Source organism: Pseudomonas sp. BN411 (genome assembly GCF_029871235.1).
In the GTDB taxonomy this organism is placed as follows: domain Bacteria; phylum Pseudomonadota; class Gammaproteobacteria; order Pseudomonadales; family Pseudomonadaceae; genus Metapseudomonas.
Map to the genome: position 1 here is coordinate 1 of NZ_SSOM01000050.1, position 55481 is coordinate 55481.

At 64.9% G+C, this 55481-nt stretch carries 53 protein-coding genes and 1 pseudogene (1 of these 54 running past the window's edge); 27 read left to right on the forward strand and 27 right to left on the reverse strand.

Annotated elements, in window-relative coordinates; translation table 11 throughout:
- Positions 1-114 precede the first annotated feature (114 nt).
- The 5 genes from E8F06_RS06745 to E8F06_RS06765 all read right to left on the reverse strand — a co-directional run bounded on the left by E8F06_RS06745 (position 115) and on the right by E8F06_RS06765 (position 7039).
- The gene (locus E8F06_RS06745) at positions 115-1377 is read right to left on the reverse strand and encodes an OprD family porin (protein WP_280365475.1); all 1263 of its coding nucleotides are present in this window, start codon (positions 1375-1377) and stop codon (positions 115-117) included.
- Positions 1378-1463: 86 nt separating this feature from the next.
- Positions 1464-3236: an acyl-CoA dehydrogenase C-terminal domain-containing protein gene (locus tag E8F06_RS06750; RefSeq protein ID WP_280365478.1), complete on the reverse strand. Its 1773-nt coding sequence runs from the start codon at positions 3234-3236 to the stop codon at positions 1464-1466.
- A gap of 62 nt (positions 3237-3298) precedes the next feature.
- A complete protein-coding gene (locus E8F06_RS06755) occupies positions 3299-4948 on the reverse strand; it encodes a cation acetate symporter (RefSeq protein WP_280365481.1) in 1650 nt (549 codons plus the stop codon).
- Entirely contained in the window at positions 4945-5274 is a 330-nt protein-coding gene (locus E8F06_RS06760) for a DUF485 domain-containing protein (protein WP_179060937.1), read from the reverse strand. The genes E8F06_RS06755 and E8F06_RS06760 overlap by 4 nt, the downstream gene beginning before the upstream one ends.
- A 142-nt stretch (positions 5275-5416) precedes the next feature.
- Positions 5417-7039 (reverse strand): acyl-CoA synthetase, encoded by a 1623-nt coding sequence (locus tag E8F06_RS06765; protein ID WP_280365484.1) that lies wholly within the window; start codon positions 7037-7039, stop codon positions 5417-5419.
- Between the two features lie 201 nt (positions 7040-7240).
- On the opposite strand from E8F06_RS06765, the gene E8F06_RS06770 reads away from it, so the two are divergent.
- The 4 genes from E8F06_RS06770 to E8F06_RS06785 all read left to right on the forward strand — a co-directional run bounded on the left by E8F06_RS06770 (position 7241) and on the right by E8F06_RS06785 (position 13469).
- Complete coding sequence (locus tag E8F06_RS06770) at positions 7241-9493, forward strand: PAS domain S-box protein (protein WP_280365487.1); 2253 nt, start codon at positions 7241-7243, stop codon at positions 9491-9493.
- 24 nt (positions 9494-9517) lie between these two features.
- Positions 9518-10153, forward strand: a complete 636-nt coding sequence (locus E8F06_RS06775; protein ID WP_179060934.1) for a response regulator transcription factor — start codon at positions 9518-9520, stop codon at positions 10151-10153.
- 528 nt (positions 10154-10681) lie between these two features.
- Entirely contained in the window at positions 10682-12046 is a 1365-nt protein-coding gene (locus E8F06_RS06780; protein ID WP_280365489.1) for a glutamine synthetase family protein, read from the forward strand.
- A 109-nt stretch (positions 12047-12155) separates the two neighbouring features.
- A complete protein-coding gene (locus E8F06_RS06785; RefSeq protein ID WP_280365491.1) occupies positions 12156-13469 on the forward strand; it encodes an FAD-binding oxidoreductase in 1314 nt (437 codons plus the stop codon).
- A 263-nt stretch (positions 13470-13732) separates the two neighbouring features.
- Here the strand turns inward: E8F06_RS06785 and E8F06_RS06790 are convergent, their stop codons facing one another.
- The 8 genes from E8F06_RS06790 to metG form a co-directional block, all read right to left on the reverse strand.
- On the reverse strand, positions 13733-13912 hold the full coding sequence (locus tag E8F06_RS06790) for a hypothetical protein (RefSeq protein ID WP_151132350.1): 180 nt from the start codon (positions 13910-13912) through the stop codon (positions 13733-13735).
- A 107-nt stretch (positions 13913-14019) separates the two neighbouring features.
- Complete coding sequence (nth, locus tag E8F06_RS06795) at positions 14020-14658, reverse strand: endonuclease III (protein WP_280365493.1); 639 nt, start codon at positions 14656-14658, stop codon at positions 14020-14022.
- Entirely contained in the window at positions 14658-15227 is a 570-nt protein-coding gene (locus E8F06_RS06800; RefSeq protein ID WP_280365496.1) for an Rnf-Nqr domain containing protein, read from the reverse strand. Before E8F06_RS06800 ends, nth begins: the two co-directional genes overlap by 1 nt.
- Positions 15224-15832 (reverse strand): RnfABCDGE type electron transport complex subunit G, encoded by a 609-nt coding sequence (locus E8F06_RS06805; protein ID WP_280365499.1) that lies wholly within the window; start codon positions 15830-15832, stop codon positions 15224-15226. The genes E8F06_RS06800 and E8F06_RS06805 overlap by 4 nt, the downstream gene beginning before the upstream one ends.
- The gene (locus E8F06_RS06810) at positions 15829-16836 is read right to left on the reverse strand and encodes an RnfABCDGE type electron transport complex subunit D (protein ID WP_280365502.1); all 1008 of its coding nucleotides are present in this window, start codon (positions 16834-16836) and stop codon (positions 15829-15831) included. Before E8F06_RS06810 ends, E8F06_RS06805 begins: the two co-directional genes overlap by 4 nt.
- A gap of 99 nt (positions 16837-16935) precedes the next feature.
- Positions 16936-18306 (reverse strand): electron transport complex subunit RsxB, encoded by a 1371-nt coding sequence (gene rsxB / locus E8F06_RS06815; protein ID WP_280365505.1) that lies wholly within the window; start codon positions 18304-18306, stop codon positions 16936-16938.
- Complete coding sequence (locus E8F06_RS06820) at positions 18303-18857, reverse strand: Rnf-Nqr domain containing protein (RefSeq protein WP_280365508.1); 555 nt, start codon at positions 18855-18857, stop codon at positions 18303-18305. Before E8F06_RS06820 ends, rsxB begins: the two co-directional genes overlap by 4 nt.
- A gap of 268 nt (positions 18858-19125) precedes the next feature.
- Complete coding sequence (gene metG / locus E8F06_RS06825; RefSeq protein ID WP_280365510.1) at positions 19126-21159, reverse strand: methionine--tRNA ligase; 2034 nt, start codon at positions 21157-21159, stop codon at positions 19126-19128.
- A gap of 146 nt (positions 21160-21305) precedes the next feature.
- On the opposite strand from metG, the gene apbC reads away from it, so the two are divergent.
- Positions 21306-22400: an iron-sulfur cluster carrier protein ApbC gene (apbC, locus tag E8F06_RS06830; protein WP_280365512.1), complete on the forward strand. Its 1095-nt coding sequence runs from the start codon at positions 21306-21308 to the stop codon at positions 22398-22400.
- A gap of 92 nt (positions 22401-22492) precedes the next feature.
- Positions 22493-23059, forward strand: a complete 567-nt coding sequence (gene dcd, locus E8F06_RS06835) for a dCTP deaminase (protein ID WP_179060922.1) — start codon at positions 22493-22495, stop codon at positions 23057-23059.
- Between the two features lie 147 nt (positions 23060-23206).
- On the opposite strand, the gene nadE is transcribed toward dcd, so the two are convergent.
- From nadE to E8F06_RS06865, 6 genes are all read right to left on the reverse strand, one after another.
- The gene (gene nadE, locus E8F06_RS06840) at positions 23207-24037 is read right to left on the reverse strand and encodes an ammonia-dependent NAD(+) synthetase (RefSeq protein ID WP_280365523.1); all 831 of its coding nucleotides are present in this window, start codon (positions 24035-24037) and stop codon (positions 23207-23209) included.
- 11 nt (positions 24038-24048) lie between these two features.
- Entirely contained in the window at positions 24049-25254 is a 1206-nt protein-coding gene (gene pncB, locus E8F06_RS06845) for a nicotinate phosphoribosyltransferase (protein ID WP_280365525.1), read from the reverse strand.
- Between the two features lie 315 nt (positions 25255-25569).
- Positions 25570-28113 (reverse strand): penicillin acylase family protein, encoded by a 2544-nt coding sequence (locus tag E8F06_RS06850; RefSeq protein ID WP_280365527.1) that lies wholly within the window; start codon positions 28111-28113, stop codon positions 25570-25572.
- A gap of 83 nt (positions 28114-28196) precedes the next feature.
- Positions 28197-28847: a glutathione binding-like protein gene (locus tag E8F06_RS06855; protein WP_280365528.1), complete on the reverse strand. Its 651-nt coding sequence runs from the start codon at positions 28845-28847 to the stop codon at positions 28197-28199.
- A gap of 81 nt (positions 28848-28928) precedes the next feature.
- On the reverse strand, positions 28929-29126 hold the full coding sequence (locus E8F06_RS06860; RefSeq protein ID WP_190833019.1) for an SEC-C metal-binding domain-containing protein: 198 nt from the start codon (positions 29124-29126) through the stop codon (positions 28929-28931).
- Between the two features lie 7 nt (positions 29127-29133).
- Positions 29134-29634: an LEA type 2 family protein gene (locus tag E8F06_RS06865; RefSeq protein WP_271470364.1), complete on the reverse strand. Its 501-nt coding sequence runs from the start codon at positions 29632-29634 to the stop codon at positions 29134-29136.
- Between the two features lie 114 nt (positions 29635-29748).
- On the opposite strand from E8F06_RS06865, the gene E8F06_RS06870 reads away from it, so the two are divergent.
- On the forward strand, positions 29749-30318 hold the full coding sequence (locus tag E8F06_RS06870) for a hypothetical protein (protein WP_280365529.1): 570 nt from the start codon (positions 29749-29751) through the stop codon (positions 30316-30318).
- A gap of 42 nt (positions 30319-30360) precedes the next feature.
- On the opposite strand, the gene E8F06_RS06875 is transcribed toward E8F06_RS06870, so the two are convergent.
- Entirely contained in the window at positions 30361-30831 is a 471-nt protein-coding gene (locus E8F06_RS06875; protein WP_280365530.1) for a YchJ family protein, read from the reverse strand.
- Positions 30832-30834: 3 nt separating this feature from the next.
- The gene (locus E8F06_RS06880) at positions 30835-31332 is read right to left on the reverse strand and encodes a DUF6231 family protein (protein ID WP_190833012.1); all 498 of its coding nucleotides are present in this window, start codon (positions 31330-31332) and stop codon (positions 30835-30837) included.
- Positions 31333-31462: 130 nt separating this feature from the next.
- On the opposite strand from E8F06_RS06880, the gene E8F06_RS06885 reads away from it, so the two are divergent.
- The 4 genes from E8F06_RS06885 to E8F06_RS06900 all read left to right on the forward strand — a co-directional run bounded on the left by E8F06_RS06885 (position 31463) and on the right by E8F06_RS06900 (position 34190).
- Entirely contained in the window at positions 31463-32158 is a 696-nt protein-coding gene (locus tag E8F06_RS06885; RefSeq protein ID WP_280365532.1) for an OmpA family protein, read from the forward strand.
- A 95-nt stretch (positions 32159-32253) separates the two neighbouring features.
- Complete coding sequence (locus E8F06_RS06890; RefSeq protein WP_280365533.1) at positions 32254-32982, forward strand: OmpA family protein; 729 nt, start codon at positions 32254-32256, stop codon at positions 32980-32982.
- A 175-nt stretch (positions 32983-33157) separates the two neighbouring features.
- Complete coding sequence (locus E8F06_RS06895) at positions 33158-33436, forward strand: DUF1145 domain-containing protein (protein ID WP_280365534.1); 279 nt, start codon at positions 33158-33160, stop codon at positions 33434-33436.
- Positions 33429-34190, forward strand: a complete 762-nt coding sequence (locus E8F06_RS06900; protein WP_280365535.1) for a collagen-like protein — start codon at positions 33429-33431, stop codon at positions 34188-34190. The genes E8F06_RS06895 and E8F06_RS06900 overlap by 8 nt, the downstream gene beginning before the upstream one ends.
- 42 nt (positions 34191-34232) lie before the next feature.
- Here the strand turns inward: E8F06_RS06900 and E8F06_RS06905 are convergent, their stop codons facing one another.
- Positions 34233-34697, reverse strand: coding sequence for a CopD family protein (locus E8F06_RS06905; protein WP_280365537.1), 465 nt, complete (start codon positions 34695-34697; stop codon positions 34233-34235).
- Between the two features lie 99 nt (positions 34698-34796).
- Here E8F06_RS06905 and dinG point away from each other — a divergent pair, with 99 nt between their 5' ends.
- The 5 genes and pseudogenes from dinG to pdxH all read left to right on the forward strand — a co-directional run bounded on the left by dinG (position 34797) and on the right by pdxH (position 42308).
- Positions 34797-36941: an ATP-dependent DNA helicase DinG gene (gene dinG, locus E8F06_RS06910; RefSeq protein ID WP_280365539.1), complete on the forward strand. Its 2145-nt coding sequence runs from the start codon at positions 34797-34799 to the stop codon at positions 36939-36941.
- Positions 36942-37157: 216 nt separating this feature from the next.
- Positions 37158-39539, forward strand: a complete 2382-nt coding sequence (locus tag E8F06_RS06915) for a beta-galactosidase (RefSeq protein WP_280365540.1) — start codon at positions 37158-37160, stop codon at positions 39537-39539.
- An 82-nt stretch (positions 39540-39621) separates the two neighbouring features.
- Positions 39622-40770, forward strand: coding sequence for a serine hydrolase domain-containing protein (locus E8F06_RS06920; RefSeq protein ID WP_280365638.1), 1149 nt, complete (start codon positions 39622-39624; stop codon positions 40768-40770).
- A 131-nt stretch (positions 40771-40901) separates the two neighbouring features.
- Positions 40902-41552: pseudogene (locus E8F06_RS06925) on the forward strand (OmpA family protein); the annotation flags it as partial.
- A 108-nt stretch (positions 41553-41660) separates the two neighbouring features.
- Positions 41661-42308, forward strand: a complete 648-nt coding sequence (gene pdxH, locus E8F06_RS06930) for a pyridoxamine 5'-phosphate oxidase (RefSeq protein WP_280365541.1) — start codon at positions 41661-41663, stop codon at positions 42306-42308.
- A gap of 6 nt (positions 42309-42314) precedes the next feature.
- On the opposite strand, the gene E8F06_RS06935 is transcribed toward pdxH, so the two are convergent.
- The gene (locus E8F06_RS06935) at positions 42315-42554 is read right to left on the reverse strand and encodes a hypothetical protein (protein WP_280365542.1); all 240 of its coding nucleotides are present in this window, start codon (positions 42552-42554) and stop codon (positions 42315-42317) included.
- A gap of 159 nt (positions 42555-42713) precedes the next feature.
- Between E8F06_RS06935 and E8F06_RS06940 the strand changes: the two genes are divergently transcribed.
- The 8 genes from E8F06_RS06940 to E8F06_RS06975 all read left to right on the forward strand — a co-directional run bounded on the left by E8F06_RS06940 (position 42714) and on the right by E8F06_RS06975 (position 50122).
- Positions 42714-43178, forward strand: a complete 465-nt coding sequence (locus E8F06_RS06940) for a hypothetical protein (RefSeq protein ID WP_280365544.1) — start codon at positions 42714-42716, stop codon at positions 43176-43178.
- A gap of 232 nt (positions 43179-43410) precedes the next feature.
- Positions 43411-46206: a monovalent cation/H+ antiporter subunit A gene (locus E8F06_RS06945; protein WP_280365546.1), complete on the forward strand. Its 2796-nt coding sequence runs from the start codon at positions 43411-43413 to the stop codon at positions 46204-46206.
- A complete protein-coding gene (locus tag E8F06_RS06950) occupies positions 46206-46541 on the forward strand; it encodes a Na+/H+ antiporter subunit C (RefSeq protein ID WP_280365549.1) in 336 nt (111 codons plus the stop codon). Before E8F06_RS06945 ends, E8F06_RS06950 begins: the two co-directional genes overlap by 1 nt.
- Complete coding sequence (locus tag E8F06_RS06955) at positions 46538-48037, forward strand: monovalent cation/H+ antiporter subunit D (protein ID WP_280365551.1); 1500 nt, start codon at positions 46538-46540, stop codon at positions 48035-48037. The genes E8F06_RS06950 and E8F06_RS06955 overlap by 4 nt, the downstream gene beginning before the upstream one ends.
- On the forward strand, positions 48034-48534 hold the full coding sequence (locus tag E8F06_RS06960) for a Na+/H+ antiporter subunit E (RefSeq protein ID WP_280365554.1): 501 nt from the start codon (positions 48034-48036) through the stop codon (positions 48532-48534). Before E8F06_RS06955 ends, E8F06_RS06960 begins: the two co-directional genes overlap by 4 nt.
- Entirely contained in the window at positions 48519-48788 is a 270-nt protein-coding gene (locus E8F06_RS06965) for a K+/H+ antiporter subunit F (protein WP_280365557.1), read from the forward strand. Before E8F06_RS06960 ends, E8F06_RS06965 begins: the two co-directional genes overlap by 16 nt.
- Entirely contained in the window at positions 48785-49132 is a 348-nt protein-coding gene (locus E8F06_RS06970) for a Na+/H+ antiporter subunit G (protein WP_280365559.1), read from the forward strand. The genes E8F06_RS06965 and E8F06_RS06970 overlap by 4 nt, the downstream gene beginning before the upstream one ends.
- 84 nt (positions 49133-49216) lie before the next feature.
- On the forward strand, positions 49217-50122 hold the full coding sequence (locus E8F06_RS06975; protein WP_280365561.1) for a DMT family transporter: 906 nt from the start codon (positions 49217-49219) through the stop codon (positions 50120-50122).
- A gap of 106 nt (positions 50123-50228) precedes the next feature.
- Here E8F06_RS06975 and gap read toward each other — a convergent pair whose 3' ends face one another.
- Positions 50229-51227: a type I glyceraldehyde-3-phosphate dehydrogenase gene (gap, locus tag E8F06_RS06980; RefSeq protein ID WP_280365564.1), complete on the reverse strand. Its 999-nt coding sequence runs from the start codon at positions 51225-51227 to the stop codon at positions 50229-50231.
- 96 nt (positions 51228-51323) lie between these two features.
- Positions 51324-51995 (reverse strand): hypothetical protein, encoded by a 672-nt coding sequence (locus tag E8F06_RS06985; protein WP_280365566.1) that lies wholly within the window; start codon positions 51993-51995, stop codon positions 51324-51326.
- Between the two features lie 69 nt (positions 51996-52064).
- Between E8F06_RS06985 and E8F06_RS06990 the strand changes: the two genes are divergently transcribed.
- Entirely contained in the window at positions 52065-52460 is a 396-nt protein-coding gene (locus tag E8F06_RS06990) for a DUF488 domain-containing protein (RefSeq protein ID WP_280365568.1), read from the forward strand.
- Between the two features lie 6 nt (positions 52461-52466).
- Here the strand turns inward: E8F06_RS06990 and E8F06_RS06995 are convergent, their stop codons facing one another.
- Positions 52467-53066 carry a short chain dehydrogenase gene (locus tag E8F06_RS06995; RefSeq protein WP_280365571.1) on the reverse strand — a complete coding sequence of 200 codons (600 nt, stop codon included), beginning with the start codon at positions 53064-53066 and terminating at the stop codon, positions 52467-52469.
- Between the two features lie 122 nt (positions 53067-53188).
- Between E8F06_RS06995 and E8F06_RS07000 the strand changes: the two genes are divergently transcribed.
- Positions 53189-54103, forward strand: coding sequence for a LysR family transcriptional regulator (locus tag E8F06_RS07000; protein ID WP_280365573.1), 915 nt, complete (start codon positions 53189-53191; stop codon positions 54101-54103).
- 77 nt (positions 54104-54180) lie between these two features.
- Here the strand turns inward: E8F06_RS07000 and E8F06_RS07005 are convergent, their stop codons facing one another.
- A complete protein-coding gene (locus E8F06_RS07005) occupies positions 54181-54612 on the reverse strand; it encodes an HIT family protein (protein ID WP_280365575.1) in 432 nt (143 codons plus the stop codon).
- Positions 54613-55104: 492 nt separating this feature from the next.
- Here E8F06_RS07005 and E8F06_RS07010 point away from each other — a divergent pair, with 492 nt between their 5' ends.
- Positions 55105-55481, forward strand: partial view of a beta-ketoacyl-ACP synthase III gene (locus E8F06_RS07010; RefSeq protein WP_280365578.1) — the start only. Its footprint extends 745 nt past the window's final position; 377 of the gene's 1122 nt are visible here — the first part of the coding sequence; the start codon lies at positions 55105-55107; the stop codon falls past the right edge of the window.

Genomic DNA, 55481 nt, shown 5'->3' on the forward strand with positions numbered 1-55481 from the left:
GTTGGGCTTCGCTGCGCGCTGCGCCAACCTACAGGAGCCCGCTCTGTAGAGCCGGACATCCTGTAGGGGCGAATTCATTCGCCAGGCAGGACGCCGTCCTGCCGCGGTGAACCCTTACCAGAGCGGCAGGGTGTAGCTGAGGATCAGGCGGTTCTCGTCGAGGTCGTTGCCGAAGTTGGTGGTGCGCACGGTCGCGTTGCGCCATTTGAGGCCGAGGTTCTTCAGGGGGCCGCTCTGCACCACATAGGCGATGTCGGTGTCGCGTTCCCACTCCTTGCCGTCCTCGCGGCCGGCGCCCAGTTCCACGTCGTCGCCGCTGAGGTAGCGGGTCATGAAGGTCAACCCCGGAATCCCCACAGCGGCGAAGTTGTAGTCGTAGCGGGCTTGCCAGGAGCGTTCTTCGCGGTTGGCGAAGTCGCTGATCTGCACGAAGTTCACCAGGTAGGCGTCGCTGCCGTTGACGTAGGCGAAGCCGGTGTCGCCGCTCATGCGCTGGTAGCCCAGGCCGACGGCATGGCCGCCGAAGCCGTAGGTGAACATGGCGCCGAAGGCCTTGTTGTCGACATTGCTGCCGCCCTCGTCGGTGGAGCGGGCGAAGCGCAGGTCGCTCTTCAGGCTCTGGCCGTCGCCGAGCGCCAGCAGGTGGTTCAGGCTCAGGTAGTGCTGGCGGTAGAAGTCGTCCAGGCGGCTGAAGCCATAGCCGGTAGTCAGGGCGTCGTTCCACTTGTAGCTGAGGTTGGCGAAGTCGAAGGCGTCGCTGGTGGTCTGGCGCGCGCGGATGTTCTTCACGCCCACCGTGGTGATGCTCATGTCTTCGTAATCGGAGGAATCGCGCTGGTTCACCTGGGTGAGGCGTCCGGCGTCGACGGTCAGGCCGTCGATCTCCAGCGAGTTGAGCTGGCCGCCTTCGAAGGTCTGCGGCAGCAGGCGCGAGTCGTTGGCCAGCAGCACCGGCAGCTTGGGCATCAGGGTGCCCAGCTTGAGGGTGCTTTTCGAGGCCCGCAGCTTGGCGGTCAGGCCCAGCTCACCGTACTCGTCCTGGGCGCGTTTGGGCGCTTCGCGATCTCGCTTGAGCAGGCCGGAGCCGGCGCGGTCGGGGCTGGAGTCCAGCTTCACGCCGAGCAGGCCGATGGCGTCCAGGCCGACGCCGATGCTGCCTTCGGTGAAACCCGACTCGTAGCGCAGGAGGAAGCCTTGCGCCCATTCCTCGGCCTTGGCCTGCGGGGCGGCGTGCTGGCGGAAGTCGCGGTTGAAGTAGAAGTTGCGCAGCTCCAGGCTGGCCTTCGAATCCTTAATGAAGTCCGCTGTGGCGGTGCCGGATAGACCGAGGGCGCCGCCGGACAGCAGTAGGACGGTGGTGAGGGGGTTACGGGTCATCGTGATTCCTCTTGTTGTTGTTTTTCAGGTACAGCGGAATAAAAAAGCGCGGCCCAAAGGAGCCCAGGCCGCGCCACGCTCAAACGTCAGAACTGTTCGCTGGAAAGGCCGAAGAGCGGCTCGGCGCCAGTGCGGATGCTGGCCTCCAGGGCGAGGGTGCGCGGTAGCAGGCGGCGGAAGAAGAACTCGGCGGTGGCCCGCTTGGCACCGTAAAAGGCCTCGTCCTCGGCTTGACGCGCCTCGGATACGGCAGCCATGCGCGCCCACAGCCAGGCGTAGGCCACATGGCCGAAGAGCTGCAGGTATTCCACCGAGGCAGCGCCCACTTCGTTGGGGCTGCGGCTGGCCTGGGCCAGCAGCCATTCGCTGGTGCCCTCCAGGCGCCCGAGGGCTTCCAGCAGCTCGGCGGAGTAGGGCGCGGCAGGTTGGCTGGCGAAGGCGCGCACCTCGGCGCAGAACAGCTTGAGCGCGGCGCCGCCATTGGCCACTACCTTGCGGCCCAGCAGGTCGAGGGCCTGGATGCCATTGGTGCCTTCGTAGATCTGCGCGATGCGTACATCGCGTACCAGTTGTTCTTGGCCCCATTCGCGGATGTAGCCGTGACCACCGAACACCTGCTGGCCGAGCACGCAGCTGTCCAGGCCGGTGTCGGTGAAGAAGGCCTTGGCCACCGGAGTGAGCAGGGCCACCAGCGTCTCGGCGCGCTTACGTTCGTCGCTGTCATCGGCGTACTTGGCCAGGTCCAGTTGCTGGCCGACATAGCAGGCGAAGGCGCGGCCGCCCTCGGTCATGGCCTTCATGCTGAGCAGCATGCGGCGCACGTCGGGGTGATGGATGATCGGGTCGGCCACCTTGTCCTGCGCCACCGGGCCGGCGGGTGCGCGGCTCTGGATGCGCTCACGGGCGTAGGCAACGGCGGCCTGGTAGGAGGCGTCGGCGCAGCCAATGCCCTGGATGCCGATGGACAGACGTTCGTAGTTCATCATGGTGAACATCGCCGCCAGGCCCTTGTTGGCTTCGCCGATCAGCCAGCCGCTGGCGCCGTCGAAGTTCATGACGCAGGTGGCCGAGGCCTTGATGCCCATCTTGTGTTCGATGGAGCCACAGGACACGGCGTTCTGCTCGCCGAGGGATCCGTCCGCACTGACCATGACCTTGGGCACCAGGAACAGGGAGATGCCTTTCGGACCAGCCGGCGCGTCCGGCAGCTTGGCCAGTACCAGGTGGATGATGTTCTCGGTCAGGTCCTGCTCGCCTCCGGTGATGAAGATCTTGGTACCGGTGATGCGGTAGCTGCCGTCGGCCTGGGGTTCGGCCTTGGTGCGGATGATGCCGAGGTCGGTACCAGCCTGTGGTTCGGTGAGGCACATGGAGCCGGCCCAGCGTCCTTCGTACATCGGGGGCAGGTAGGTCTGTTTCAGGTCGGCACTGGCGTGGGCATCGATCGCCAGGCAAGCGCCGGAGGACAGCGCGGAATACAGGGCGAAGCTGGAGTTCGCGGCGTAGAGCATTTCCTCGAACTGCACGGCGAGCATCTTCGGCATGCCCAGGCCGCCGAAGTCCGGATTGCCGGAAAGCCCTACCCAGCCACCCTCGATGTAGGTGCCGTAGGCCTCTTTGAAGCCCGCCGGGGTGCTGACCACACCCGCGTGCCACTGCGCGCCTTCTTCGTCGCCGCTGCGGTTGAGCGGGGCGATGAGCTGCCCGGTGACCTTGGCCGCCTCTTCCAGGATTGCGTCGGCGGTATCGGCATCGACCCGTTCGGCCAACGCAGGCAGGCGCGCCCAGAGGGACGGGGCGTCGAAGACCTCATGCAGGACGAAGCGCAGGTCGCGCAGCGGGGCGTTGTATTCGGGCATGGCGAGGAACCTCTGTTACAGCGATTGCGGGAAGGCACGGCCCGCAGGCCGTGCCGGATGGATCAATGGTTGCTGGCGGCCGCGGCTCCCAGGCCGGTCTGGGCGCGGACGAACTGGTCGGCGTAGGCGGCCCGCTCGCGGCTTGCGCGGGCGCTGCGGTCCAGGCTGGAAACCAGCACGATCACCGCGAAGGCCAACGGCATGGAGAACAGCGCCGGGTGGTCATAGGGGAAGATCGCCTTGGCATGGCCGAGCACCGTCACCCACACCGCTGGCGAGAGGATCACCAGCACCAGGGCCGACACCAGGCCGACGAGGCCGCCGCAGAGGGCGCCACGGGTGGTCAGGCCCTTCCAGTACATGGCCATGATCAGCACAGGGAAGTTGGCCGAAGCGGCGACGCCGAAGGTCAGGCCGACGAGGAAGGCGATGTTCATCTGCTCGAACAACAGACCCAGGCCGATGGCCACCAGGCCCAGGCAGACAGTGGCGATGCGGCTCACGCGCATTTCATCCTTCTCGCTGGCACGGCCTTTCTTCAGCACGGTGGCGTAAAGGTCGTGGGAGATGGCCGAGGCCCCGGCCAGGGCCAGCCCGGCGACCACGGCGAGGATGGTGGCGAAGGCCACGGCGGAGAGGAAACCGAGGAACAGGTTGCCACCCACGGCCTGGGCCAGGTGCATGGCGACCATATTGCCGCCGCCCACCAGGGCGCCGCCCAGCTTGCCGTCGACGAAGTACTGCGGGTCGGTGCCGACGATGACGATGGCGGTGTAGCCAAGCACGCAGACCACCAGGAAGAAGAAGCCGATGAAGCCGGTGGCGAACAGCACCGAGCGGCGGGCTTCCTTGGCGTTGGGCACAGTGAAGAAGCGCATGAGGATGTGCGGCAGGCCGGCAATGCCAAACACCAGGCCGAGGGACAGCGAGACGGCATTGATCGGATCGGCCAGCATCGAGCCGGGGCCCATGATGCCGTTGCCGATGGCATGGGTTTCCACCGCGCGGCCGGCCAGTTCCTCGAAGCTGAAGCCGAACTCGCTCATGGCCATCAGCATCAGGGTGGTGCCACCGGCCAGCAGCAGGACGGCCTTGACGATCTGTACCCAGGTGGTGGCGATCATGCCGCCGAAGATCACGTAGACCAGCATCAGCACACCGACCACCACCACCGCCATCTGATAGTCCAGGCCGAACAGCAGCTTGATCAGCTGACCGGCGCCGACCATCTGCACGATCAGGTAGCAGCAGACCACCGTCAGCGAGCCGAGGGCGGCAAAGCTGCGTACGCGGGTCTGGTCGAGGCGGTAGGAGACGATGTCGGCGAAGGTGTACTTGCCCAGGTTGCGCAGGCGCTCGGCCATCAGGAAGGTGATCACCGGCCAGCCGACGAAGAACCCGATGATGTAGACGAAGCCGTCGTAGCCCTTGGTGAATACCAGGCTGGTCAGGCCCAGCAAGGTGGCCGCGGACATGTAGTCACCGGCAATGGCAAGACCATTCTGGAAGCCCGAGATACCGCCGCCAGCGGTGTAGAAGTCGGCGGTGGAGCGGGTGCGGCGTGCGGCCCACCAGGTAATCGCCAGGGTGGCGAGGACGAAGACGAAGAACATGCCGATGGCATGCAGGTTGAGCGGTTGCTTCTGCGCGGTGATGGTGTCTGCGAAGGCGCTCAGAGGTGCCAGGGCGAAGAGGGCGAGGAGCGCTTTCATGCCTGGGCCTCCGCGAGGATTTCTGTGCTGAGGCTGTCGAAACGGGTGTTTGCGCTGCGCACGTACCAGGCGGTCAGCAGCCAGGAAAGGACGATGATGGCGGCGCCCAGCGGGATGCCTCGACTGAGATGGCTGCCCTCGTAGAGTGGCATGTGCAACCAGCCGGGGACGAAGGCCACCAGCATGATGAACAGGTAGTAGACGCCCAGCACCACGGCGCTGAGCGACCAGGCGAGCACCGCGCGTTGGCGTGCCAGACGTTGGAACTTGGGGTTTGACCGGATGCGGTCGCAGCTTTGGACGTGAGGTGTGTTGTGGGTACTCATGACGGGCTCCGCTTGTTGTTGTTGTCGATGCCTGTTGCCGGCCGCCGCAGCTTTATCGGGCATGCGACGGCCCTTGGTGGCAACCGCTGGCTGCCACCCTGTTCTTGAAGCGCTGCTGTGTCCGGCCGCTGCCGGAGGCGGGTTAGAGGTTCTTCGCCATATCCCGCAAGACGTACTTCTGGATCTTGCCGGTGGAGGTCTTCGGCAACTGGGTGAAGATCACCGTCCTCGGTACCTTGAAACCGGCCAGGTGTTCGCGGCAGAAAGTGATGATGTCGGCCTCACGCGTTTCCTGCTGGTCGGCCTTGAGGGTGATGAAGGCGCAGGGAGTTTCACCCCATTTTTCGTCCGGGCGCGCCACCACGGCCGCTTCCAGTACCGCTGGGTGGCGGTAGAGCACGCCTTCCAGTTCGATGGTGGAGATGTTCTCGCCACCGGAAATGATGATGTCCTTCAACCGGTCGCGGATTTCCACGTAGCCATCCGGGTGCCAGACCGCCAGGTCGCCGGTGTGGAACCAGCCGCCCTCGAAGGCTTCGCTGGTCGCACTGGGGTTCTTCAGGTAGCCCTTCATGACGGTGTTGCCGCGCATGAAGATCTCGCCGATGGTCTGGCCGTCCATGGGGGCGGGTTCGAGGGTTTTCGGATCAGCCACCATCACGCCTTCCAGGGTGGGGTAGCGCACGCCCTGGCGGGACTTGATGCGGGCGCGCTCTTCCAGCGGCAGCTCGTCCCATTCCTCGTGCCAGGCACAGACGGTCACCGGCCCGTAAACCTCGGTGAGGCCGTAGACATGGGTCACGCGGATGCCCATTTCCTCTACGGCACCAATCACCTTGGCCGGCGGCGCGGCGCCGGCCACCATGGCGTTCACCGGATGGTCGATGGCGGCCTTGGCCGATTCGGGCATGTTGACCAGGGCGTTGAGCACGATGGGCGCACCGCACAGGTGGCTGACCTGGTGTTCGCGAATCAGGTTGAGGATTTTCTGCGGGTCGACCCGGCGCAGGAAGACGTGCACGCCTGCCAGCGCGGTTACGGTCCAGGGGTAGCACCAGCCGTTGCAGTGGAACATCGGCAGCGTCCAGAGGTAGACCGGATGGTTGCCCATGTTCCAGGTCATCTGGTTGCCAAGGGCGTTCAGGTAGGCGCCACGGTGGTGGTAGACCACGCCCTTGGGATTTCCGGTGGTGCCAGAGGTGTAGTTCAGGGAGATGGCCTGCCATTCATCCTCGGGCCATTGCCAGGCGTAGTCCGGGTCGCCTTCTGCCAGTAGCGCTTCGTAGTCCAGCTCACTCACGGCCACGCCCTCGCCGTATTCCGGGTCCTCGACGTCTATTACCAGCGGTGGGTGGTCGAGCATGCCGATGGCGGCGTGGATCACCTCATGGAACTCGCGGTCGGTGATCAGCACCTTGGCTTCGCCGTGCTGCAGCATGAAGGCAATGGCTTCGGCGTCCAGGCGCACGTTCAGGGTGTTGAGCACCGCGCCGATCATCGGCACGCCAAAGTGCGCCTCGAGCATCTGCGGGATGTTGGGCAGCATCACCGCCACCGTGTCACCCTTGCCAATGCCACGGCCGGCCAGGGCCGACGCCAGACGCCGGCAGCGCGCAAAGGTCTGCGCCCAGTTGCGGCGGATGGAGCCGTGGATCACGGCCGGGTAATGGGGGTAAACGGCGGCAGTACGCTCGATGAAGCTGAGGGGGGAGAGGGCGATGTGGTTGACGGCAGCAGGGGCGAGGCCCTGATCGTAGATCGACATGCTGGATACCCGGCGGCTGATTATTAGCTCTTCTGCACCGGAACATCTGGAAGACGCCGGTAGCTCTCTGGGGTGATTTATATACCAATTTCAGAATTGTATGGAAGTACTTCTATAGTCATATAGTAGAAATACTATATTGTTTCTGTTCCTTCTGCAGGCCGGTATATCCTTGCCCACCCCTCAACCGCTGGACTCGCCATGACCCAGACCCCGGTTCGACTTCACACTTGGCTGCGCCTGCAACACGAGGGCGTGCCCCTGGCGGCCCGCGCCGATGCCCTATGCAGGGCGCTGCGCGGTTGCGCTGAGGTGCGGCAGGCCTTCTATCTGAGCTGGCAATCCGGTGCGCGCATTTACAGCCATGAGGGCAGTTGCCAGCAGCTACCACCGGGGCAAGGTGATCCGCTGCAGGCCAGCGATGAACGTCTGGTCGAGCGTTTGGCAGAGGATGGGCGGCTGTCGCTGCATCAACTCCGCCAGCTCGATTGCTGGCTGGCTGGGCGCCTGCGCCGGGCCGCGATCAGCCATGGCCAAGCGTTCGACCTGACGCTGGAGATCGGCCAGCGGGGGCTGCTGCTGGTGGAAGTGCACGAAGGCGTGGCGCTGGATTGGCTGGGCTGCGTGCACGAGTTACTCACCACTCTGCTCGGCAGCGTCAACGGCCTGTTGCGCGCTTCGCCGTTGCTTGGCCATGACCCGCAACCGAGCCTGCTGGTGGATGCCGGGGCCGCCCCACTGGAACTGAACGCCGCGCTGCTGGCGATGCTCGGGGAAATGCCCATGGCCGAGGTGCTGCGCTTTTTGCCGGTGAACCATGCCTCCCTGGTGCGTGCCTGCCTGGTCCAGGAGCGCGCCATCGAAGGGGTGGAGGCCCAGTGCGGCGAACGCATGCTGGTCTGGACCTATATTCCCGATCCGCGGGAGCAGCGGGTGTTGGCGCGCTGCCGCGAAGCGACCACGCAGATCCTCGCCGAGCGCGAGGCGGCACGGGCGCGTCGCCTCTACCGATTGATCACTGAGAACACCACCGACCTGATTTCCCGGCATACCCCCGAAGGCCGCTTCCTCGACGCCTCACCGGCCTCCTGGACCCTGCTCGGCTACTGGCCGGAAGAGCTGCGCGGACAGCTCGCCCAGTGCCTCTTTCATCCCCAGGAGCTGGCCCAACTGGTGCAGCGCGCCCGGGATGCGCTGGAGCAAGACGGTTACCACACCATGACTTACCGCATCCGCCATCGTGCAGGGCATTACCTCTGGTTCGAGACGGCCAGCCGCGCTATCCGCGAGACCTACACCGGGGCGGTGGTGGAGGTGGTCAGCGTGTCCCGCGACATCACCGCGCGGGTGCAGGCCGAGGAAAACCGGCGACGTCTGGCCGAGGTGGTGGAGGCCAATACTGACCCTGTGCTGTTCGTCGACCCCGCTGGGCACATCACCTACCTCAACCCGGCCGCCCGCCGGGCTCTGGGCCTGGAGGCCCGACAGCCGATGCCGGCGCTGGCCGAGGTGATGCTGGCGGACGATCTTGCGCGCCTGCAGCGTGAGGGCTGGCGCACCGCCGAGCGCAAGGGGGTGTGGAGCATCGATTCGCGGCTGCTGCCACCGGACGGCGGCGCATCGGTGCCGGTGTCCATGGTGCTGCTGGCCCACAGTACGGCGGGAGGCGAACGCTACTACTCGCTGGTGGCCCACGACATGACCGAGCGCGAGTTGCGCGAGGCCCAACAGCGTCGCCACCAGGATGAGCTGGCGCATACCGCGCGGCTGGTGACCCTGGGAGAGCTGGCCTCCGGCATCGCCCACGAGATCAACCAGCCTCTCGCCGCGGTGGTCAACTACGCCAGTGCCAGCCAGCGCTACCTGCAATCCCTGGGCAGCAACCCCAAGGCGGCGGAGCGAGTGGCTCAGGGGCTGGAGCGCATTACCGAACACGCCAACCATGCCTCGGAAGTGATCAAGCGGCTGCGGGCCTTCCTGCGCAAGGGGCAGCGCAAGATGCAGGCGCTGGACGTGGCCGAAGTGGTCCGCGAAGCGGTACGGCTGTGCGCCTGGGAGGCCAGCGCCTGCCAGGTGGCGATCGCCGAGCAATTACCGGACAATCTGCCGCCGGTTTACGCCGATCGGGTGTTGCTCGAACAGGTGCTGCTCAACCTGCTGCGCAACGCCATCGACGCCAACCGCGAGGCTCATCCGGGCCGGGAATCGATGATCCGATTGGCGGCCTCGGCGCAGGACGGCCAGCTGCTCATCGAGGTTTGCGATCAGGGGCCAGGGCTCGGCGAAGAGGAACTGGGGCGCATCTTCACCCCCTTCTACACCAGCAAGCCGGATGGCCTGGGCCTGGGGCTGTCGATGAGCCGCAGCATTATCGAAGGATTCGGCGGCGCACTGGACGGGATGCCGAACGGGGAGGGCGGGCTGCTCATGCGTTGCCGCCTGCCGCTGCAATAACAAGAAGGCAACAGGAGCGATTTGATGTCCAACAGTGGCGAACAGGTGGTCTATGTGGTGGACGACGACCAGGGCATGCTCGATTCCACGGTCTGGCTCCTGGAGTCGGTAGGCCTCAAGGCGCTGCCCTTCACCAGCGGCCGTGCCTTCCTCGACGCCTGCGACGCCAGCCTCGACGCCTGTGTATTGCTCGACGTACGCATGCCCGGAATGGGTGGCCTCAATGTTCAGGAGGAAATGCGCAGCCGCGGCCTGGACCTGCCGGTGATCTTCGTCAGTGGCCACGCCGATGTGCCGATCGTGGTACGCGCCTTCAAGGCGGGCGCCCATGATTTCATCGAGAAGCCCTACAACGAGCAGCTCCTGCTGGATAGCGTGCAGCAGGCATTGTCCCGCGTCGACCACCAGCGCACGGCTTCGGGCGGCCAGGGCCAGTTGCAGGAGTGTCTCGACAGCCTGACTCCGCGTGAGCGCGATGTGCTGCTTCCGCTGGTACAGGGCTACACCAACCGCGAGATTGCCGAGCAGTTGGATATCAGCGTGAAGACCATCGACCTCTATCGTGCCCGCGTGATGAAGCGCATGCAGGCCGAACGCCTGCCTGACCTGGTGGGCATGGCCATCGCAGCGGGCCTGGTTGACCCTCTGAAACTGCGTTAGGCCTGGTTGTTTGCCGGGCCAGGTAGCGGGTGCCCTGCGCACTGGAGGTCACAGCCTGAGCGGTAGGAGTGATTTCAATCACGGATGACCTCACTCCCGCGGCCAGGTTTAATGTTTATCCGTTGCTTAACTAAAGATAGGAAAACCTGAATTTTATTGACCCATCTCGCCGTGCGAGCCTCCAGCGCATTCCAATAACACGGCTTTCCCTCATGGGTTGTCCCACTCCGCACCAATCGCTGCTGGCCGCCTTGCCCCTCGGGCTGGTTCGCGCTGCGCGCCGTGCTCCCGGAGTCGCACCCACGGTCCAGTTCTCCCGCAAGTGGGCCAGCCACCTTCTGATTTCCCTGCCGCTCGAACTCGCCTTCTGGGCGCTCTGGCATTGCCGTCACGCTCGTCCGCCGGATAGCGCTCTCGTCTGATAGGGCCGCCACCGCAGCGGCCACCTCACCCCAGAAAGAGAAGTTCGACCCTTGCCCGAAGCGGCGAGGGTCAGATTGCGTGCCCACGGGCACTAAAGAGAGCGACATGACATTTGCCAGCGTGCAGGAAGCCCGGGATTTCCTCGAACAGAATCCGGATATCGACGCATTCGAACTCTTCATCCTCGACGCCAATGGCGTGCCTCGCGGCAAGCTGTTGCATCGCGATGAGCTCCTGGCCGTATACGAAAGCGGCCGTCCGTTACCCAGCACCATCCTCGGCCTGACCATGCACGGCGAGGATGTGGAAAACTCCGGCCTGGTGTGGGATGTGGGCGATATCGACTGCCGCGCCTATCCGCTGGCAGGCAGCCTGGTACGCATGCCCTGGCGCAAGATGCCCACCGCCGCCGTGCAGGTCAGCATGCACCCGCAAGAGGGGATGCCTGCCGCCATCGCCGACCCGCGCCATGTGCTGGTGGAAGTGATCGATCGTCTCAAGGCCGATGGTTTCTACCCGGTAATGGCCTGCGAGCTGGAGTTCTACCTGCTGGACCAGAAGCGCGATGCTGAAGGCCGCCCGCAACCGGCGCTGGACGCTGACGGCCATCGCCCGCGCGGTACCCAGGTATACGGCCTGCGCGAACTGGAGCAGATCGAGCCGTTCCTCGCCGATCTCTATGCTGCCTGCAAGGCCCAGGGCATTCCGGCGCGCACGGCCATTTCCGAATACGCGCCAGGCCAGGTGGAAATCACCCTGGAACATGGCGATGCGCTGGAAGCCATGGACCAGGCCGTGCGTTACAAACGCCTGGTGAAGGGCGTCGCCCACGCCCACGGCATGCAGGCCTGCTTCATGGCCAAACCCTTCGCCGAGATCGCCGGCACCGGCATGCACATGCATGTGAGCCTGGCTGACGCCGAAGGCCGCAACCTCTACGCCAGCGAAGACCCGGCCGGCACGCCGCTGCTGCGTCAGTCCGTGGGGGGCATGCTCAAGAGCCTGCTGGATTCGCTGCTGCTGTTCTGCCCGAACGCCAACTCCTATCGCCGTTTCCAGGCCAACAGCTATGCACCGCTGGCACCGACCTGGGGTGTGGATAACCGCACCGTGAGCCTTCGCGTTCCGGGTGGCCCGGCCAACAGCCGGCACATCGAGCACCGCATCTGCGGCGCCGACGCGAACCCTTACCTGGCGGCGGCGGCCATCCTGGCCGGCATCCATCGTGGTATCCGCGAGGACATCGATCCGGGTAATCCGATCGAAGGCAACGGCTACGCCCAGGCGACGGAGTTGCTGCCGACCGACTGGCTGACTTCGCTGTGCGCCCTGGAGCAATCCAGCTGGGCCCGCGACGCCTTCGGCACTGCCTTCCTGGGCGTCTACCAGGCGGTGAAACGCGCCGAGTACCGCCAGTTCATGTCCGAGGTCGGCGAGCAGGACTGGCGCTGGTACCTGAACCAGGCTTGAACCCGAATCTCAATGTTGAATCGAGGCTGCTCCTGTAGGGGCGAATTCATTCGCCAAGTAGACCCAACGTCTGCCCTGACGGCCTCGTGAATTTTCGAAGGACCCCACCATGACCGCTGCATTCAAACACCCACTGCCCGCTGCTGAACGCGCGCCTTCCTACTACTCTGCGACCCTCAATGAGGAAACCGCCTATCCCACCCTCGAAGGCGAGGTGAATGTCGACGTCGCCATCATTGGTGGCGGCTTCACCGGCGTGGCGACGGCGGTGGAGATGGCGGAGCGCGGCTACAAAGTGGCCCTGGTGGAGACCCACAAGATTGGCTGGGGCGCCACCGGCCGCAACGGCGGCCAGGTGACCGGCAGCCTGTCGGGCGACGCCGCCATGCGCAAGCAGATGAGCCGCTTCCTGGGCGAGGGCGTGGATGACTTCATCTGGTACCTGCGCTGGCGCGGCCACGAGATCATCAAGAGCCGGGTGGCGAAGTACGGCATCCAGTGCGACCTCAAGCATGGCCACCTGCATGCGGCGATGAAGACCTCGCACATGGACGAGCTGAAGGCTTCCTACGAGGAAGCGGTGCGTCGTGGCATGGCCGACGACGTGACCCTGCTGGACGCCGCCGGCGTGCGCGAACACCTGGATTCCGACCTCTACGTCGGCGCCATCAAGAACACCCGCAACATGCACCTGCATCCGCTCAACCTGTGCATCGGCGAAGCCAAGGCCGCCGCCAGCCTGGGGGCGCTGATCTTCGAACATTCGGAGGTGCAGGACATCATCCACGGCGATCGCCCGGCGGTGGTCACCAGCCGCGGCCGCATCAATGCCCAGCAGATCCTGCTGGCCGGCGACGTTTACCACAAGCTGGAGCGCAAGAAGCTCAAGGGCATGATCTTCCCGGCCATGGGCGGCATCGTCACCACCAAGCCCCTGGGCGACCTGGCCAAGCAGATCAACCCCCAGGACCTGGCCGTCTACGACTGCCGCTTCGTGCTCGACTACTACCGCATGACCGCCGACGGTCGCCTGCTGTTCGGCGGTGGCGCCAACTACTCCGGACGTGATTCCCGCGACATCGAGGCGGAGCTGCGTCCGTGCATCGAGCGCACCTTCCCGAAGCTCAAGGGCGTCGAGATCGACTTCAAGTGGAGTTGCGCCATGGGGATCGTCATCAACCGCATCCCGCAACTGGGCAAGCTGTCGAAGAACGTCTGGTACTGCCAGGGCTACTCCGGCCACGGCGTGGCCACCACCCACATCATGGGCGAGGTCATGGCCAACGCCATGAGCGGCAGCCTGGAGAAATTCGACACCTTCGCCCAGTGCCAGCACATCCGCGTACCGCTGAGCGAGCGCCTGGGCAACCACATGCTGGCGATGGGCATGTGGTACTACCAGATGATGGAAAAGCTGCGCTGATCGATATGTTGTGCGTCTTTGAGCCGGCCTTGTGCCGGCTTCTTTTTTTCTGGCTGCACTAAATGTTGCAAGTAGCTGCATTGCCCGTAGGAGCTGGCTCCTACAGGAATTTATCGAAGCAAATGCGCGGCTAAACGGGATGCGCCCTGTAGGAGCTGGCTTGCCAGCGAATGGCCCCTTTTCGCTAGCAAGCTAGCTCCTACAGCCGCTAACGCGGACAACAAAAAGCCCCGCAATTGCGGGGCTTCTGGGCAAGGTGCCGATTACAGGTCGAAGTCGTAATCGGAAAGCTGCTTCTGCAAACGTCGTTCTTCGAGGTAGTTGTCGATGATGCGGCGCTTGGTCAGGTTGGTCTTGGCGGCTTCTGCCGGGGCTTCCGATTCTTCGGCATCTTCGGAAACGAATTCTTCTTCGAGCTCGATATCGTCTTTGGCTGTGCTCATAGGGTCACTCCACAAAGCGGGGCGCTATTGGCGCACCTTATAACCACAAAGCCAGAGCCGGTAAAAAAGATTTTTTCAATCAGATACCTGAGCGATTTAATAGGACATCAATCGTCCGAAGTCTTCGCCTTGTATTCGCACAGATCTTCGATGCGGCACGCGCCGCAGCGCGGTTTGCGGGCCACGCAGACGTAGCGGCCGTGCAGGATCAGCCAATGGTGCGCGTCCAGCAGGAATTCTTTTGGAACGAATTTCAGCAGCTTCTTCTCCACTTCCAGCACGTTCTTGCCGGGGGCGATGCCGGTGCGATTGCTGACCCTGAAGATGTGCGTATCCACGGCCATGGCGGGTTGGCGGAAGGCGGTATTGAGCACCACGTTGGCCGTCTTGCGTCCGACGCCGGGCAGGGCCTCGAGGTCCTCGCGGTTGTCCGGCACCTGGCTGCCATGTTTCTCGATGAGGAGGCGGCACGTCTCGATGACGTTCTTCGCCTTGCTGTTGTACAGGCCGATGGTCTTGATGTACTCCGACAGGCCATCGACGCCGAGGGCGTAGATGGCTTCCGGGGTGTTGGCCACCGGGTAGAGCTTGGCCGTGGCCTTGTTCACGCCCACGTCCGTCGCCTGGGCGGAGAGGATCACCGCGATCAGCAGCTCGAAGGGGGTGCTGTAGGCCAGTTCGGTGGTGGGGTTGGGGTCGTCGTCGTGGAGGCGGCGGAAGATTTCGTAGCGTTTCGCGGCGTTCATCAGAAGTCAGCGGTCCGGGTGGTCAGGCGGCGCCAGAGCGCCAGTAGCGTACCTAGCAGGATAAAGGCTCCGGGCGCGACGGCGAACAGGGGAATGCCGTCGGCACCGAATTGCAGGCGCCAACCCAGGGCGAGCGGGCCCAGCAGCCAGTCGAAGTGGGTGAACAGACTGGCGTGGCCGAGCACTTCGCGCAGCGTGCCCAGCAGCACGGCGAGCAGCGCGAACGCCAGCCCGGCGCCGAGGCCGTCGAGAATATCCGTGGACTCTCTTGCGGCCAGTTGCAGGCAGGGCAGTACCAGCAGGTAGAGATAGGGACCCAGGGCACGGTGAAGTTCAAAGGCACCGGCTTGCAGCAGCAGGCTTGCCAGGCTCGCCAGCAGCGCGGACAGCAGCAACGCGCCCAGCCAGTAGCCGGCGCCTTCCAGATGACGGCGCAGGGCAGGCAGGGCCACGCCGAAAAGCAGCAGCACGGGCAGCGCCGTCATGGCCAGGCCAAGCCCCTTCACCAGCAGGTCGGTGGCGCCCAGCAGCAGGACCAGCCCCATCAAACCGAAGTGACCGGGTCTCATGGCGCTTTCTCCCCGAGTAGCAGCAGGCGGTGGCCGTCGAAGAATTGCAGCGCGTGCTGGGTGGTGCTGACCACTGCGCGGGAGGTGATGGTGGCGCCGGCGATCTCATCGAACTCGCCCTTGTCGGCCTTTACCCGCCACTCCGCCTCGGGATGGCTGGCCAGGGATGCGTCGGTGAATATCCGCAGCCAGGTGCTGCGAGCCGGCTCGATGCGGTCGCCGATACCGGGGGTTTCGCGATGGCCAAGCACCTTGGTGGCCAGCAGCCGGCCGTCCGGGCGAATGGCCAACAGCAAGCGGATCGGGCCTTCGTAGCCTTTGGCGATGGCCGGCAGCAGCACGGCCACTGGCGTCCCTTCGCGGGTGGCGAGCCAGGCCTGCGTGGGAGCAGGGTTGCCCAGCAACTCGCTTTCCGGCAGGGCGATGGGTTGGGCGAGTGGATGGTTGTCGTAGCTGCCCGGGGGCAACAGATCGAGCAGGGCGCGCTCATCGGCGGCCTGGCGTTCGGCGTCGATGCGCCCGGCGAGGAGCTGGTCGGCGGCGATCAGCACTGCAAGGCCAAGACCGGCTAGTGCGGCCAGGATGGCCAGGCTGCGACCCTTCATGCCTGCGCCTCCGTGTTGCGTGGGGCATAGCGGTCGATGGCGGGAACCAGCAGGTTCATCAGCAGGATGGCGAAGGCCATACCGTCGGCGTAACCGCCCCAGGTGCGAATCACGTAGACCAGCAATCCGACGCCGACGCCAAACAGCAGGCGGCCGCGGTCGCTGGCAGCGCCGGACACGGGCTCGGTGGCGATGAAGAAGGCCCCTAGCATGGTGGCGCCGCTGAACAGGTGGAAGATCGGCGAACCGTTGGAGTCCGAACCGCTGCCGTTCCAGCACAGCAGGCTGATGACGAAGAGGCCGGCGAGCAGGCCGACTGGGGCGTGCCAGCGGATCACCCTGCGTTGCAGCAGGAACAGGCCGCCCAGCAGGAACGCCAGGTTGACCCATTCTGCGCCGCGTCCACCGAAGCCGCCGAAGGCGACGTGGCCGGCGAAGAGTTCATCGATGGTCAGGCGGTTGTTGTGCTTGAGGTTGTCCAGCGCGGTGGCCTGGCTCCAGCCGTCCACCAGCCCGCCGCCGATGCCCAGCACCTGTTGCAGGGATTCGCCGAGGCCTGGGTGCTGGCCCGGTGTAGGCCACTGGTTGAGGTGAGCGGGAAAGGCCACCAGTACCAGGGCGTAGCCAAGCATGGCCGGGTTGAGGGGGTTCTGGCCGAAGCCACCGAACAGCGCCTTGCCGAACAGCAGGGCGAAGGCGCAGGCACTGGCGGTCAGCCACCAGGGCGAGTAGGGCGGCAGGGCCAGCGCGAGCAACACGGCGCTGACCAGGGCACTGCCTTCACCCAGCAACGGCTGGTTGAGGAGCGACGACTCCGGCACGGCGGGCTGCTGGCGCAGGCAGCGCACCAGGGCCTCGCAGGCGACGGCGACCGGCAATGCCACCAGCAATTGCAGCACGCTGCCCCAGCCGTATTGCCAGAACAACGCGAGAAGGCCCGGCAGGCAGGCGACCAGCACCAGCTGCATGCTGGGGCGCGGGTCGAAGGCCGGGCGTGTGGTCATGGCCGGACTCGCAAGAAATCGTAGGAGCGAGCTTGCTCGCGAAGAATGCGCTGCAGCGTGCGTTCGCGAGCAAGCTCGCTCCTACAGACGAAGCACTGCTCAGCGCTGCTCATTGAGGTTTCGCTCAGCCCGGGCCAGGCGTTCGCGGGCCTGGGCCAGCGCTGCCGGGTCGGCGTCGGCCTGGCGTTCCAGCTTGCTGACGTCGGCGCGGGCGTAGGCCAGTTCGGTTTTCAGCGCGCGCACGGCCGGGTCCACGGGGCGCTTGTCGATGCGCTGCAGGTCGGGCGGCTGCTTGCCGGAGGCGTCCTCGGCGGTGTGCAGGGCGGCTTCGGCATCGGCCAGCGCCTGGCGCAACGGAGCCAGTTCCGCCTCGCTGGCGCCGCGCTGTTCGGCGCCCTTGAGCTCTGCGCGACGGCTGACGAGGGCGATCTTGGCCTGCTTGAGGCGCGTTTCCCCCTCAGTGGCCACGGGCGCGGCCGGGGTGCCGTGAGCAGCGTCCAGGCGTTGTTGTGCCTGGTCCACGGCGGCGCGCAGTTCAGCCAGCTGGGACTGTTGTTCGGCAGTGGGGGATTCGCCAAAGGCTTTCTCGGCCCGTGCCAACTGGGTGCGGCTCATGGCGGCGGCGATCTTCGCCTGCTTGAGCGTGGCCTCGTCTGCCTGTGGCGCAGCGGCCTCCAGCGCTGCCTTGAGCGCGGCCTGGGCTTTCTCGTTGGCGGCACGCAGTTCGACGACCAGTGCCTGCAGGTCGGACGTGCCGTAGACCTCCAGCTTGTCTTCGGCCTTCTTCAGCGCCACCTGGGCCATGGCGGCCTCGATCTTCAGGCGCTTCTGCTGGTCGCTCAGGCTCGGTGTGGCGGCCTTCTGCGCCTTCACCCGTTCGATGGCGGCCTGCACGGCGTCCTGCGGCGCGGCAGCGGTGCTCTGCTGTACCTGGGCTGCGCGGGCGGCACGGGCTTCACGTTCGGCCTGGCGGCGGGCTTCCTCGCGCGCCAAGCGTGCATTGCGGAATTCGAAGCGCTCGCGGAACTGGTCGGCGTGGCCGCGCTGGGCGCCGGCGGCCGGTTCGGCAAGGGGCAGGATATCGATGCAGTCCACCGGACAGGGCACCACGCAGAGTTCGCAGCCGGTGCATTCGTCGGTGATGACGGTGTGCATCTGCTTGGCTGCGCCGACGATGGCGTCCACCGGGCAGGCCTGGATGCACTTGGTGCAGCCGATGCATTCCGCCTCGCGGATGAACGCGATCTGCGGCGGCACCGGGCCGTTGGGCGCATCCAGCGGCAGCGGCTGGACCTTCAGCAAGTCGGCCAGGGCGATGATGGTGGTGGTGCCGCCGGGCGGGCACTTGTTGATCGCTTCGCCTTGGGCGATACCTTCGGCGTAGGGCTTGCAGCCGGGGTGACCACACTTGCCACACTGCGTTTGCGGCAGGAGGGCATCGATGCTCTGGATCAGGTTGGCCTGGCTCATTGCGCCCCCATGCCATTGAAGCCGAGGAAGGCCAGGCCCATCAGGCCGGCGCAGATCAGCAGCATCGGGGTACCACGGAAGACGGCAGGCACTTTGGTTTCATCCACCTGTTGCAGCAGGTCGTCGAACAGGGTCAGCACCAGCCAGAAACCGATGCCACCGCCAAGGCCCAGGCCGAGGGCCGAGCCAAAGCCGCCGGCGCTGCCGACCAGCATGGCGCCCAGGGCCGCGCCGTTGGCCAGCAGCAGTGGCCAGAGGCCGTCCCGCGACAGGTTCGGCCCTACACGGGCCAATCCTTCCAGGCAGAGCCAGGCAAGCGGCGCCAGCAGCGGCAGGAAGATGAACAGGCGCAGCGATTCGAGACCCAGCGGGGCCAGCACAAGCTGTTCGAGCAGCCAGGCGATGGGCGTGGCCAGCGCGATCAACACACCGCCGGCCAGGGCCAGCGCACGGCTGCGCGGCTGACGCAGGCTGTCGGCGCCCAGGGGCAGGCCGAGAATGAGGTTGTTGACCAGGGCCGCGCCGAGCAGGGCGAAGATGAAGTCGGTCATAGGGACGGAGCGTCGCCAGGCTGGAAAAAGGGCCGCGTATTATCCGGGATGCAGCCGGAGCGGTACAGGGGCGCGGTCGCGATGGCCAGCGCCCTGCTACAAGGCTAGCTCAGGTCCATGCGGATTCGGTCGGCGGGCAGAAGTCAGCGATGGGTATCGCTTCGCTCCAGCGGAGCGCCGCCCGCCACATCCTGCGTATGGGGCCAAGGGTTGAAGCTCCGAAGCAAAAATGCCCGCAGGAGCGGGCATTTTGCTGGAGCTTGCGGTGTTATTTCACGCGCTGGCCGGGCTTGGCGCCGCTGTCCGGGCTGAGCAGGTAGATTTCCTCGCCACCGGGGCCGGCGGCCAGGACCATGCCCTCGGATACGCCGAACTTCATCTTGCGCGCCGCCAGGTTGGCGACGTACAGGGTGAGGCGGCCTTCCAGCTTGCTCGGGTCCGGGTAGGCGCTCTTGATGCCGGAGAAGACGTTGCGCTTGGCATCGCCGATGTCCAGGGAGAGGCGCAGCAGCTTGTCGGCGCCTTCGACGAACTCGGCCTTCTCGATCAGCGCGATGCGCAGGTCGACGGCGGCGAAGGTGTCAAAGGCGATTTCCGCTGCCAGCGGGTCCTTCTCCAGTTCGCCGTTGCCCTTGGGCGCCGAGGCGGCGGCCAGGTCTTCCTTGGAGGCGGCGACCATGGCTTCGATCTTCGCTGGCTCGATGCGGGTCATCAGCGGGTTGAAGGCGTTCAGTTGGTGGTCGGCCAGCAGCACCTTGTGGTCATCCCAGGTCAACGGGGCGACGTTGAGGAACTGCTCGGCGGCGGCGGCCAGATGCGGCAGCACGGGCTTGAGGAAGATCACCAGTTGGCGGAACAGGTTCACGCCAGCGGCGCAGACAGCCTGTACCTCGGCCTGCTTGCCTTCCTGCTTGGCCAGGGCCCAGGGCGCCTTGTCGGCGATCCAGGCGTTGGCGCGGTCGGCCAGGGCCATGATTTCGCGCATGGCGCGGGCGAAGTCACGGTTCTCGTAGGCTTCAGTGATGCTCGGGGCTGCGGCAGCGAAGTCGGCGAACAGCTCCGGCGCGGCATTCTCGGCCACCAGCTTGCCGGCGTTGCCCTTGTGGATGAAACCGGCGCAACGGCTGGCGATGTTGACCACCTTGCCCACCAGGTCGGAGTTGACCTTTTGCACGAAGTCCTCGAGGTTCAGGTCGAGGTCGTCGACGCTGCGGCTCAGCTTGGACGCGTAGTAGTAGCGAAGGTATTCCGGCTGCAGGTGATCCAGGTAGGTGCGCGCCTTGATGAAGGTGCCACGGGACTTGGACATCTTCTGGCCGTTCACGGTCAGGTAGCCGTGCACGTTCAGTGCGGTCGGCTTGCGGTAGCCGGCGCCTTCGAGCATGGCGGGCCAGAACAGGGCGTGGAAGTTGACGATGTCCTTGCCGATGAAGTGGTACAGCTCGGCCTTGGAATCCTTGTTCCAGAACGCGTCGAAGTCCAGTTCCGGACGGCGCGCGCAGAGGTTCTGGAAGCTGGCCATGTAGCCGATGGGCGCGTCCAGCCAGACATAGAAGTACTTGCCGGGCGCGTCCGGGATCTCGAAGCCGAAGTAGGGCGCATCACGGCTGATGTCCCACTCCTGCAGGCCGGCATCCAGCCATTCGGCGATCTTGTTGGCCACCGACTCCTGCAGGGCGCCGCTGCGGGTCCACTCTTTCAGCATGGCGTCGAAGTTCGGCAGCTTGAAGAAGTAGTGCAGGGATTCCTTGAGCACCGGAGTGGCGCCGGAGATGGCGGACTTCGGGTTCTTCAGTTCGGTGGGCGAGTAGGTCGCGCCGCAGGATTCGCAGTTGTCGCCGTACTGGTCTTCGGTGCCGCACTTCGGGCAGGTGCCCTTGATGAAGCGGTCGGCCAGGAACATTTCCTTTTCCGGGTCGTAGTACTGGGTCACCGGACGGGTGCCGATGTGACCGGAGTCGCGCAGCTTGGTGTAGATGCTGCTGGACAGGACGCGGTTTTCTTCCGAATGGGTGGAGTGGTAGTTGTCGAAGTCCACCAGGAAGTCGGCGAAGTCGGTAGTGTGCTCGGCGCGGACGTTGTCGATCAGTTGCTCGGAGGTGATGCCCTCCTTTTCGGCGCGCAGCATGATTGCCGAACCGTGGGCGTCGTCGGCGCAGACATAGACGGCCTGGTTGCCACGCATCTTCTGGAAGCGCACCCAGATATCGGTCTGGATGTACTCGACCATATGCCCGAGGTGGATGGACCCGTTGGCATAGGGAAGGGCGCTTGTCACAAGGATTTTGCGGGGCTCGGTCATGGTGCTCGGCTACCGGATGTAAAACAGAAGGGAAGTCGGCAACTATATAGGCCCGCCGCGATTTTTTCACGCGCGGAGGACCAAGCGGCCGGGCGGTCGGGTAGGATAGCCGCCTGATTTGCTCGGATATTTCCTGGAGTCTTGCCATGAGCACCGTTTCCCGCGCCCAGGTTGAAGCAACCCTGCGCCAGTTCACCGATCCCCACCTCGACCAGGACCCGGTCAGCGCCGGTTGCCTGCGCGAGGTCGATATCCAGGGCGGCAAGGTCCGCGTGCGCCTGGAACTGGGCTACGCCGCCGGTCTGTTCAAGGCCGGCTGGGCACAGATGCTGAAGATGGCGCTGGAGAACCTGGATGGCGTGGACAGCGCCGATGTACAGGTGGATTGCGTGATCGAGGCGCACAAGGCCCAGGAGCAGGTGCCGGCGCTGGCCAACGTGAAGAACATCATCGCCGTGGCCTCGGGCAAGGGCGGCGTGGGCAAGTCCACCACCGCCGCCAACCTGGCCCTGGCGCTGGCCCGCGAAGGCGCGCGAGTGGGCATCCTCGACGCCGATATCTATGGCCCCAGCCAGGGCATCATGTTCGGCATTCCCGAAGGCACCCGGCCCAAGGTGCGTGACCAGAAGTTCTTCATTCCGCTTGAGGCGCATGGTGTCCAGGTGATGTCCATGGCCTTCCTCACCGACGACAACACGCCGGTGGTGTGGCGCGGCCCGATGGTTTCCGGTGCGCTGATCCAACTGATCACCCAGACCGCCTGGGAAAACCTCGACTACCTGGTGGTGGATATGCCGCCGGGCACCGGTGATATCCAGCTGACCCTGGCGCAGAAGGTGCCGGTGGCCGGTGCGGTGATCGTCACCACCCCGCAGGACCTTGCGCTGCTGGATGCCAAGAAGGGTGTGGAGATGTTCCGCAAGGTGAACATCCCGGTGCTGGGCGTGGTGGAGAACATGGCCGTGCACATCTGCTCCAACTGCGGCCATGCCGAGCACCTGTTCGGCGAGGGCGGTGGCGAGAAGCTGGCCGCGCAGTACGGCGTCGAGCTGCTGGCATCGCTGCCGCTGTCCATGGCCATTCGCATGCAATCCGATGGTGGCAAGCCGACCACCATCGCCGACCCGGAAAGCCAGATCGCCATGATCTACCAGCAGGCGGCCCGCAGCGTCGGGGCGCGAATCGCGCTGTCCGACCAAGCGGCCACCGCCATGCCGAACATCACCATCAGCGACGACTGACATTCCGGCCATCCGGCGGGGCCTTTGCCCGGGCCTTCGCCGGACTGTAAGATTCGCGGTCAATTTTTCACCCCCCTGACAGGACGCCCGCCATGACTATCAAATCGGACAAGTGGATTCGCCGCATGGCGCTGGAGCACGGCATGATCGAGCCGTTCGTCGAGCGTCAGGTGCGCGGTGCGGACGATAGCCGGGTGATTTCCTACGGCGTTTCCAGCTACGGCTACGACGTGCGCTGCGCCGCCGAATTCAAGGTGTTCACCAACATCCATTCGGCTGTGGTGGACCCGAAGAACTTCGACGAGAAGAGCTTCGTCGACATCAACAGCGACGTCTGCATCATCCCGCCGAACTCCTTCGCCCTGGCCCGCACCGTGGAATACTTCCGCATTCCCCGCGATGTGCTGACCATCTGCCTCGGCAAGAGCACCTATGCCCGCTGCGGCATCATCGTCAACGTCACCCCGCTGGAACCCGAGTGGGAAGGTCATGTGACCCTGGAGTTCTCCAACACCACCAACCTGCCGGCGAAGATCTACGCCCACGAAGGCGTGGCGCAGATGCTCTTCCTGCAGTCGGACGAAGCGTGCGAAGTGTCTTACAAGGACCGTGGCGGCAAGTATCAGGGCCAGCGTGGCGTGACCCTGCCCAAGGCCTGAGGCCTTTCTGGCATCTGTGAAAAAGCCGGGCGATTGCCCGGCTTTTTTGTGGCTGCGATTCGGGGCCTCTGCGTTGGGCTTCGCGGAGCTCAGACCAACCTACAGAGCACCGGGGCGCGCCAGCCCTACGCGATACCCATCACCCGATCAGGGCACCAGCGGCAGGATGCGCTTGTGCTGGGAGTTGTCGTAGGTGCGGACGATGATGTCGTAGGCGCGCTGGCTGACTTCCTGGCCGTGGAGGAAGGCGTCGATCTCGGTGTAGGTCACGCCGTGTGCTTCTTCGTCCGGCTTGCCGGGGCGTAGTTCTTCCAGGTCGGCGGTGGGGACCTTGTGCACGGCGCTGTCCGGCGCGCCCAGGTAGCGGGCGATGGCGCGCACCTGGTTCTTCACGAGACCGGAGAGGGGAGCCAGGTCGCAGGCGCCGTCGCCAAACTTGGTGAAGAAGCCCATGACCGCCTCGGCGGCGTGGTCGGTGCCGATCACCAGTCCGTTGTTGGCGTTGGCGATGGCGAACTGGGCGACCATGCGGATGCGCGCCTTGATGTTGCCGGTGACGAAGTCGCGGCGGGCGTCGGCGAGATGGTGCAGGTGGGTGACCTGTTCGGCCAGGCCGATCACGCTGTCGGCGATGTTCACGGTTTCTTCTTCATCGGCACGGATGAAGTTCATCGCCACCTGGGCGTCCGCCTCGTCGTACTGGACGTTGTAGGGCAGGCGCACGGCGATGAAACGGTAGCCGTCATCGCCGGTCTCGGCGCGCAGTTCCTCGACGCTGAGCTGGGCCAGACGGCCGGCGGTGGTGGAATCGACGCCGCCGCTGATGCCGAGTACCAGCGCCTTGAGGCCGGACTTGCGCAGGCAGTCCTTGATGAAGGCCTTGCGGCGCTCGATCTCGGCCACCAGGGCGGTTTCGTCGGCGAAGGGCGGGACAACGTCCAGGGCTTTGGCGATTTCTTGCTGGCGGTTGCTGCTCATGTGCGGAGTCCTTACTGGGCGTCGGTGACGCGGAATACGTGCTTCAGGTAGGCGACGAAGTTTTCGTCGCGGCATTGGGTCTTGCCCGCTTCATCGGAAATCTTCGCCACCGGCTGGCCGTTGCAGGCGGTCATTTTGATCACGATGTTCATGGGCTCGACGCCTGGGATGTCGCAGGTCAGGTTGGTGCCGATGCCGAAACTGACGTGGATGCGCCCGCGCAGGGCACGGAAGAGCGCCAGTGCCCGTGGCAGGTCGAGGCCGTCGGAGAATACGAGGGTCTTGGTCTGCGGGTCTATGCCCAGCTTCTGGTAGTGGCGGATGGCCTTTTCCGCCCATTCCAGCGGGTCGCCGGAGTCATGGCGCAGGCCATCGAAGAGCTTGGCGAAGTACAGGTCGAAGTCGTTGAGGAAGGCCTGCATGTTGATGCAGTCGGTTAGCGCGATGCCCAGCAGACCACGGTACTCACGAACCCAGCAATCGAGGGCGGCGATCTGGCTGTCGATCAGGCGCGGGCCGAGCTGCTGGTGCGCCATCAGCCATTCGTGGGCCATGGTGCCGATGGGCTTGATGTCGTACTCGCGGGCCAGGTGGATGTTGCTGGTGCCGACGAAGCGGCCGGGGAAGTCGCGCTTGAGGATGTGCACCACTTCTTCCTGAACCTTGTAGGAGAAGCGCCGGCGGGTACCGAAGTCCGCCAGTTGGAAGTCCTGCAGCTCTTCATCGCTGGCATTGGCCCTGAGCCAGTCGAGCTTGCGGTAGAGCTGTTCCCGCGCCTGGACCAGCTTGACGTCGCGATAGCGGTAGCGGTTGCGCACCTCACTGATGATCGCCAGCAGGGGAATCTCGAAGAGGATCACGTGCAGCCAGGGGCCGCGCAGCCGGACGCAGAGCTGACCGTCCTCGATACCCACTTGCAGGTAGCGCAGGTTGAAGCGGAACAGGCTGAGGAAGCGGATGAAGTCCGGCTTTATGAACGGGATGCGCTCGAGGAAGTGCAACTGGTCGGGGGTGATGGAGATCTCCGCCAGCTGCTCGATCTGGAAGCGGATTTCCGCGAGGTAGGGTGTCAGGTCTTCGTCGTTGCGACAGCGGAACTCCCACTCGACTTCGGCGTTCGGGTAGTTGTGCAGCACCGCCTGCATCATGGTCAGTTTGTAGAAGTCGGTATCCAGCAGGTTCTGGATGATGCGGCCGGAGAAGGCGCTGTCAGCCATGGTCGAGTCTCGGAGCTTCGGGCGGACGATGGAAAGGGCGCAGGATGCGGCAAGGGAACGGCGATGCGCAAGGTTGTGGCAGTACCCGTTGTGGGGGCGAATTCATTCGCTGACCGGACCGCAGGGCCGGTTTGCGAACTTGTGGGGGGATGCTGTGCATCCCTTTGCGAATGAATTCGCCCCCACAGTAAAGGCAGCTCCCTGCCGGCGATCAGGCAAAAGAAAAGGCGCCCGGGGGCGCCTTGAAATGTGATCTATGGAGTAAGTCCACCGGATCAGAACGGTGGTGCGGCGGGAAGTTCCGCCGCCGCTCGATCATTTTTGCGGGGTCAGCATCAGGCGCTTGGTGCCGTACACAGCATCGAGGTTCTGCGGCTGAAAGGGGAACTTCATGTAGCGCGCCTTCAGCCAGGCATCGATGCCGTCGGCGTAGTGCGGGCTGGCCGGGTTGCCGGACTGGCCGGAACTGTTCACGCCGATCATGGGCTCGGGCTGGCCGAAGTCGACGACGATACGCATCGCCGGGATCAGCCAGGTGTCGAAGCCCTGTCCCCAGTGGTAGGCCGAGACGTTGAGGGTGCTGTGGTCGCCGCCGGCCGGGTAGGGGCCGCGATCCAGGTAGCCCTTCAGGGCGTTGAGGCCGGTGCGCTGGCTGGCGCTCATGTGCGGCGCCAGCTGGGTGCTTTCGGTGACCCACTCGTAGGTGTGCAGCTTGCCCCATTGCCAGGCCTTGCGATCAGCACCCATGCGGCCTTCGGCAAGGCTGATGGCGCTGGCCAGGCTGCGGGCGAGGATCGCCGGCTTGTCTTCCTTCTGCGGGGTGCGCACGTCGTCCCAGAACGGGCTGTCGACGCGGCCCAGCAGGTGGTCGGCCTGGGCGGAGTAGGAGAGGTCGGCGGTCTGCACCAGGGCGCGCCAGGCCGGACTGGTTTCCGGGCCCAGCTCGTCGAGGAAGATCTGCCGCGCGCTCTCGTGGAGGAAGGCCCCGTAGAAGGCAGCGTCCGCCGACGTCGGGCTGAGGCGGCCGTCGAAGGCCAGCAGGCGGTCGAGCCCTTCTTGCGCCTTGGCCCGTTCGGCAGGCGGCAGGGCGTTGATGGCCTGCTTGAGGGGCGCGGCCATGCCCGGGTCCTGCAGCATGGTCCTGAGCTTGGCCGGGAAGGGGCTGGTCTGGTCGTACTGCATGGTGATCATGCTCTGCCAGTCATGCTTACCGCTGCCGCCGGCCAGTTCCGCGATGCGCTCGGCGCGCTCCGGGTAGTACCAGGAGTTGGACAGCTGCACGCCGTAACCGCCCTGCACGGTGCGGTGGTTGGCGGTGCCGAGCCAGCCCTGGGCCGGGTCCTGGTCGTAGGGATGGAGCATCGGGTCGGCATAGCTGTCCCAGTCGTAGCGGCCGTCCCAGCCGGGGGATGGCAGCAGGCCGCGGCCTTCGCGGCGATTCGGGTAGCGGCCGGTGACCTGCCAGGCGATGTGCTGGGCGTCGGCGTAGAGGATGTTCAGGCCCATGGCGCGGATTTCGCGGGTGGCCTCGTGGGCCTGCTCCACCGACTGGGCGCGGGACAGGGCGAAGAAGGCCTCCAGCGACTGGTCAGCCTCGAACTGGCTGGTCTGCAGGGCGATGCCGTAGCCGCTCTTGATCTCCATCGGCTGCAGCGGATGTTTGCGCTGGCCCAGCACGGAGTTCAGCAGCGGTCCGTGGCGGGTTTCGTAGATCACCTCGCGCACCGGGCGCTCGCCCTTGATGAAGAAGGTTTCCATGCGCTCGCTGGCGGGCACCCACTTGCCATTGGCCTGGTAGTAAAGGCGGCTGCCTTCGCGCTTGATCTTCTCCAGGAAGAGGTCCTGGTTGTCGCCCATGACCATGGTCATGCCCCAGGCCAGTTTGCCGTTGTAGCCGGCGACAATTGCTGGAACACCGGCAATGGAGACACCGGCGGCCTGGAATTTCGGCGAGCGGATCTGCACGAAGTTCCACGCCGAGGGCATGGAGATCGGCAGGTGCGTGTCGTTGGCCAGGATGCTGCGGCCGGTACGGCTCTTCTGCGGGGCGATGGCCCAGTTGTTGGAGGCGGCGACGCCGAGCATGTCCAGCGCGGCGATCTGTCCAGCAGCATCGTTCAGTGCGGTCAGCCCCGGAATCTGGCCACCGAGCTGGAGGCCCTTGAGCTTCTCGGCTTCCTCGAAGGGCAGTGGCTCATCCGGGTAGACGGGCGTGAGCCAGGCCAGCTTGTCGGCGCCGACCTTCTGCGCCAGCACCAGGGAGGCGATCTCCTCCTGCAGGTTCACCGCCAGGCCGAAGTTCAGCAGGGTGAACACCAGCACCGAGTCTTCAGGCTTCCAGTAGGCCGGTTTGTAGCCGGACTCGGCCAGGTCCATCGGCAGCTTGTCGCGGTAGCGATAGAGGTAGGCGTTGACGCCACGGGCGTAGACCGCGAAGAACTCCTTCAACCGTGGCGAGGCGTTCTTGTAGAGGATGTCGGCGCTCTTGCGCAGGTTTACCGCGCGCATGAAGCGGTCGATCTCCAGCACGCCGGGACCGGCCATTTCAGCGAGTCGGCCTTCGGCCATCAAACGCAGGCCGACCATCTGGCTGAGGCGGTCCGACGCGTGCACGTAGCCAAGGGTGAACAGGGCGTCGTGGAAGGTGGTGGTTTCGATCAGCGGCATGCCCAGCGGGTTGCGACGGATCGAGACGCTCTGTGCCAGCCCCTTGACCGGCTGGAAGCCGGAAGTGGGCGGCAGGCTGTCCGAGTAGCGGCTGTCCAGCCAGGATTGGCAGCCGCTGAGGCCGATCATGGCGCCAGCGGCGGCGGCAACGCAGAACCGGGGAAGGAAGCGCTTGAAGGCTGGCGAAGCCATGGAACGGGCTCTCCTGAGAGGGGGCATCTGATCAAACGCGCTACGTTAGTGAGCCGCCCCGCGCCGTGCAAGCGCCGCCCGCCCTACTTTTTCACGGCGGCCGGGTTGACCTGTTCCACCAGCGCGTAGGCCCGGACGGTAGCCGGGCGCGCCTGGATGACCTGGTACCAGCGCTTGAGGTTGGGGAAGTCGTCCAGGTTCTGTTCCTGCCAGGGGTGGCGGTCGATCCAGGGGTAGATGGCCATGTCGGCAATGCTGTATTCGCTGCCGGCCACATAGGTACGGTCGGCCAGGCGCTTGTCGAGCACGCCGTACAGGCGCGCGGTTTCCTTCACATAGCGCTGGATAGCGTAGGGCAGCTTTTCCGGGGCGAAGCGATTGAAGTGGTGGTTCTGTCCGGCCATCGGGCCCAGGCCGCCCATCTGCCAGAACAGCCACTGCAGGCAGTCCTGGCGACCGCGCAGGTCTTGCGGGATGAAGCGTCCGGTCTTCTCGGCGAGGTAGAGCAGGATGGCGCCGGACTCGAACAGGGACAGCGGCTCGCCACCGTCCGACGGCGCGTGGTCGACGATGGCCGGGATACGGTTGTTCGGCGAGATGTTCAAGAAGTGCGGCTGGAACTGTTCGTCCTTGCCGATGTTGATCGGGTGGATGCGGTAGGGCAGGCCAGCCTCTTCGAGGAACAGGGTGATCTTGTGGCCGTTGGGGGTGGTCCAGTAGTACAGGTCGATCATCGGGACGGCTCCAGTGGGCCTTTCGCTCGGCCCTGAAACGAACAGGCCCGCACTAGGCGGGCCTGGAGGAGTGCGGGGGCGTCAGGCGCCGTGGCACTTCTTGAACTTCTTCTGGCTGCCGCAAGGGCAGGGATCGTTGCGGCCCACTTCTTTCAGCGGGTTGCGCACCGGCTCCTGGTGGCCGTGGTTGCAGTGCGGGCCATGCACGTGGTGGTGATCGTGGCCATGGTCATGATCGTGGTTGCAGTTCGGACCATGGACGTGGGGTTCTTGACTCATGAAGGTTCTACTCCGGGATGTAACTGCCGGGGATTATCTCGCCATTGCGAGTGAGGTGCACGCTCTTGCCGAACATCAGCCCGGTCTTCACCTCGCCCTGCAGGCGGTACTTGATGGGTTCGTCGGGCTTTTCCAGGAGCTTCACGATGTACTTCATGTGCCGCCACAGGTTGGTGCGCACGGGTACTTCGAAGGTCTGGCTGCCGTGGGCCGGCACGGTAAACCAGGTGCTGGATTCGCCGGAAGCGAGCTTCACGTCATTGAGATGAACGGTATAGGCGAGCCCGCGCACCGGCAGGCTGACGTCGTTGGGGTTGTCGATGCGAAAGCGCAGCACGAACTGCTGTTCCAGCAGTTTGGCGCGGACTACATCGACCTTGAGCAGGCGAACGTCGGGATCCTGGAAGCTGTCGCTGATCCAGGTGGAGCATCCGCTGAGGCCCGAAAAGGGTAGGGCGAAGAAAAACAGTAGGCTGAGAATTCTTATCGTTTGCGCCTGGGAAAACATTGCAATACTCCAAGTGACGCTTCAGTGTAACAAGCAACTGCTCGGCCGCAACCTGTTGTGGGCCGAAAAAAAGCTGCGCCATACTGCAGGGCAATTCGGTCAGGAGTGTTACCAATGGGTCGTTACGAGATCGCCTTTTCCGGAAAGCTGGTACCCGGGGCGCGACCGGAACTGGTGCAGGCCAACCTGGCCAAATTGTTCCAGGCCGACGCCCAGCGTATTGCCACGCTGTTTTCGGGGCGTCGCGTGATTCTCAAGAACAACCTGGATGAAGCCGCCGCGGAAAAATACCGCTCGACCCTGGAGCGCGCGGGTGCGCTGGTCGAGGTGCTGTCCATGGAACCGGAAATAGAAGAAGTGGAGCTGGCACCGCCACCGGAGCCTGAACCCCAGGCTCATCCCGCGGCAGCGCCTGTACCGGCGCAGGTCGAGGCACCGGGCCGCTTGAAGGTGGCTCCGCGCGATGAGTACATGGCCGCGTTCGTTGGCGTGGACGCTCCGGACTTCGGCATCGCCCCCGTCGGCGCCGATCTGCAGGACGCCAAACCGGAGGCGGCGACACCGCGCTTCGATTTCTCCGGAATGAGCCTGGCGCCTGTGGGTAGCGATATGGGGCAGCAGAAGTCCGCCCCGTCCGGGCCGCCGCCGGACACATCCCACCTGCGTCTGGAAGAGCGCAAATAGATAGCAAGAGGCCCGCGATCTGCGGGCCTCTTTGTCATCGCTTCAGAAATAACTCGAACAACATTTCTTGAACTTCTGCCCGCTGCCGCAGGGGCAGGGGTCGTTGCGTCCCGCCTTCACCGGCACCGTGGGGTCGAGGAAATACCATCGGCCATCCGCCTGGACGAAGGCCGAGCGTTCACGATGGCTGTGTTCGCCGCCCTGGTCGTGCCAGCGAGCGGTAAAGGTGACGAAGGCATGCTCGGGCTGGCCGCCCAGCAGCTCATGGCCTTCCACTTCCAGGCCGAGCCAGGTGCTGCCAAGGCTCCAGGCGCGGATGGATTCGACATCCAGTCCGGCGCGCTGGGCGGGCAGGGTGGTTTCCACCAGGTAATCCACCAGGCCGAGGACGTACGCGCTGTAGCGCGAACGCATCAGTGCCTCGGCACTGGCGGCGGGGTGGCCCGCGTGATGGCGGCCGCAGCAGACTTCGAGGAGATTGCCGCTACCGCAGGGACAGATCGCAGTGCTCATGGCTTACCACCAGTACTTGCCGAAGTTTTCCGGGTTGGCCCAGAACTTGGCGTTCAGCCAGTCAGGGACCTGCTTGTACTCGCGCAGGTCGTAGGTGAACAGGGTCAGGGTCTGCTGGTCGCGGCGGAAACGCTCACTGGCCTGCATCGCCAGGGAGAAGAAGTCGGTGTCCTTCCAGCCACAGGCATTGAGGTCTGCCAACACCGCCACGCGGCTGGCGTTGAGGTTGCGGATGCCGCCCAGCAGCTGCAAGCCGTCGCGCTTGGGCAGGTGCTCCAGGCAGTCAGCCAGCAGCGCGAGGTCGAAGCGGCGACCTGCCTGCTCCGCCGGCAGCGGGCCGGCGGGAACCTGCACCACCTGGCTTTCCGGGTGAGCGGCGGCGAAGGCTTCGAGCGCCGGAAGCGGGCTGTCGCCGACCAGCAGCAGGCTTTGCGGAGCGTAGCGTTCGAGCAGGGCCGCAAGGGCTTGCTGCGGTGTGCGGGAGGAGAAGCTATCAGTCATCGAAAATCCTCGAACAAGTAGGGCAAGACTAGCCCGAAGGCGACTCGTGGCCTAGTGCTGGCGGTTTCCGGGGCTGGCGTCTTTACTCCCTAAGTGTCGGTATGGGCCGATTCTAAGAGGAGACTTGCTTATGAGCATTACACGGACAGCGTTACCCCTTGTACTAGTGACCAGCCTGCTAACCGGTTGCGCCGGCCTGCAGAAGACCGACTGGCCCAAGTGTGCGGCAGTAGGGGGTGTGGTAGGTGCGGGACTGGGTGCGATCGAAAGCAGCACCTATGCAGGCTGGGGCGCCCTGATCGGCGCCGGCACAGCGGCAGCCTATTGCTGGGTTCACGGCGATGGCGATGAGGATGGCGATGGCGTATTTGATAGCCGCGACAAGTGCCCTGGCACTCCGCGCGGTACCCAGGTGGACGCCGATGGTTGCCCGCTCAAGGCAGAAGAGCCGGTGGCTGAAGAGGTGGTCGTCGTCGAGCACGAAACCATTGTTGTCCGCGATCTGCTGTTCGCATTCGACTCCGCGAAACTCGACCCGGCTGACGAAGCCAAGCTCGATGGCGTCGCTAGTCGACTGAAGAACGAAGCTCCGAATGCCAAGCTGACGATCACCGGTCACACCGACAGTGTCGGCGGCGATGCCTACAACCAGAAACTTTCGGAGCGCCGTGCCCAATCGGTGGCCGATTACCTGGTACGCAGTGGCATCCCGGCCTCCAGTATCGTTGGTGTCAGCGGTGCGGGTGAAAGCCAGCCGGTAGCCGACAACGCCACCAAGGACGGCCGCGCCATGAACCGTCGCGTGGAAATCCAGATCGACCGCTAAACCCCGGAATACCTGCGGCGCGCGCCTTGTGCGCCGCAGGAGCCGGGTCTTTACTCCTGTGGTACCGGCCTGGCCGGTGGCACAGGAGAATCATCATGGGCAACCAACTCCCCCGGGTTGCGATTTCACTTCTTCTGGTCAGCAGTTTCCTCTCTGGTTGCGCGTCCACGTCCAGCAATGGCAGTGCGCCGCTGAATCAGGGGAATTGGCCAATCTGCAGTCTGATCGGCGGCCTGGCAGGCGGTGGTCTGGGCTCTATCGAGAGCTCTGCCTGGGCAGCCGGCGGCGCCGCGGCCGGCGCCATTATCGGCGGCCTGATCTGTTACGCGCAGGACGGCGATGCCGATGGCGATGGCGTTTTCGATCGCCGGGATGACTGTCCCAATACCCCAGCCGGCGCGACCGTCGATAGCCGAGGTTGTCCGCAGCGAACTTATCCCCAGGCCACAACCGAGGCCCCACCGCCGCCCCAGGATGAGGTGATCGTCCTGAGCGACATGGGCAACGTGCTGTTCGCCTTCGATTCCGCCAAGCTGACATCCACTGCCAAGGAACAGTTGGTCGCCGTCGCCAACCGCCTTACTGGCGCCAACCTGGTGGGCGCCAAGGTGATCGGCTACACCGACAGCGTGGGCTCCGATCAGTACAACCAGGGGCTCTCCGAGCGCCGGGCCAGGTCCGTGGCGGACTTCCTGGCGAGCCAGGGTGTACCGGCCGACAAGCTGACCGCAGAAGGCCAGGGCGAAAGCCAGCCGGTGGCGGACAACGAGACGGATGCAGGGCGCGCGCAGAATCGCCGGGTGGAAATCCAGGTCGATCGCTGAAGGAACTTGCTGCTCTGTATCAATGACATTTCGCAGTTCGATTCTTTTCCCGGCGACGCACTGGTGCGTCGCCGGGCTTCGGCGTATGTTCCGCAAAACTCGAAAAAAGCCTGTTCGGCGAGCAGTACCACCGAACGACGGCAGACCTGGCTGAAAACTTTGGGGGAGGGGAGGAATGCGTTTATTCATGGGGCTGGGCAAAGTCGTCGCCCTGCTGTTCTGGCTGGTGGTGGTCGTCAACCTCGTTTCACCGTTCGCCAAACCATTCGACATGCTGCTCAATGGCGCCGGGATCCTTCTTATCCTGGTCCACCTGTTCGAAATCATGCTGTTCAATTCGCTGCTGCGTGGCCGTGCCAACCCCTGGCTGGATCGCCTGCAGCTGCTCCTGTTCGGAATCTTCCACCTGCTCGGAATCCCACGTCACGGCGCCAAGGAGAGCGGCCATGCGTAAGCTCTGCCTGTTGCTCGCACTGTTCACTCCCGTTGTCCTGGCCCAGGGTCAGGTAACGGTGGAAGCCCACAACTTCCTCAAGCTGCCGTCGAGAGCCGGGAGCCTGAATCTCGACCGGGTCGACGTGGCTGACTACGCCACGCTACTGATCCCGGCGGGGGTTACCGAATTGCGCATCGGCGAACTGCACATGGGGCGCGAGGCGCGTCTGGGTATCGCGCCGGCCGAGCAGACATTTCGCCTGGAGGTGCAGCGCGGCGAGATAGGCACCGGTAGCCATATCACGGCTTCGGGTGCTGCCGGCAGCATGAGCAAGCCGGCCAGTTCCGGGCGCAACCTCGACCTGCGATTCGTGAACGTCCAGGTGAGCGAAATGACCCTCGACGTGCGCGGCGGCATCGGCGCTCCCGGACATTTCGGGCTGGCCGGCGCCGACGGCGACGCGGCAGGTTGCCTCTGGGGTGATGCCAGCCGTGGCTGGGATGGCCAGCCTGGCGGAGATGGCCAGACCGGTGGTGCCGGTGGGCAGGTGCGCCTTGAGGTGCCTGCATCCTTCCCGGTGGAACTGGTCCGTGTGCGCCTGGATGGCGGGGCTGGTGGTGCGCCGGGTGAAGGTGGGGCCGGCGGTCATGGCGGCGTTGGCAAGGGCTGCTTGCTCTACAAGGCTGATGGCGCCAAGAGTGGTCGTGCTGGGCAACCCGGTCGTGCCGGTGCTGCCGGCAGTGCCGGCAGCCTCAAGGTCGTGCGTTTCTGAATGTGGGACGGCGCACAGGGACGTGCGCCTGCAAGGCTGTAATCAGAACGTCGGGCGAATGGCGACGATCGTCACCAGTGCCAGCCCGATCACAAGATTGAATCCTATTACCCGGCGGATGCGACCCAGCACCGCGCCACCTTCCGGCCAGTTCTCCGCGTTCACCGCCGCCCGCAGTTGCGGCAGGAGCAGCGCGCTCACCCGCAGGAACAGGGCCAGCATCGCCACATAAAGGCCAATCATCATGTGCACGTAGCGCGGCGCTGCTTCCATGCTGGCGTACGACAGGTGCAGCATGCCGACGCCGGTGAAGGGCAGGACCAGCACCGCCGGCCATACCCACAGGAAGAAGCGGCGGAACACTTCCAACCAGAGACGCAGCTGGGCGGGCGGTTCCAGGGTGGAGACGGCAGCCGGCCGCAGGATCATCCAGGCGAAGAACATACCGCCCACCCAGATCAGGGCGGCCAGCAGGTGCAGGGCGTAAAGGGCGGCGTGAGGTGTCATCCGGTCAACTCCATTCGGCGGGGAAAAGAAGGCGCGCTATCATAGCCGGCCTGTTAAAGTACTGAAAATTTATCCAGCATTCCGACCCCGCCTTCTCCCATGCTCAGCACCGAACTCAAGTCCCAGATCCAGGGCGCCTACAGCCGTTTCCTCGAAGCCAAGGGGCTCAAGGCCCGCTATGGCCAGCGCCTGATGATCGCCGAGGTAGCCAAGGCCCTGGGCGCCATTCCCATGGATGAAGAAGGGCACCGCGAGGGCGAGCCTGCGGTGGTGGCGGTGGAAGCGGGAACCGGTACTGGCAAGACCGTGGCCTATAGCCTGGCGACCATTCCCGTGGCCAAGGCCGCCGGCAAGCGCCTGGTGATTGCCACCGCCACCGTTGCCCTGCAGGAGCAGATCGTCCACAAGGACCTGCCCGACCTGATGCGCAACAGCGGCCTGAATTTCAGCTTCGCCCTGGCCAAGGGTCGCGGCCGCTACCTCTGCCTGTCCAAGCTCGACATGCTGCTGCAGGAGGGCCAGGCCCAGAGCGCAACGGCCCAGCTGTTCGCCGATGAGGGCTTCCGTATCGATGTGGACGAGAAGGGCCAGAAGCTGCTCAACCAGATGATCGAGCGCCTTGCCGGCAACCGCTGGGATGGCGACCGCGATGCCTGGCCCGAAGCCATCGAGGACCAGGACTGGGCGCGCGTCACCACCGACCACAGCCAGTGTACCAAGCGCCATTGCCCGAATTTCCAGCAGTGCGCCTTCTATAAGGCACGGGAAGGCATGACCAAGGTTGACGTGATCGTCACCAACCACGACATGGTCCTGGCCGACCTGGCCCTGGGCGGCGGCGCCGTGCTGCCTGACCCGCGCGACACCCTCTACGTGTTCGACGAAGGTCATCATCTGCCGGACAAGGCCATCGGCCACTTCGCCCATTACACCCGCCTGCGCTCCACCGCCGACTGGCTGGAGCAGGTGGCGAAGAACCTCACCAAACTGCTGGCGCAGAACCCCCTGCCGGGCGACTTCGGCCGCCTGATCGAAGGCGTGCCTGAACTGGCGCGGGAGATCCGTGCCCACCAGCAATTCATGTTCAATGCCTGCGAAGAGATCGCCGACTTCCGCGCCGGCGAGGACATGGAAGGCCGCGACCGTCCGCGCCACCGCTTCGAGGCCGGCGTGGTGCCCGAGCATCTTCGCGAGCTGGGTATCGAGCTGAAGAAAGGATTCTCCCGACTGCACGATGTCTTCACTCGCCTGACCGAACTCCTCAAGGAAGCCATGGATGGCGAGGCCAGCATCGGCCTTGCCAGCCACCAGGCGGAAGAGTGGTATCCGCTGTTCGGCAGCCTGCTGGTCCGCGCCCAGGGCAACTGGGAACTGTGGACTGCCTTCACCACCGAAGATCCGGAAGACAGCCCGCCCATGGCGCGCTGGCTGACCCTGGCGGAAAGCGGTGCGCTGCATGACATCGAAGTCAACGCCAGCCCCATCCTCGCTGCCGAGACGTTGCGCCGTAATCTGTGGAATGTGGCTTACGGCGCCCTGGTGACTTCCGCCACCCTCACCGCGCTGGGCAAGTTCGACCGTTTCCGTATGCGCGCCGGCCTGCCCAAGGCCGCTGTCACCGCCGTTGTGCCGAGTCCGTTCCAGCACGCCGACGCGGGGCTGTTGCGGGTGCCGGACCTGAAGGCCGACCCCCGCGACGCTGCCGCCCACACCGCCGCCATCGTCCGTGACCTGCCCGATCTGGTGGAAGGCGCGCGTGGCACGCTGGTGCTGTTCGCCTCACGGCGGCAGATGCAGGACGTGTTCGACGGGCTGGACCGCGACTGGCGCAAGCGGGTGCTGATCCAGGGCAACCTGTCCAAGCAGGAAACCCTGAACAAGCACAAGGCGCGGGTGGACGATGGCGAGTCCAGCGTGCTCTTCGGCCTGGCCAGTTTTGCCGAGGGGGTCGACCTGCCGGGTGCCTACTGCGAGCACGTGGTGATCGCCAAGATTCCCTTCGCCGTGCCGGATGACCCGGTGGAGGCGGCGCTGTCCGACTGGATCGAAGCCCGTGGTGGCAACCCCTTCATGGAGATCGCCGTGCCCGACGCCTCCCTGCGTCTGGTCCAGGCCTGCGGTCGCCTGCTGCGCACCGAGGAGGACCGCGGCACCATCACGCTGCTGGACCGACGTGTGGTCACCCAGCGCTACGGCCGCGCCATCCTCGATGCCTTGCCGCCGTTCCGCCGCGAGATCGCCTGACCGCTGCCCCGGCCCGTTTTCGGATGGCCGGGGCGACGACTGGCAATGCGCCAGATAGCCCACCCTTGACGCTGTGCTCCCCCGATCTGCGATGATGCCGGGGTTTTTGCGGGTGCTTCGTGGCACCTGTCTGGCCCGCTTCGTTTTGTCGCACCCACGGCGAGAGACGAACTTGTTGCGGTCTATGCACTGCATTCTCTTGGGAACTCCGGTCCGATGCTTTCGACATCCAAACGCCCCCTCGTCCTGGCCATCCTTCTCGGGATGTCGGGAATCCCCCTGGCTGCCCAGGCAGAGACCCTGTTCAATTTCGTGCGTCCGCTGGACTCCGTGCAGGTGACCACCCAGGACGCCAACTTGCCGAGCGTGACTGCCGAAACCACCGCCAACGGTGAGATTCTTCGACGGCTCACCTTCAATGCCGCCGAGAAGCCGAGCCTGCGCCTCACCCCGCAGATCGGCAGCTGGGACTGGTCCAAGGCCGAGGCCATGAGCCTGCGCATCCAGAGCGCGCAGGACTGGGCCATCACCCTGGACGTCGCCATCGAGAGCACCGACGGCAAGGTCCTGACCACCCAGGTCGCGCTGCCGGCAGGTCCAGCCCAGACACTACTGATTCCCCTGGCCTCCACTTCGCCCAATGCCCACGGCATGCGTGCAGCTCCGCCGGTGCCTTGGACGCGCGATGGCAAGCGCTGGCTGCCGGCCACCCTGGTCAACGGCGAGCTCGATCGCAGCAAGGTCGCTTCCGTAACGCTGTCCCTGAACCAGCCGAACGCAGCCCAGAACGTGCTGCTCGGCCGTTTCGGTACCGAAGAGGTAGACCAGCAGACGGCTCTCTACGACGGACTGATGGACGCCTATGGGCAGTACACCCGTGTCGACTGGCCGGGCAAGGTGAAGAGCGACGAGCAACTGAAGAAAAGCGCCGAGGAAGAGGCAAAGCAACTCGCCGGCTGGATCGCCAAATTGCCTGCGCAGGACGCCTACGGCGGCTGGTTGGGCGGCGAAACCTTCGAGGCCAGCGGATTCTTCCGTACAGAGAAACGCAATGGCCGCTGGTTCCTGGTGACTCCGGAAGGCCACCCGTTCTTCTCCCTGGGCGTCAATGCGATAACTCCTGGCCTCAGCCAGACCTACGTCGAAGGCCGCGAAGCGATGTTCAAGTCGCTGCCGAAGGAGAACGAGCCCCTGGCCGCGCACTTCGGCAAAGGTGACGACCGTGCCGAGACCGACGCCAACAAGGGCCGCGCGTTCAACCAGGGCCGCTGGTACGACTTCTATGGTGCGAACATCGAGCGCACCTACGGCGGCAACGACCCGGAGCGCTGGAAGAACCAAAGCCTGGATCGCCTGAAAGCCTGGGGCTTCAACACCGTGGGCAACTGGAGCGATCCGGCTTTCAACACCAGCCAGCGCATGCCCTACACCTTGCCGCTGTCCATCCACGGTGATTTCTCCACCATCAAGACCGGCTTCGACTGGTGGGGTGGTATGCCCGACCCCTTCGATCCACGTTTCGCCATGGCGGCGGAACGGGCCATCGCCATCGCCGCCCGCGACCATCGCGACGATCCCTGGCTGCTCGGCTACTTCGCCGACAACGAACTGGCCTGGGGCGGTCATGGCGAGGACCCGAAAGCCCGCTATGCGCTGGCCTACGGAACCTTGCGCCTGACCACCGACGTGGCGGCCAAACGCGCCTTCCTCAAGCAGCTGCGCGACAAGTACCGCAACCAGGAGGGACTCTCCAAGGCCTGGGGCATCGAGCTGCAGGCCTGGGAGCTGATGGAGGATCCGGGCTTCGAGCCGCCGTTGCCGAACCCCGAGCACCCGGCCATTGAGGAAGACTTCAAACGCTTCCAGCGTTTTTATGCGGACACCTACTTCAAGACCATCGCCGACTCCATGAAGTGGCACGCGCCCAACCACATGCTGCTGGGCGGTCGATTCGCCGCCACCGTGCCCGAGGCCGTCGAGGCCTGCGCGCAGTATTGCGACGTGATCAGCTTCAATCGCTACACCCGCGAGCCGCAGCACGGGCTGGACATGGACCTGCTGCGTCGCCTGGACAAGCCACTGATGCTCACCGAGTTCCACTTCGGTTCCCGTGACCGCGGTCCGTTCTGGGGCGGTGTGTCCGAGGTGTACAAGGAAGAGGAGCGCGGCCCGGCATACGCCAACTACCTGAAGAAGGCTGCTGAAGAGCCGCTGATCGTCGGCGCTCACTGGTTCCAGTATCTGGACCAGCCGGCTACTGGCCGCCTGCTTGACGGCGAGAACGGCCACCTGGGGCTGGTGGGCATCACCGACCGTCCGTGGCAGGGCTTCGTCGAGGCGGTGCGTAAGGCCAACCTGGGTCTGGCGGCGGACATCAACAAGCCTCAGGAGTCCAAGGTACCGGCCAAGGAACAGCCTGAGGCGCCGGCGAAGGAGCAGCCGAAGGAAGCGGCCAAACCGGCAACCGAAGAGAAACCGGCGGAGCCTGCGAAAGACGCCGAACAGCCCAAGGATGAGGCGGAGGCCCCAGCGGAAGTGCCTGAGGCCGACGCGCCTGCCGAGCCTGCTGCTCCTGCGGAGGAAGCCGGGAAGCCCTGACGGGCGACCCGTCTTCGGCACGGTTCACAAGGAGCGGCAAGGCTGGAACAATGCCGCCTCCATTTCCTACAGGAGCATGCCGGTGCAGACCCAGGGCTATTTCGACTTGCGCTTCGAGGCGGCGAGAGACGCCTTCGCCGAACTCTTCGCGGACCCGCAGGAGCGCGGTGCCGCCCTCTGCGTGCAGGTGGGCGGGGAGACAGTCCTCGACCTCTGGGCCGGCGTAGCGGACAAGGATGGCCAGGAAGCCTGGCACAGCGACACCATCCTCAACCTGTTTTCCTGCACCAAGACATTCACGTCGGTCACCCTGTTGCAACTGGTAGGGGAGGGCAAGCTGGAGCTGGACGCGCCTGTAGCGCGTTACTGGCCCGAGTTCGCCGCCGCCGGCAAGGAGCGCATCAGCGTTCGCCAGCTCCTGTGTCACCGCGCCGGCCTGCCGGCAATCCGTGCCGCCTTGCCGGCGGAAGCCCTCTATGACTGGGAGGCGATGACCACTGCACTGGCGGCCGAGCAACCCTGGTGGACGCCCGGCGAGGCGCACGGTTACGCCCCCATTACTTACGGCTGGCTGGTGGGTGAACTGATCCGCCGGGTCGAAGGTCGTGGTCCGGGAGAGTCCATCGTGGCGCGAGTCGCCAAGCCGCTGGGGCTGGATTTCCATGTCGGTCTGGCTGATGAGGAGTTCCACCGCGTCGCCCATATCGCCCGCGCCAAGGGCAACATGGGCGATGCCGCTGCGCAGCGCCTGTTGAAAAGCATGATGACTGAGCCGAACTCGCTCAGTACCCGCTCCTTCACCAATCCGCCGTCGATCATGACCAGCACCAACAAGCCGGAATGGCGGCGCATGCAGCAACCGGCGGCCAACGGTCACGGCAATGCGCGCAGCCTGGCGGGCTTCTACACCGGCTTGCTGGACGGTCAGTTGCTGGATGGGGAACTGCTGGCCGAGCTGACCCGCGAGCATGCCCGTGGCGAGGACCTCACATTGCTGACGGCTACCCGCTTCGGCCTCGGCTGCATGCTCGATGAGCCGGATGTTGCCAACGCCACCTACGGCATGGGTCGCTACGCCTTCGGCCACCCCGGCGCTGGCGGATCCACCGGCTTCGCTGACCCCGAGCGCGAACTGGCGTTCGGCTTCGTCACCAACACCCTCGGTCCCTACGTCCTGATGGACCCGCGCGCACAGAAACTGGCGCGTGTGGTCAAAGACTGCCTGGGCTGAGCCACTGGTCAGTTCGGCACATTTTTTCTAGGCGCAAGAAAGGCTTAGAGAGAAAATTTGAGCCTTGCCAGGAAATTAATGTGCCACCACTTCCGGGTGGCACGGCCCAATCGTTCACAGGGTACGCGAACATGAAACTCCTTAAGACGTCCACCTTGCTTCTCTGCCTTGCAGCGTCCGGCTGCACCATGTACGGCCATGACAAGGAGGGCGTGGGCGCCAAACCGGAAAAGGCCGCCAGCAGTTCCAGCTGGTGGTCGTTCGGGGGTAGCAAGGACAAGGCTGCGGGCAAGTCCGTGACCAAGATCGACGAGAAGCGAACCCAGGCCTGGTTGGACGAGTACGAGCCGCGCGTTCGCGAAGCGGCGAAGGGCAGCAAGCTGGAGGTGGAGCGCCGCGAGAACGTGCTGGTGGTCAGCCTGCCGGTAGATCCTTCGTTCAATCCAGATCGTCCGAGCATGCTGCTGCCCAGCACCCTGGGCCCCATCACCCGTGTGGCCAAGCTGGTGGAAGGCGATCCCAGGACAGGCGTGCTGGTATTGGGGCACGCCGACAGCTCCGGTAAGGAAGACGTCAATCGCAAGCTCAGCCAGGAACGTGCCCAGGCGGTGGCGGCCATTTTCCGTTTGAGCGGTCTGGAGCGTGATCGCCTGTCCCTCAAGGGTGTGGGATCGGACGTGCCGCGCGCGGCGAATGACAGCCAGCAGGGGCGGGCGCTGAACCGCCGTGTGGAAATCCTGCTCACCCCGCAGGAGACCCTGAAGGCACTGATCGCCAAGTACAGCCAGCCGGCCACGCCCGAGAAGCAGGGCAAGGTCGCTGCTACAGATCAAACCCGTTGATTTGGTTCTGGGTAAGCTGAAGGACCCAGCAGACAAGGAAATGCCGAGATGACCCAGACCCTGGCCGACATGCGCCGCGACTACACCCGTGATGGGCTCAGCGAGGACCAGGCTCCCGCTGAGCCCTTCAGTCTGTTCCAGCACTGGTTCGGCGATGCCGTGAAGACCGAGCAACTGCCGGTCGAACCCAACGCCATGACCCTCGCCACGGTGGATGCCGAAGGCCGTCCCCACTGCCGGGTATTGCTGCTCAAGGGGCTGGATGAGCGTGGCTTCACTTTCTTCAGCAACTACGACAGCGCCAAGGGGGAACAGCTCCTGGCCAATCCCTTCGCCGCCATGACCTTCTTCTGGCCGGCCCTGGAGCGCCAGGTGCGCATCGAGGGCAGGGTAGAGCGGGTGACCCCGGCCGAATCCGATGCCTACTACCAGGTACGTCCGCTGGGCAGCCGCCTGGGGGCCTGGGCCTCGCCCCAGAGCCGGGTGATTCGTGATCGCGGGGAACTCGAATCCCTTCTGGCCGACACCGAGAAACGCTTCCTCGACCAGGCGCCCAACTGTCCGCCGCATTGGGGCGGCTATCGCCTGCTGCCGGAGCGCATCGAGTTCTGGCAGGGTCGGCCGAGCCGCCTGCACGACCGTCTCAATTTCCGTCTGGTGGATGGCGCCTGGGTTCGCGAGCGCCTCGCGCCCTGAAGTGATTCAACTTTGCGCCCGGTAGCCGTCGGCTGCCTGGCGCAGCCGGTCGGGAAGTTGCTTGCGCTTGATGCCTTCCTTCCGCGCCTGCTCCAGCTGTTCCAGCATGAAGGCCTGCTTGGCCTTGTCGCCCTCGGCGAGGGACAGCGCGAGGTCACGATCCATCCAGCGCTTGATGCGGACGTACAGCCACCAGTGGAAATACAGACCGGCTGCGGTGGTGATCACGATGATGAAGTAGTCCATAAGCTAACCTTGGGTTACGAGAGGACGTGGGATAATTCTCGGGCGGCTGTAGGAAAGCTGAATTCAGGCTGAACGAAGCCTGAGTAGTGTGCCCCTTCAGGTGACAGCTTTCTCGGCGCGGAGTCTAATGGACAGGTACTCAATTCTGGAGGAAATGCTATGCGTAAACCCGTCCTGCTGGTGGCCTCTTTCACGGCAGTGGCACTGGCATTGGGTGGCTGTCAGTCGAGCCTGACCGGTGACAGCTATTCCCGTGACGAGGCTCGGCAAGTGCAGACCGTGCGCATGGGTACCATCGAATCTCTGCGTCCGGTGAAGATCGAAGGTACCAAGACTCCGGTTGGCGCCGGTGCTGGCGCTGTGGTCGGCGGCATCGGCGGCAGCACCATCGGCCATGGCCGCGGAAGTGCGGTTGCCGCCGTTATCGGCGCGGTCGCTGGCGGTCTGCTGGGCGCAGCAGCCGAGGAAGGCATGACCCGCACCCAGGGTGTGGAAATCACCGTACGCGAGGACGACGGCTCGATGCGCGCCTATGTCCAGGAAGTCCAACCCAACGAAGTCTTCCGCGTTGGCGAGCGTGTGCGCATCATGACGGTCAACGGCACCAGCCGCGTCGCCCACTGAAGCTAAGCTGTCCCGATCGGGACAGCTTTTTCCTGCCCGTTCCAGTCCTGCAGAAGAAGGCGACAGAGCCATTGGCCTGTCGCCTTCTGGGCTGGGCGTTCTCCGGCCTTACTCGTGTTTTGAAATAATTCAATCTATCGATGTGAATCGATAGTAATGGATAATCGTCGGGTTTTTCGCTTGCCGTTTCCGACACTGGGGAGGAAATGGCGCTGACCTAGGGGAGATATGGATGATCCTGGCGCTCATTGTTGCGCTGCCCTTTCTCGGGGCGCTTCTTCCGCCGCTGGCCGAGCGCCATGGCCGTTCCGTTTGCGCGGGTGCCGCCGCGTTGGTGCCACTCACTGGCCTCATCCTCCTGCTGGCCCAGACCGATAGCGTCTTCGCCGGTCATACCCTGACATACATCCAGCCCTGGTTACCGGGCTTCGGCCTGAGTTTCAGCCTGCGCCTCGATGGCCTGGGCTACCTGTTCGCGCTGCTGATTCTCGGCATCGGCCTGCTGGTCATTCTCTACGCCCGCTACTACCTGTCGGACGAAGAGCCCATGGGGCGCTTCTTCGCGTTCCTGTTGCTGTTCATGGGGGCGATGCTCGGCGTTGTGCTGTCGGAGAACCTGCTGCTGATGCTGGTGTTCTGGGAGCTGACCAGTCTGTCTTCGTTCCTGTTGATCGGCTTCTGGGGCTATCGCTCCGACGCACGCAAGGGCGCGCGCATGGCACTGACGGTCACCGGCGGCGGAGGTCTTGCGCTGTTCGCCGGCGTGCTGCTGGTCGGGCACATCGCCGGCAGCTTCGAGCTGACCCAGGTACTCGCCGCAGGTGAGCAGATCCGCGCGCACAGCCTCTATCCGGTAGCACTGGTGCTGGTGCTGCTGGGCGTGTTCACCAAGTCCGCGCAATTCCCTTTCCACTTCTGGCTGCCCCATGCCATGGCGGCGCCGACCCCGGTGTCCGCCTACCTGCACTCGGCCACCATGGTGAAGGCCGGTGTGTTTCTGCTGGCGCGACTCTATCCGGCCCTGTCCGGCTCTGACCTGTGGTTCTACCTGGTCAGCCTGAGCGGCCTGGCGACCCTGCTGATCGGCGCCGGCATGGCGCTGTTCCAGCACGACCTCAAGGGGCTGTTGGCCTACTCGACCATCAGCCACCTGGGCCTGATCACCCTGCTGTTCGGACTGGATTCGCAGTTATCCAACGTGGCTGCGGTGTTCCACATCATCAACCACGCCACCTTCAAGGCCTCGCTCTTCATGGCCGCCGGGATCATCGACCACGAGACCGGCAGCCGCGACATGCGGCTGATCAACGGGATGTGGAAGTACATGCCGCATACGGCGGTGCTGGCCATGGTGGCGTCCCTGGCCATGGCCGGGGTGCCATTGCTAAACGGGTTCCTGAGCAAGGAAATGTTCTTCGGCGAGACCCTGCAGCAGGACCTCCTCGGCAGCTTCAGCTGGGTGGTGCCGGCGGCGGCGACACTGGCCGGGATGTTCTCGGTGGCCTATTCCCTGCGCTTCGTCCATGACGTGTTCTTCAATGGCGAACCGGCTGTCCTGCCCAAGTTCCCGCCCCACGAGCCGCCGCGCTACATGAAGGTGCCGGTGGAAATCCTGGTGTTCCTCTGCTTGCTGGTCGGCATGTTCCCTGCCTTCACCGTGGCGCCGCTGCTCGCGACTGCTGCCGCTGCCAGCCTGGGTGGCGTGTTGCCGGAATACAGCCTGGCTATATGGCACGGTTTCAATACGCCGCTGGCCATGAGCCTGGTGGCCCTGGTCGGGGGGCTGCTGCTCTATGTGCTGCGCAAGCCGTTGTTCAGTTGGTACGCCGGCCTGCCCGACACCGATGCCAAGGAGGTGTTCGAGCAGCAAGTACAACGTGCCGTGATGGCTGCCCGCTGGATCACCGGGCGTCTGGAGAATGGTTCCCTGCAACGCTATCTGGCCCTGCTGCTGGGCAGCGCCATGCTGTTCGTGGCGCTGTCCCTGGCGCCGCTGCCGCAGATTGCCGGCTCGCGTCCGCTGACTCCGCTGGACGGCATCACCACCCTGGGCATGCTGGTGCTGGCGCTTTCCGGCGTGCTGACGGCGATCTTCCATCGCCAGCGGCTGATTTCCCTGATGATCCTCGGTGTCGGCGGCCTGCTGGTGGCCCTGGCCTTCGCCCGCTTTTCCGCCCCGGACCTGGCCCTGACCCAGTTGGTGGTGGAAGTGGTGACCTTGGTGCTGCTGATGCTGGCGCTCTACTACCTGCCTTACCGTACGCCGAGCGAGAGCTCCAGCCTGCGCGGCCTTCGCGACTTCATCCTGGCCAGCGCCGTGGGTGTGATGGTGGCGCTGCTGGCCTACGCCGTGCTGACCCGCCCTTACGAAGGCATTGCCGATTTCTTCCTCGCCAACGCCATTTCCGGTGGCGGTGGCACCAACGTGGTCAACGTGATTCTGGTGGACTTCCGTGGCTTCGATACCCTGGGTGAGATCACCGTCCTGACCATCGCCGCCGTAGGCATCTACGCGATGCTTTCCGGCCTGCGCCTGGCCAATCCCACCTGCGATCCCCAGGGCCACAACTGGGCTCATGCCAAGCACCCGCTGATTCTTGAAACCCTGTCGCGCCTGATGCTGCCGCTGGCGCTGCTGATCTCGGTATTCATCTTCCTGCGCGGGCACAACCTGCCCGGAGGTGGGTTCATCGCCGGCCTCATCACCTCCGTGGCACTGGTGCTGCAGTACATCGCCAGCGGCATCGCCTGGGTGGAGCAGCGCCTGGCGCTGAACTACCAGCGCCTCGCCGGTGCCGGGGTGGTCATCGCGGGCCTTACCGGCCTTGGCAGCCTGGCCTTCGGCCACAATTTCCTCACCTCTGCCTTCGGCCATGTGGAATGGCCGCTGGTGGGCGAATTCGAACTGGCCACCGCCATGCTGTTCGACCTCGGTGTCTACCTGGCTGTGGTCGGCTCGACGCTGCTGATCCTGGTCAACCTGGGACGACTGAGCCTGGCCCCGGCTGCGAGCAAGGAGATTCACTGATGGAGGCGCTGTTCGCCGTGACCCTCGGCCTGCTCACCGCCAGCGGTGTCTACCTGCTGCTGCGTGGGCGGACCTTCCCTGTGGTGCTGGGCCTGACCTTGCTGTCCTACGCCGTGAACCTGTTCCTTTTCGCCATGGGCCGCCTGACTGGCGAGGCCGCCGTGCTCGGGCGTGACGTGCAATATGCCGACCCGGTGCCCCAGGCACTGGTGCTGACCGCCATCGTCATCGGCTTCGCCATGACCGCCTTCGTGGTGGTGCTGGCCCTGCGCGGCGTCGGCGACCTGAACAGCGATCATGTCGACGGCCATACCGACGAGGAGTCGGCGCCATGATCCACCTGACGCTCCTGCCGATCCTGATACCCCTGTTCACTGGCGCCCTGCTGCTGGTGCTGCCGTCCAACGAACGACTGAAGCGCAGTCTCTCGGTTCTCGCCACCCTGGCGCTGGTGCCCGTGGCGCTGCTGTTGATGCAGCAGGCCGGCGATGGCCAGTTGCGCGTTTATGCCCTGGGCGGCTGGCAACCGCCATTCGGCATCGTGCTGATGCTGGATCGCCTGGCCGGGCTGATGCTGTTGGCGACCGCCGTGCTGGCCTGCGCCGCAGTGCTTTATTCGATTCGTGGCGACGATCGCATCGGCCTGCGTTTCCACGCGCTGTTCCAGTTCCAGTTGCTGGGCATCAACGGCGCCTTCCTGACCGGGGACCTGTTCAATCTTTTCGTGTTCTTCGAGATCCTGCTGATCGCTTCCTATTCCCTGTTGATGCACGGTGGTGGCGGCGAGCGGGTGAAGGCGGGCATGCACTACGTGATCCTCAACCTCGCGGGTTCGGCGCTGTTCCTGATTGGGGTGGGTACGCTCTACGGAATCACCGGCACCCTGAACATGGCGGACATGGCACGTCAGGTAGCCGCCGCCGGGCCGGAGAATGCTCCGGTGCTGGCTGCCGCTGGGCTGGTGCTGCTGCTGGTATTCGCCCTCAAGGCGGCGCTGCTGCCCTTGTATTTCTGGCTGCCGCGCGCCTATGCCGCCGCCAGTGCGCCGGTTGCCGCGCTGTTCGCGATCATGACCAAGGTGGGCATCTACTCCATCCTGCGGGTCTACAGCCTGGTCTTCGGTCCCGAGGCTGGCGAGCTGGCCAACCTGGCACAGCCCTGGCTCTGGCCGCTGGCCTTGGCCACCGTGATCCTCGGCGCGCTGGGTGCCCTGGCGGCCACCACCCTGCAGGGATTGCTGGCTTATCTGGTGGTGGTTTCCGCCGGCACCCTGCTGGCGGCCATCGCCCTGGGGACTCCCGAGGCTCAGGGCGCGGCGCTCTTCTACCTGCTGCACAGCACCTGGGTAGCCGGCGCGCTGTTCCTGCTTGCCGACCTGGTCAGCCGGCAGCGTGGCGACAAGGGCGGCCATCTGGTGCAGGGACCGGCTTTGCAGAATCCGGGTGTCCTCGGCGCGGCCTTCTTCTTTGGTGCCATTGCCGTTGCCGGCCTGCCACCGCTGTCGGGCTTTTTCGCCAAGCTGCTGCTGCTCCAGGCGGTTCCGCCCGGTGCCGGGGCGTTGCCGCTGTGGAGCGTGTTGCTGATCGGCGGCTTCGTCAGCCTGGTGGCCCTGAGCCGTGCCGGCAGCACCCTGTTCTGGCGCACCGGCCACCAGGTGCTCGGCAGCGCCGAACTGGATGGTGGCCGCCTGTTCGCCACTTTGATGCTGTTGGCCGGCAGCCTGGTGCTCGTGGTTTTCGCCCAGCCGCTGCTGGACTACGCCCAGGCCAGCGCCGCGCAATTGCATGACCAGAACCTGTATCGCGCGATTATCGAGGGGGCCGGCGCATGATGCGAAAGCTCTTCCCCCATCCCGCCGAAAGCCTGCTGCTGCTGTTCGTGTGGCTGCTGCTGGTGGACTCCTTCGCCGTCGGCCAATGGCTGCTGGGTGCCTTCCTCGGCTGGGTGATTCCGTTCTGCTTCAAGCCCCTGCTGATCGAGCGGCCCAAGCGCTGGCATCCGCTCAAGCTGATGCGTTTCCTGCTGATGGTCGTGTGGGATGTGCTGGTGGCCAACTTCCAGGTGGCGCGGCTGACCCTGGGACGCGTCGAGGCACTGCGTCCGGCTTTCGTCGAGGTGCCCATCGACCTGGATAACGAACTGGCCATCAGCGTGTTGGTCAGCGTTGTGTCCCTGACGCCCGGGTCCCTGGCCGCCGACCTCAGCGCCGACCGCCGGACCCTGCTGGTGCATGGCCTGGACGTGCCGGACAAGGCCGCCATGGTGGCCGAGATCAAGTCGCGCTACGAGGCGCCGCTCAAGGAGATTTTCCCGTGCTCGCCTACGTGATTCCCCTCTGCCTGGCCATGCTTGGCCTGGCGCTGTTGCTGGCCCTGGCCCGCCTGGTCAAGGGGCCTTGCCTGCCAGACCGCGTGCTGGCGCTGGACACCCTCTATATCAACGCCATCGCCATGCTGGTGCTCTACGGCATCTGGAAGGGCAGCGATCTGTTCTTCGAAGTGGCGTTGCTGATCGCGGTGCTGGGCTTCGTCAGCACCGTGGCGGTGGCCAAGTACATGCTGCGTGGAGACATCATCGAATGACCGGCGTTTCCCTGACCCCTTGGGCGGAAGTCCTCGTTTCGGCGCTGCTGATCCTTGGCAGCTCCTTCGTGCTGATCGGCGCCATCGGCCTGTACCGCTTGCCGGATTTCTTCATGCGCCTGCACGGCCCGACCAAGGCCACCACCCTTGGTGTGGGCAGCGTGGTGATTGCCTCGCTGGTGTTCTTTTCCGCCGATGCCGATGGTCTCAGCCTGCATGAACTGCTGATCAGCCTGTTTCTGTTCATCAGCGCCCCGGTCAGCGCCTACATGCTGGCCAAGGCAGCGGTGTTGCAGCAGCTGCCCCTGGACCAGCGCACCCGCGGCAAACCCTGGAACCAGTGAACGCTACAGTTTTTCCCCTTTGCTGTGCCTGTCTGGCCCCGTGGATGGCCGCCTAGACTGGCGACTTTCCCCCGGAGGTGACCCATGGCGCAGCAAGGACGACTGGTGGCGGTTGCCTGCCTGGTGCTGGCGATGGCGCTGTGGGGCAGCTCCTTCATCGCCCTCAAGCTGGCCTTTCAGGAGGTCGCCCCGCATTGGGTGATCTTCGCCCGTATGGCCCTGGGCAGCCTGATCTTCCTGGCCGCCTGGCGCTGGCGCGGCACACTCGACTACCGCCCCGGCGACTGGAAATACCTACTGGGCCTCGCTGCCTGCGAGCCCTGTCTCTACTTCATCTTCGAAGCCCTGGCGCTGCAGCACACCAGCGCCTCCCAAGCCGGCATGATCACCGCACTCCTGCCGCTGCTGGTGGCGGTGGGCGCCTATGCATTGCTGCACGAGCGAATCACCCGCGGCACGATGGCTGGCTTCCTCCTCGCGGTAGTCGGAGCGGTGTGGCTGAGCCTGGCCAGCGAGTCTGACGGCCACGCACCGCAACCGCTGCTGGGTAACTTCTACGAGTTCCTCGCCATGCTCTGCGCCACCGGCTACACGCTGCTGCTCAAGCATCTGTCGTCGCGCTACTCGGCCTTCTTCCTGACCGCCATGCAGGCCTTCATCGGCAGCATCTTCTTCCTGCCACTCGCCTCGATCACATCGCCCGTGCCGGAGTCGGTCAGTGCGCTGGGCATCGGCGCGATGATCTACCTCGGCACCGTCGTCACGGTAGGGGCTTACGGTCTCTACAACTTCGGCGTGTCGCGGCTCCCGGCGAGCCAGGCAACCGGCTTCATCAACCTGATACCGGTGTTCACCCTGATCTTCGCCTGGGGATTGCTCGGTGAGCGTCTGGCCGGCGTGCAACTGCTCGCCGCCGGCCTGGTCTTCGTCGGGGTGGCGCTGAGCCAATGGAAAAGCTCCGCCCCGGTGCCGGCCGGCGTACTGGATTGATCACCATGACCGGCCCCGCTGCCATTTGCTGCGCCACGCCCGAAGACATTCCGGCCCGCCGGCCGAATGGTTCGCGTCGGGCCACCCTATCTCACTGGCAGGCTGATTAAGGCGCCGTCCAGGCCAGCACCACATCCAGCATCCGGTTGGCGAACGCCCATTCGTTGTCGTACCAGGCCAGTGCCTTCACCAGTTCGCCCTGCACGCGGGTGTGGTTGAGGTCGACGACGCAGGAGACCGGGTGGCCGTTGAAGTCGCTGGATACCAGCGGCAATGCATTGCACTCCATCACCCCTGGCGGCAGGTCGCGGGCGCCGGCTTCGAGGGCGGCGTTGAGCGCATCACGGCTGGCCGGCCGCTCGGCGATGAAGGAAAGGTCCAGCAGCGATACGTTCGGCGTCGGCACCCGCACCGCCAAGCCATCCAGGCGGCCGGCCAGTTCAGGTAGCACCAGGCCGATGGCCTTGGCCGCGCCCGTGCTGGTGGGAATCATCGAGACGGCTGCGGCGCGTGCGCGATAGAGGTCGCTGTGGCTCTTGTCGAGCAGGTTCTGGTCGTTGGTGTAGGCGTGCACCGTGGTCACCAGGCCGCTGCGGATGCCGACCGAGCGATGCAGCAGCATGGCCAGCGGCGCCAGGCAGTTGGTGGTGCAGGATGCGTTGGACACGATCTGCTGGTTACCCAATTGCTCATGATTGACCCCGTACACCACCGTCAGGTCGGCGGAGTCCAGCGGGTGCGACAGCAGTACCCGGGGCGCACCCGCAGTCAGGTGCTGTTCCACCTGGGGGCGCTTCTTCATCTTGCCCGAGCACTCCAGCACCAGGTCCACACCCAACTGGGCCCAGGGCAGGTTCACCGGATCGCGTTCGCGCAGCAGGCGGATGGTCTGGTTGTTTACTTGCAAGTGGTCGTCATGCAGTGCGACATGGCCGGGAAAGCGGCCGAAGGTGGAGTCGAAGCGGGTCAGGTGCGCCAGGGATTCGAAGTCGCCGAGGTCATTGATGGCTTCGATGCGCAGGCGCTGATCGAGTCCCCGCTCGAACAGCGCACGTACCAGGGCGCGACCGATGCGCCCGTATCCGTTCAGGGCGATACGCAGCATGGTGTTCTCCTTCCGTTGGTCCTTCACTCAGCTTAGTGGCGAAGGGCGGGAAGGGCGCCTCAGGTTGTAACTTGAGGCTTGGTCGCTGCCGGTGAATCAGTCGTTGCGGGCGCCGCCGAACGAAGCGCAGCCACGCTGCACCTTGCCATCCATGCGCAGCTCGGCGGTAAGGTGCTGGACGGTGCCGCTCATGCCGTCCACGCAGCGCTGCGGCGCTACCCACAGTTCCAGACGTTGGCCGTTGGCTTCGCTGGACAGGTTGAAGCGCCCGTCCGGCAACTGCTCTTCCATATAAGGCAGGGCAAGGGAGGGCTGGCCGGGACGGTCGAGTTTCAGGCCCTTTTCGCTGACGCTGACGCTCCAGTTCGGCTCATTGCCGCTAGCGCGCAGCAGCAGGCGCTTGAAGTTGATGTCCTGGCAGCCGTGGCCTTCGCGTTGCAGGCGATAGAGGGTCTGCAGGTCCAGCTGGCCATCGGCGCCTTTGACGCTGGTCGGTCCCATGCTGGCGCGGATGTCGGCGAACAGCGTGCCGGGACCATCTGCCGAGAGGTTGGCCGCCTCCGGCAACAGGCCGGTGGCGCCGGTGTCCGCCAAGGTGAAGCGGCGTTTCTCGCCACAGGGGCTGAACATCACCTGGCCTGCGTCTACGCTCAGCTCACCTTGCAGGCGCACCAGGTTGGTGGTGGGCGCAGGGGCCTTTTCGGCGAACATCTGGCAGGCGCCGAAGAGTGGCAAGAGGCTGAACAGCAGGGGGCGGGCGAAGCGCATCATGGGTCTCCTTCAGGGAGCGGCCACGTTACCGGTGCGAGGCGCCAGGCTCAAGGGTGGAGAGGGCAGATGATCCAGTACAAGCGAGTGTATGAAGCGGCGCAGTCTACCGATGGCCAGCGGGTGCTGGTGGATCGCTTGTGGCCGCGTGGTTGTAGCAAGGAGTCACTGGGCCTGGCGGACTGGCCGAAGGTAGTGGCGCCGTCGGACACCCTGCGCAAGCAGTTCTGCCACGATCCGGCGCTGTTCGATGAATTCCGCCTGCTCTACCGCGCCGAACTGACGGCGCATCCCGAGCATTGGCAGGGGCTGCTGGAGATGGCCCGCAAGGGCAATCTGACGCTGCTCTACGCCGCGAAGGACGAAGTGCACAACAACGCGGTAGTCCTGGCTGAGTTCCTCGAAGAAGAACTGGAACGCTACGGCCCTCCCAGCTCGCCGGTGTGTTACGCCGGCGAGCTGTAGCGCGCCTTACCAGACCCGATAGACCTGCCCGGTCTGCGCACCTTCGGCACTCTTTGCATAGGCCAGCGCCGCGTCAGCCGCTGGCACCGCCTTGTAGCCGCGGAAGTAGGGGCCGTAGGCCGGCAGTGCTTCCTCGACCACCGTCGGGCTGACGCTGTTGATGCGCATGCCGCGCGGCAGTTCGAGCGCTGCGCTGCGTACGAAGGAGTCGATGGCACCGTTGACCATGCTGGCGGAGGCGCCGAAGCGGATCGGGTCGTGGCTCAGCACCCCGGAAGTGAGGGTGAAGGAGGCGCCGTCGTTGGCGAACTCGCGGCCGATCAGCACCAGGTTCACCTGGCCCATCAGCTTGTCCTTCAGGCCAACGGCGAATTCCGCTTCACCCATTTCCGCCAGGGCACCGAAGTGCACCTTGCCGGCGGCGCTGATCAGCGCATCGAAGGGGCCGGTCTTTTCGAACAGCGCGCGGATCGACGCCGGGTCGGTGATGTCCGCCTGCAAGTCGCCGCTGCTGAAGCCGACGCGAATGATCTCGTGACGCTCCTTGAGTTCCTGTTCGATGGCTTTGCCGATGGTGCCGCTGGCACCGACGAGGATGATTTTCATGGGACTGGCTCCTGTGTGGGGGAAGGGAAGACGGGTTCAGTGTAGAGTGCGCTCTGTGGTCGATAATCTGGCTAATTGGAAAACTTTGGTTTTCAAATGGAAACAATAGGGTGGTGGTTCCCATGAGCGAAATGGACGATCTGGCAGCCTTCGCGGTGCTGATGGAAGCCGGCAGCTTTACCTCCGCGGCCGACCGCCTCGGTTGCAGCAAGGGGCAATTGTCCAAGCGCATTCGCCTGCTGGAACAGGGCCTCGGAGCCGCACTGCTGCACCGCACCACCCGCCGCCTGGACCTGACCGCCGCTGGCGCCGCGCTACTGCCGGAGGCCCAGGCACTGGCCGCCCAGGCCGAGCGGGCCAGGCAGTCGGTTCGGCGGCTGCAGGAAGATCTGGCCGGCTGCGTGCGCCTGACGGTCCCCGTGTCGCTGGGTGAAACCTTTTTCGATGCACTGCTGCTGGACTTCACCCGGCAGTACCAGCAGATCCGCATCGAGCTGGACCTGCACAATGGCTACCGCGACCTGGTAGCCGAGGGCTTCGACCTGGCCATCCGCTCCGGCATGGACATTGACGATCGCCTGGTGGCCCGGCCGCTCTTCTCGCTACAGGAAATCACCTGCGCCACGCCGGCCTACCTCGCCGAGCATGGCGAACCGCTACAGCCGACGGACCTCGCCCGGCACCAGTGCCTGCTGAACACTCACTACAGCGGTTTCGAAGAATGGCTCTACCACCGCCAGCACCAGTTGGAACGGGTCAAGGTGGCGGGCGCGCTGGCGAGCAATCACTACAGCCTGCTGAAAAAGGCGGCCATGTCTGGCGCCGGCATCGCGCGGCTGCCGTCCTACATGATCTACGACGAATTGGCCGATGGCCGTCTGGTGTGGCTGCTGCGCGACTACCAGACCCGACAGACGCCGGTGTTCCTCGTCCACCCCTGGCAGGGCGGCTTGCCCCGGCGCACCCAGGTGCTGGCGGACTACCTGCGGGCGTGGTTCGAGCGCAGCCGGCGGGTGCTGGACAAGGCAGGGGAGTAGGGCGACAGCGCTGGAAGACGGTCCGGCTGGCGCCCGGGCAGGGTGGAAATCCCCCATGGGATTTCCACCAAGGTTCTTCAGAGGTGCTTCAACAGGCGGGCTTGCAGGGCTTGCAGCTCGTTCGGGTCTGCCTTCTTGCTGGCATGGATGCCCAGCGACTCTCCCTCGAAGCGTGGCACGATGTGCATATGGATGTGGAAGACGGTTTGGCCCGCAGGGGCACCGTTGAATTGCGCCACCTGGACGCCGGCCGGCTCCAGCTCTTTCACCAGCACGTGAGTCAGGCGCTGCACCACGGCCATCACCTTGGCCAGGGCGTCGGCCTCGATGTCCAGGATGTTGCGCGCGGCGGAGCGTTTGGGGATGACCAGGGTGTGGCCGAAGGACTGCGGGAAGATGTCGAGGAAGGCGAGTACGTCATCGTCTTCGTAGAGTTTGTAGCAGGGGGCCTCGCCGCGAATGATCTGGGCGAAGACGTTCTGCGGATCATAGGTGCCATGCAGGCTCATCGAAGGCTCTCCATTTGCCGAAGTGGGGCCGTGCACCTTAACGCCCGGCGCCGCACCGGAAAACCCCAGGCCCGTCTTTCAGACCTCACAGGTCGTCCCTCTCCTGGCCATGGCCTCCCGATACCGGTTGTCCCGTCTTCGAGAAGCCTTACTACGCTTTGTCACCTGAAGGTCGCAAACTGACTATCCGTTCGCGTCACTTCCCCCATATTTTGGCGAAAGTCCCCGTCGCCAGCCGTCGTTTCTGGCGTTACCCTTCGCATCTGTATAGAAAGTGGAGCATCCGCGAAGAGGATTCCGGCGATTTCGCCGACGGCGCGAAAGGCGTCAGCGGGGCGCGACGAAGGATGTTCGCGCAATGGCCTCCACCCCTGTTTGCAGTCCCACCCCGCCTGGCGGGATGACCATTTTCCGCTGCTGGCCCCTTCGGCTGGCGGCTGACTGCCTGAACCGGCCGTTCGAGCGAGCGGCCCAGTATCGAGAGGATCGACCGTGCACAACGTCGTGATCAGTGGCACCGGCCTGTATACCCCGACCAACAGCATCTCCAACGAGGAGCTGGTGGCGTCCTTCAATGCCTATGTACAGGCCTTCAACGCGGAAAATGCCGGCGCCATCGAGCGTGGCGAAATCGAAGCGCTGGCCGAATCCAGCGTGGCCTTCATCGAGAAGGCATCCGGCATCAAGAGCCGCTTCGTGGTCGACAAGGACGGCATCCTCGATCCCAAGCGCATGGCCCCGCGCATCCCCGAGCGCTCCAATGACGAGTGGGGCATCCTCTGCGAGATGGCCGTGGGCGCGGCCAAGCAGGCCCTGGAACGCGCCGGCAAGACCCCGGCCGACATAGACGGCGTGATCGTCGCCTGCTC

Coding starts and splice junctions, on each gene's coding strand:
- E8F06_RS06955 (WP_280365551.1), top strand. CDS start 46,538: ATGATCCACCTGACGCTCCTGCCGATCCTGATACCCCTGTTCACTGGC.
- E8F06_RS07005 (WP_280365575.1), bottom strand. CDS start 54,612: ATGAGCCTGCATGGCACCTATGATCCGCAGAACGTCTTCGCCCAGATC.
- E8F06_RS06935 (WP_280365542.1), bottom strand. CDS start 42,554: ATGGACTACTTCATCATCGTGATCACCACCGCAGCCGGTCTGTATTTC.
- E8F06_RS06775 (WP_179060934.1), top strand. CDS start 9,518: ATGTCCAACAGTGGCGAACAGGTGGTCTATGTGGTGGACGACGACCAG.
- pdxH (WP_280365541.1), top strand. CDS start 41,661: ATGACCCAGACCCTGGCCGACATGCGCCGCGACTACACCCGTGATGGG.
- apbC (WP_280365512.1), top strand. CDS start 21,306: ATGAGCACCGTTTCCCGCGCCCAGGTTGAAGCAACCCTGCGCCAGTTC.
- E8F06_RS06820 (WP_280365508.1), bottom strand. CDS start 18,857: ATGACCGACTTCATCTTCGCCCTGCTCGGCGCGGCCCTGGTCAACAAC.
- E8F06_RS06860 (WP_190833019.1), bottom strand. CDS start 29,126: ATGAGTCAAGAACCCCACGTCCATGGTCCGAACTGCAACCACGATCAT.
- E8F06_RS06885 (WP_280365532.1), top strand. CDS start 31,463: ATGAGCATTACACGGACAGCGTTACCCCTTGTACTAGTGACCAGCCTG.
- rsxB (WP_280365505.1), bottom strand. CDS start 18,306: ATGAGCCAGGCCAACCTGATCCAGAGCATCGATGCCCTCCTGCCGCAA.
- E8F06_RS06810 (WP_280365502.1), bottom strand. CDS start 16,836: ATGACCACACGCCCGGCCTTCGACCCGCGCCCCAGCATGCAGCTGGTG.
- E8F06_RS06975 (WP_280365561.1), top strand. CDS start 49,217: ATGGCGCAGCAAGGACGACTGGTGGCGGTTGCCTGCCTGGTGCTGGCG.
- nadE (WP_280365523.1), bottom strand. CDS start 24,037: ATGAGCAGCAACCGCCAGCAAGAAATCGCCAAAGCCCTGGACGTTGTC.
- E8F06_RS06805 (WP_280365499.1), bottom strand. CDS start 15,832: ATGAAGGGTCGCAGCCTGGCCATCCTGGCCGCACTAGCCGGTCTTGGC.
- E8F06_RS06905 (WP_280365537.1), bottom strand. CDS start 34,697: ATGACACCTCACGCCGCCCTTTACGCCCTGCACCTGCTGGCCGCCCTG.
- E8F06_RS06950 (WP_280365549.1), top strand. CDS start 46,206: ATGGAGGCGCTGTTCGCCGTGACCCTCGGCCTGCTCACCGCCAGCGGT.
- metG (WP_280365510.1), bottom strand. CDS start 21,159: ATGACCGAGCCCCGCAAAATCCTTGTGACAAGCGCCCTTCCCTATGCC.
- E8F06_RS06750 (WP_280365478.1), bottom strand. CDS start 3,236: ATGCCCGAATACAACGCCCCGCTGCGCGACCTGCGCTTCGTCCTGCAT.
- gap (WP_280365564.1), bottom strand. CDS start 51,227: ATGCTGCGTATCGCCCTGAACGGATACGGGCGCATCGGTCGCGCCCTG.
- E8F06_RS06990 (WP_280365568.1), top strand. CDS start 52,065: ATGATCCAGTACAAGCGAGTGTATGAAGCGGCGCAGTCTACCGATGGC.
- E8F06_RS06790 (WP_151132350.1), bottom strand. CDS start 13,912: ATGAGCACAGCCAAAGACGATATCGAGCTCGAAGAAGAATTCGTTTCC.
- E8F06_RS06985 (WP_280365566.1), bottom strand. CDS start 51,995: ATGCGCTTCGCCCGCCCCCTGCTGTTCAGCCTCTTGCCACTCTTCGGC.
- E8F06_RS06855 (WP_280365528.1), bottom strand. CDS start 28,847: ATGATCGACCTGTACTACTGGACCACCCCCAACGGCCACAAGATCACC.
- pncB (WP_280365525.1), bottom strand. CDS start 25,254: ATGGCTGACAGCGCCTTCTCCGGCCGCATCATCCAGAACCTGCTGGAT.
- E8F06_RS06890 (WP_280365533.1), top strand. CDS start 32,254: ATGGGCAACCAACTCCCCCGGGTTGCGATTTCACTTCTTCTGGTCAGC.
- E8F06_RS07000 (WP_280365573.1), top strand. CDS start 53,189: ATGAGCGAAATGGACGATCTGGCAGCCTTCGCGGTGCTGATGGAAGCC.
- E8F06_RS06875 (WP_280365530.1), bottom strand. CDS start 30,831: ATGAGCACTGCGATCTGTCCCTGCGGTAGCGGCAATCTCCTCGAAGTC.
- E8F06_RS06785 (WP_280365491.1), top strand. CDS start 12,156: ATGACCGCTGCATTCAAACACCCACTGCCCGCTGCTGAACGCGCGCCT.
- E8F06_RS06850 (WP_280365527.1), bottom strand. CDS start 28,113: ATGGCTTCGCCAGCCTTCAAGCGCTTCCTTCCCCGGTTCTGCGTTGCC.
- E8F06_RS06880 (WP_190833012.1), bottom strand. CDS start 31,332: ATGACTGATAGCTTCTCCTCCCGCACACCGCAGCAAGCCCTTGCGGCC.
- E8F06_RS06760 (WP_179060937.1), bottom strand. CDS start 5,274: ATGAGTACCCACAACACACCTCACGTCCAAAGCTGCGACCGCATCCGG.
- E8F06_RS06970 (WP_280365559.1), top strand. CDS start 48,785: ATGACCGGCGTTTCCCTGACCCCTTGGGCGGAAGTCCTCGTTTCGGCG.
- E8F06_RS06755 (WP_280365481.1), bottom strand. CDS start 4,948: ATGAAAGCGCTCCTCGCCCTCTTCGCCCTGGCACCTCTGAGCGCCTTC.
- E8F06_RS06770 (WP_280365487.1), top strand. CDS start 7,241: ATGACCCAGACCCCGGTTCGACTTCACACTTGGCTGCGCCTGCAACAC.
- E8F06_RS06865 (WP_271470364.1), bottom strand. CDS start 29,634: ATGTTTTCCCAGGCGCAAACGATAAGAATTCTCAGCCTACTGTTTTTC.
- E8F06_RS06945 (WP_280365546.1), top strand. CDS start 43,411: ATGATCCTGGCGCTCATTGTTGCGCTGCCCTTTCTCGGGGCGCTTCTT.
- E8F06_RS06900 (WP_280365535.1), top strand. CDS start 33,429: ATGCGTAAGCTCTGCCTGTTGCTCGCACTGTTCACTCCCGTTGTCCTG.
- E8F06_RS06745 (WP_280365475.1), bottom strand. CDS start 1,377: ATGACCCGTAACCCCCTCACCACCGTCCTACTGCTGTCCGGCGGCGCC.
- E8F06_RS06895 (WP_280365534.1), top strand. CDS start 33,158: ATGCGTTTATTCATGGGGCTGGGCAAAGTCGTCGCCCTGCTGTTCTGG.
- E8F06_RS06800 (WP_280365496.1), bottom strand. CDS start 15,227: ATGAGACCCGGTCACTTCGGTTTGATGGGGCTGGTCCTGCTGCTGGGC.
- dinG (WP_280365539.1), top strand. CDS start 34,797: ATGCTCAGCACCGAACTCAAGTCCCAGATCCAGGGCGCCTACAGCCGT.
- E8F06_RS06915 (WP_280365540.1), top strand. CDS start 37,158: ATGCTTTCGACATCCAAACGCCCCCTCGTCCTGGCCATCCTTCTCGGG.
- E8F06_RS06940 (WP_280365544.1), top strand. CDS start 42,714: ATGCGTAAACCCGTCCTGCTGGTGGCCTCTTTCACGGCAGTGGCACTG.
- E8F06_RS06960 (WP_280365554.1), top strand. CDS start 48,034: ATGATGCGAAAGCTCTTCCCCCATCCCGCCGAAAGCCTGCTGCTGCTG.
- dcd (WP_179060922.1), top strand. CDS start 22,493: ATGACTATCAAATCGGACAAGTGGATTCGCCGCATGGCGCTGGAGCAC.
- E8F06_RS06780 (WP_280365489.1), top strand. CDS start 10,682: ATGACATTTGCCAGCGTGCAGGAAGCCCGGGATTTCCTCGAACAGAAT.
- nth (WP_280365493.1), bottom strand. CDS start 14,658: ATGAACGCCGCGAAACGCTACGAAATCTTCCGCCGCCTCCACGACGAC.
- E8F06_RS06870 (WP_280365529.1), top strand. CDS start 29,749: ATGGGTCGTTACGAGATCGCCTTTTCCGGAAAGCTGGTACCCGGGGCG.
- E8F06_RS06765 (WP_280365484.1), bottom strand. CDS start 7,039: ATGTCGATCTACGATCAGGGCCTCGCCCCTGCTGCCGTCAACCACATC.
- E8F06_RS06995 (WP_280365571.1), bottom strand. CDS start 53,066: ATGAAAATCATCCTCGTCGGTGCCAGCGGCACCATCGGCAAAGCCATC.